Below are 55559 nucleotides of genomic sequence, written 5' to 3' on the forward strand. Positions count from 1 at the left end.
CGCCGGGGAGGAACCGGGAGCCGTCGCCGTCACGGACGTCTCCGCCCAGCGCACCACCCTTCTCGTCGGCGGCCCGCGCGCCCGCGACCTGCTCGCCCACGGCTGTTCCCTGGATCTCCACCCCCGTGCCTTCGGCCCCGGTCGCTGCGCCCAGACCACGCTGGCCCGCACCCAGGTCGTCCTGGTCGCACGGGACGAGACCAGGGCCGGGTTCTGGGTCCTGGTGCGCTCCTCGTTCGCCGGCTACCTGGCGGACTGGCTGCTGGACGCGGCCGTCGAATACGCCTGAGGAACCGCGAACGGCGGGGCGGCCCCCCCCCCCGGGGGGGGGCCGCCCGGGGGGGGGGGGGGGGGGGGCCCCGCGGGCCGGGCCGCCCCCCCCCCCCCCCCCCCCCCCCCCCCGGGGGGCCCCCCCCCCCCCCGGGGGGGCCGCCCCGCCGTTCGCGGTGTCAGCGGAAGACGACCGTGCAGCGGCCGTTGACCAGCACCCGGCTCTCGCTGTGCCACCGCACGGCACGGGCGAGCACCTGGGCCTCCACGTCACGGCCCAGCGCGACCAGCTCGTCCGGGGCGTGCGAGTGGCTCACCCGGACGACGTCCTGCTCGATGATCGGGCCCTCGTCCAGGTCGGGCGTCACGTAGTGCGCCGTGGCGCCCACCAGCTTGACGCCGCGCCGGTGCGCCTGGACGTACGGCCGGGCCCCCTTGAAGCTCGGCAGGAAGGAGTGGTGGATGTTGATGGCCCGGCCGTCGAGCTGCTTGCACAGGTCGTCGGAGAGGATCTGCATGTACCGGGCGAGCACCACCAGGTCGACGTCCAGCTCGCCGACGAGCCGCAGCAGCCGGGCCTCCGCCTCCGCCTTGGTGTCGGGTGTCACCGGGATGTGATGGAAGGGGATGCCGTAGGTCCGGGCCAGCGGCTCGAAGTCGCGGTGGTTGGAGACGATCGCGGGGATCTCGATGTTGAGCGCGCCCGTGGACCTGCGGAACAGCAGGTCGTTCAGGCAGTGGCCGAACTTCGACACCATGATGAGGGTGCGGGTCGGGGTCGACGCGTCGTTCAGCCGCCAGGTGATCCGGTGTTCCTCGGCGACCGGGACGAATCCGGTGCGCAGTTCCTCCAGCGAGCCGGCGCCGTCCGGGACGTCGAAGTGCACCCGCATGAAGAAGCGCTCCTGCAGACGGTCGTCGAACTGCTGACTCTCCAGGATGTTGCCGCCGTGGCCGACCAGAAAGCCGGTGACGGCGTGGACCAGACCGGCCCGGTCGGGGCACGAAAGGGTGAGGACGAACTCGCGGCCGGGCTCCGGTCGAGGAGACATGACACCCTCCAGGATGCGCACTGCGCAACGATATGAGTGATGCGCAACATGGTCCAGGCAAGTCGGCCGGCGGGTCAAGGGGGCGTGTTCTATTTGGCGCACCACTTTGTGCGATACGCAACACCCGGCAGTGCTCCCGTCAACGACCGGAGTGGTGCTGCTCCGCGAGTCGTCTCAGATGCGCCGTGCGCGATTCCCCCGTCTGGCCCTGGACCAGCAGGAACAGGCCCTCCCTGGCGAGGCGCTGGGCGCGGTGGTCCAGGGACATCGACCGGCCGCCGCCCGTCACCACCGCCGCGGTCGTGGCCGTACGCATCAGGGTGAACGCCTCAGCCCGCAACGCCAGCCGCTCCTGCGCGTGCTCGTACGGCACCGGACGGTCGGCCAGGGCGTAGGCCCGGCGGCGGATTCCGGCCAGGCGGCCCCGCAGAACGGCCGCGTACTCCTCCTCCACCAGCGCCAGCGCCGCCTCCGTGATCCCGAAGACCGCCGGGCTGGCGTTGAAGGTCTTCGGGCGGTCCGCCGCCGCCCACTGCTCGTACGGCATCCGGAGCGCGACCGCCTCCTGAGGGACCCGCAGGCCGTCCAGGTCCAGGGACACGGTCCGGGACGCGGTGAGCGCCGCCAGGCGCATCGGTTCCGACGGCCGCAGGCCCGGCTGCTCCCGTGCCTCCACGAAGGCGAACAGGGCCTCGTCGTCCTCGGTCACCCCGGCCAGCAGCAGCACGTCGTTCAGGCCCCAGCCGGTGTACCAGGGCACGGTGCCGGAGAAGAGCCATGCGCCCGCCTCCCTACGGACCCGCACGGGAACCCGCGGGTAGGACCGCAGATGCGCGTACGCCACCCCCGACAGCAGCTCGCCCCGCGCCAGCGGGCCCAGCAGGCGCTCCCGCACCGGCAGCTCGGACCTGGTCAGGGTCAGCACCGGAGTGTGGTGCTGCGTCTGCACGAACCAGGTGGAGCAGCACGCCCCGGCCAGGATCTCCGCCGTCTCCCGCACCACGGCCGCCGGCGCCGCCGAGCCGCCGTACGCCACCGGGGCGTTCACCCCCAGCAGGCCTGAGCGCTTGACCGCCTCGATGTGGCTCGCGGGGACGCCCTCCTGGTCGACGCGCTCGGCGGCGGGGGAGAGGAGGGTGTCGGCGAGCTCCCGGGCGCGGGCGACGAGCGGATGCGCGGCGATGGTCATAGGAAAGATTCTTTCGGTTACCCGGAGTGCGGTGTCGATCCGGGGGCCCGCCGTTCGTGTAGAAGGCGAGAACACCCCGCGACGACCGAGGAGAACGTCATGAAGCACTACCTGCTGAGCGTGGTCCAGCCCGCCGACGCCACCCCGCCCTCGCCCGACGCGCTCGCCGCGATCATGCGCGACGTCGAGGCGTTCAACGACGAGCTGCGCGCCGCCGGTGCCTGGGTCTTCGCGGGCGGACTGCACGGTCCGGAGACGGCCACGATGCTGCGTCCCGAGGACGGCGACGTACTGATCACGGACGGGCCCTACGCCGAGGGCAAGGAGTACCTGGGCGGCCTCTGCCTGATCCGCGCCGAGGACCTCGACGCAGCCCTGGAGTGGGGCCGCAGGGCCGCGCTCGCCACCACCCTCCCCATCGAGGTACGGCCCTTCGTGGACCAGCACTGATGGCGGAGCCCGCCGACGTCGAGGCCGTGTTCCGTACCGAGTACGGGCGCGCGGTCTCGGTTCTGGTCCGCTTCCTCGGCGACATCGACCTCGCCGAGGAAGCGGTCCAGGACGCCTTCACCACCGCGCTGGACAGCTGGCCGCGCACCGGGACGCCGCCGAGCCCGGCCGGCTGGATCATCACCACCGCCCGCAACCGCGCGATCGACCGGCTGCGCCGCGAGTCCTCCCGGGACGCACGGCACGCCGAGGCCGCCCGGCTGCACGCGCCCGACGCACCGGCCGAGGAGGGCCCCGTGCGCGACGAACGGCTCCGGCTGATCTTCACCTGCTGCCATCCCGCCCTCGCCCTCCAGTCCCGGGTGGCCCTGACCCTGCGCCTGCTCGGCGGGCTCAGCACGGCCCGGATCGCCCGCGCCTTCCTGGTCCCCGAGCCCACCCTCGCCCAGCGCCTGGTGCGCGCCAAGGCGAAGATCCGCGACGCGGGGATCCCGTACCGGGTGCCGAAGGACGCCGACCTCCCCGACCGGCTGAACGGGGTCCTGGCCGTCGTCTACCTCGTCTTCAACGAGGGCTACGGCGGCGATCCCGCGCTGTGCGCCGAAGCCGTGCGCCTGGGCCGGCTGCTGTGCGAGCTGATGCCGGACGAGCCCGAGGCGGCAGGGCTGCTCGCGCTGATGCTGCTCGTCGAGGCCCGCCGGCCCGCCCGGCAGCCGACGGCCGGTGACCTGGTCCCGCTGCCCGAGCAGGACCGCGGCCTCTGGGACCGGGAGCTGATCGAGGAGGGTCAGGAGCTCGTCCGGCGGTGCCTGCGGCGCAACCGCCCCGGGCCGTACCAGATCCAGGCAGCGATCAACGCCGTGCACAGCGACGCGCGGAGCGCCGGGGCCACCGACTGGGGTCAGATCCTGGCGCTGTACGACCAGCTCATGGCCGTCGCCCCCACCCCGGTGGTGGCGCTGAACCGGGCGGTCGCGGTGGCCGAGGTCCAGGGCCCGGCCGCGGCTCTGGAGCTGGTCGACGCCCTCGATTTGAGCGGGTACCACGTGCTGCACGCCGTCCGCGCAGACCTGCTGCGCCGGCTGGGCCGGGACCGCGAGGCGGTGGCGGAGTACGACGCGGCCATCGCGCTCACCGGCAGCCTGCCCGAACAAGTACACCTCGCACGGCGGCGGGGCGAACTCACCGGCTGAGCAGGTGTGACCTTCGTCAAACGCAGTGGTTTCGGGCTGCCGGAATTTACTTCGGTCCATGAAAGGTTGCAATATACATCTGATCGTCGAGACCCCGTTCGGGCCGTGCGGCCCGAACGCACCACCAGCGAGGCATCCGTGAACCAGCCCACCCCCGAGCAGCCCGCCGACATCGTGGCCCGGCTGCGCGCCACCTTCCGCACCGGCCGCACCAAGCCCGTCGAGTGGCGCATCGGCCGGCTCCGCCGGCTGCGCGCCATGCTCACGGAGCGCGGCGACGAGATCGCCGCGGCCCTCAACGCGGACCTGGGCAAGAGCACCCGCGAGGCCTACGGCTCGGAGATCGACTTCACCATCCGGGAGATCGACCACACCCTCGACCACCTGGAGGAGTGGCTGCGCCCCGAGTCCGCGCCGGTCCCGAAGCACCTGGGCGACGACGCGACCGCCTGGACGCAGTACGACCCCCTCGGCGTCGTCCTCGTCATCGCCCCCTGGAACTACCCGGCCCAGCTGCTGCTCGCCCCCGTGGCCGGCGCCCTCGCGGCCGGCAACACGGTCGTCGCCAAGCCCAGCGAGCTGGCCCCGGCGACCTCGGCCGCACTGGCCCGGCTGCTCCCGGCCTACCTCGGCACCGAGGCGGTCGCCGTCGTCGAGGGCGGCGTCCCCGAGACCACGGCCCTGCTCGCCGAGCGCTTCGACCACATCTTCTACACCGGCAACGGCGTGGTCGGCCGTATCGTCATGCGCGCCGCCGCCGAGCACCTCACCCCGGTCACCCTCGAACTCGGCGGCAAGTCCCCGGCGTTCGTCGACCGCGGCACCGACCTCACCGTGGTCGCGCAGCGGCTGGCGCGCGGCAAGTTCCTCAACGCCGGGCAGACCTGCGTGGCCCCCGACTACGTCCTGACCGACCCCGAGACGGCAACGGCCCTGGAGCCCGCCCTGGCCAAGGCCGTCCAGGGGCTGTTCGGCGGCGAGCCCAAGGAGTCCGGCGAGTACGGCCGGATCGTCAACGAGCGCCACTTCGACCGGCTCAGCGCACTGCTCGGCTCGGGCCGGGTGGCCGTCGGCGGCGAGACCGACCGCGCCGCCAAGTACATCGCGCCCACCGTGCTCGCCGACGTCGACCCGAAGTCCCCCGTGATGCAGGAGGAGATCTTCGGCCCTCTCCTGCCCATCGTCACCGTCCCGGACCTCGACAGCGCGATCGGCTTCGTCAACGACCGTGACAAGCCCCTCGCGCTCTACGTGTTCAGCGAGTCCGACGACACCCGGGAGCGTTTCGCCGCCGAGACGTCCTCCGGCGCCCTCGGCCACGGCCTGCCGCTCGCCCATCTCACCGTCTCCGACCTGCCGTTCGGCGGGGTGGGGGAGAGCGGTATGGGCAGCTACCACGGCCGGTACTCCATCGAGACGTTCAGCCACCGCAAGGCGATCCTCGCCAAGCCCCTGAGCTGACCCCCACCATCCTCCGGGCCCGACCGCACCGATGCGGCCGGGCCCGACCGCTGCCGTGCCGTTCCACGGTGAAGGGCCGGGCCACCCGCGCCGAAAGCCCGACTTTCCTGTTTCCGGGCGCAATTGCGGTTGCCGTGGCCCGGGCCCCGGCGGCCTGTTGACTGGTCTATACCCTTGACTGGTACAGACCAAGGCAGTTGAGTGTGCCTCACACCCCCCACCGCGGCCGCACCCCCTTCGAGGGGCGCGGCCGTGCTCCGCAAAGGAGTTGATCCGTGTTGAGGCGCCGTATCGCCGCACTCCTGACCTCGCTGGCCATAGGCAGCTCCGTCCTGGTGCTCCAGGCGGCCCCCTCGGCCTCCGCCGCCGGCTTCGTCGTCAGCCAGGCGCAGTTCAACCAGATGTTCCCGAACCGGAATGCGTTCTACAGCTACAGCGGCCTCACCGCCGCGCTCAGCGCCTACCCGGCCTTCGCCGGCACCGGCAGCGACACCGTCAAGAAGCAGGAGGCCGCCGCCTTCCTCGCGAACGTCAGCCACGAGACCGGCGGGCTGGTCCACATCGTCGAGCAGAACACCGCCAACTACTCCCACTACTGCGACCGGAGCCAGTCCTACGGCTGTCCCGCAGGCCAGTCCGCCTACTACGGGCGCGGCCCCATCCAGCTCAGCTGGAACTTCAACTACAAGGCCGCGGGCGACGCGCTCGGCATCGACCTCCTCAACAACCCCTGGCAGGTCGAGAACAACTCGGCCGTCGCCTGGAAGACCGGCCTGTGGTACTGGAACACCCAGAAGGGCCCCGGCACCATGACCGGCCACAACGCCATGGTCAGCCAGGCCGGCTTCGGCCAGACCATCCGCAGTATCAACGGCTCCCTGGAGTGCGACGGCAAGAACCCGGCACAGGTGCAGAGCAGGGTCAGCGCCTACCAGAAGTTCACCCAGATCCTCGGCGTCCCGGCCGGCGGCAACCTCTACTGCTGACCCCGTCGTCGGCATCGCCGTCAGGACCGTGTGCCAGACTCCGTCGATGACCTCTGAAACGATCACCGCGGAAGCCTCCGGCACCTGGAAACTCGGCGACCTGCCCGTCCACCGCCTCGGCTTCGGCGCGATGCGGCTGACGGGCAGCGCCGCCTTCCACCACGGCACCCCGAGCGACCGCGACCGGTCGATCGCCGTACTGCGCAAGGCCGTCGAGCTCGGCGTGAACCACATCGACACGGCCGCCTTCTACTTCTCCGCCCTGCGCTCCGCCAACGAGCTCATCAACACCGCGCTCTCCCCGTACCCCGACGACCTGGTCATCGTCACCAAGGTCGGCCCCTACCGCGACTACCACGGGGAGTGGGGCACCTCCGCCCGCCCCGACCAGCTGCGCGGGCACGTCGAGGAGAACCTGCGCCAGCTGGGCCGCGACCACCTCGACGTCGTCAACCTCCGCCGGATGCGCCAGGACTCGATCGCCGAGCACTTCGGTGCCCTCGCCGAACTGCGCGAGGCCGGGCTGATCCGGCACCTCGGCGTCTCCGACGTCGAACCACGCCATCTCGACGAGGCGCTGGCCATCGCCCCCGTGGTGTGCGTGCAGAACCGCTGGGGACTCGACGCGGCGAACCCGGCCACCGACGAAGTCGTGCGCATCTGTGGCGAGCGGGGCATCGCCTTCGTACCCTTCTTCGCCGTCGCGGGCGACGCCGGGGCGCTCGGCGCCACCGCGCACCACGAGGACGAGGTCCTCGCCGTCGCCCGCGCCCACGACGCCACCCCCGCCCAGATCCGCCTCGCCTGGACCCTGCACCAGGGCCCGCACGTCCTCGCCATCCCCGGCACCGGCAACCCTGACCACCTGGCCGAGAACGTGGCGGCCGGTGCCATCCGGCTCACCGAGGACGAACTGACCCGGCTCGACGCCCTCCACGCCAAGGCCGGTTGACGGTCCGGCCCAGACCCTCCACACCCCGTTCCGCGTCAGATGCCGGCCGCGCGGCTCGTGCTCCGTCACCTCCCCGTCGAACGGCACCACGTCCTCCGTGTCCCCGAGCACGAGCCTGGCCCGGCCGCCGTCCCGCGGATCGCGGCCGCTGGGGTGGTGATCGGGGCGGAGAGCCGCACCGCGTCCCCGCGCCATCCGAAGCAGAGCGGGACGGGACACGGCAGCCCGCCGTCGTCCGCCGTGGCCACCCGGATGTCCGTCTCCCGCTCCGGTCGGGCGAGGACGTCAGGCTTGTGCTGACGGGGGGAACGGGCCGAGTCGGTGATCTCGACGGCCGCGGAGCCATCGGCCGGGTCCGCTCCGCGTCTCGGGCCCGCCTCCCAGGTCTCGGGTACCGCGCCCCGGGACGATTCCCGGGCCGGCGGCCACGGTCCCTGCCGCGACGGGCTTCCGATAATGGGTCAACGGGCGGTGGCCGCCGCCGGGCTGACTACACTGCCGTAGACGGTCTGCGGATCGAGGACGAAGAAGGGGTGAGGAACCTCCATGGCCGACCCGAAGGACGAACGCCGGCCGGCCGGCGAACTGGAGGCGAGCGTCATGGCGGCTCTCTGGGCCGCCGGTGCGCCCCAGACCCCCGGGCAGGTGCAGCGGAGCCTCGGCACCGACCTGGCCCGCACGACGGTGACGACGATCCTGACCCGGCTGCACGACAAGGGCGTCGTCGAACGGCACCGCCAGGGGCGCGGCTACGCCTACGTCCCCGTCCAGGACGCGCAGGGCCTGACCGCGAAGCGGATGCACACCGAACTCGACCGGGACACCGACCGGGAGACCGTGCTGGCCCGGTTCGTCGCCCAGCTCAGCCCCGACGACGAGCGCGTGCTGCGCATCCTGCTCGAAGCCGACGAGCAATCCGGTGGATGATGATCGCACTCCTGGCCCTGCCGCTGCTGCTGCCGTTCGCCCTCCCGCCCCTGGCCCGCCGGGCCCTCGACCGGCTGGCCCCCGCCGTCGCGCTCCGGGCGATCACCGGCTCGGCCGTCGCCCTCGCGGGGTGCTCGCTCGCCGCTCTCGGCGCGTTCGTCCTCACCGGGCTGCTCAGGCTGCCGTTCTTCGCCGCGCTCGGCGACCTGATCCAGCCCCTGCACACCGCCTCCGACCGCTACGTGCTGCCGCTGGCCGCGGTGTCGGTGGGCGGCCTCGCCGTGTGTGCCTGGACGCTCGCGCGATCGGTGCTCCGGCAGGTCCGTGCCTTTCGCGCGGCCCGCACGGCGGCCGGGCGAGGACCTGCGGCGGGTGACCTGTGCGTGGTCGACTCGCCGTGTGCGGACGCGTACGCGTTGCCCGGAAGGCCGCACCGGATCGTGGTCACCACCGGAATGCTGCGCAGTCTCGACGGGAGTGAGCGGGAGGCGCTGTTCGCGCACGAACGGGCGCACAACGCGGGCGGCCATCACTACTTCCTCGCCGCGGCCGAGCTCGCGGCGCACTGCCATCCGGCGTTGCGCGGGGTCCGGGACCTCATCCGGCTGGCCGTGGAGCGGGCCGCCGACGAGGCCGCGGCGAGCGCGGTGGGGGACCGGCGGCTGACGGCCCGTGCGATCGCCCGGGCGGCGCTGGCGGGGCAGGGCGGGAGCGTCGAGCGGCCGGCGTTCGTGCCGGGTGCCGCGTCGGGGCCGGTGCCGCAGCGGGTCGAGGCGCTGCTGGCCGCGCCGCGCGGGCGGCGGCGGGCCGGGGGGTGGGTCGCGGTGCTGCTGGTGGCCTGCACCGGGTTGTCGTGTGTCGCCTCCGCGACCGGGATGGTCGACTTCCATCATCGGGTGGAGGTCGCGCAGGGGGAAGCGGAGCGGTAGGGGGGCGGCCGTTCGGCGGGTGCGGGTGCGTGGTGGCTGTCGCGCAGTTCCTCCCCCAGCCTTCGGCCGGGGTACCCCCAGCGCCCCTGGAGGGGCGCCTTGGCGGACGCTCCCAAGAAGTTCCCTTCGGAAGGGGAAGACTGGCATCCGTGGAGTTTTACGTATAACCTCTCCCGCTAACCAGCCCCACCGAAAGGCCCCCATGCGACGCGTCGCCCTGGTCACCCTCGTCGTCGGCGACTACGACGAGGCGATCCGCTTCTACACCGAGGCCCTCGGGTTCCGGCTCGTCGAGGACGCGCCCCGCCCGGACGGCTCCCGCTGGGTCGTCGTGGAGCCCGGCGGGGAGGGACACGGCACCGGACTGCTGCTCGCCCGCGCCAAGGACGAGGGCCAGCGCGCCCGCGTCGGTGACCAGACGGGCGGCCGTGTCGGCTTCTTCCTGCACACCGACGACTTCGCCCGCGACCACGCCCGGATGACCGCCGCCGGCGTGACCTTCCTGGAGGAGCCGCGGCACGAGCCGTACGGCAGCGTCGCCGTCTTCCAGGACCTGTACGGAAACCGCTGGGACCTGCTCCAGCCCGCCGCCTGACCGACCACTCCGAACCACCTGCCGAGGACAGCTCCACCATGACTGCTACGCGCGTAGACGCAGACGTGATCCGTCGCCTCCCCAAGGCCGTCCTGCACGACCACCTCGACGGCGGCCTGCGCCCCGCCACCCTCGTCGAGCTCGCGGCCGAGGTCGGTCACACCCTTCCCACCACCGACCCCGACGAGCTGGCCGCCTGGTACGTCGAGGCCGCCGGCTCCGGCGACCTGGTCCGCTACATAGCCACCTTCGAGCACACCCTCGCGGTGATGCAGACCAGGGAGGGGCTGCGACGGGTCGCCGAGGAGTACGTCCTGGACCTCGCCGCCGACGGTGTCGTCTACGGCGAGGTGCGCTACGCGCCGGAGCTGAACGTCCAGGGCGGGCTCACGCTGAACGAGGTCGTGGAGAGCGTGCAGGAGGGGCTCGCCGCCGGTATGGCGAAGGCCGCTGCCGCCGGCACGCCCGTCCGCGTGGGCACGCTGCTGTGCGGCATGCGGATGTTCGACCGGGTCCGCGAGGCCGCCGAGGCGGCCGTCGCCTACCGGGACGCCGGTGTCGTCGGCTTCGACATCGCCGGCGCCGAGGACGGCTTCCCGGCCGCCGACCACCTCGACGCCTTCCGGTACCTGCGCGACGAGAGCGTGCCCTTCACCATCCACGCCGGTGAGGCGTTCGGCCTGCCCAGCATCCACCAGGCGGTCCAGGCGTGCGGCGCCCAGCGCATCGGGCACGGTGTCCGCATCACCGAGGACATCGTCGACGGCAAGCTCGGCCGCCTCGCCGGCTGGGTGCGCGACCGCCGGATCGCCCTGGAGATGTGTCCCACCTCCAACCTCCAGACCGGCTGCGCCACCTCCATCGCCGAGCACCCGATCACCGTCCTGAAGGAGCTGGGCTTCCGGGTCACCCTCAACACCGACAACCGGCTGGTCTCGGGGACGACGATGACCCGGGAGATGTCCCTGCTGGTCGACGAGGCGGGCTGGACGGTCGAGGACCTGCGCGCGGTCACGGTGAACGCCCTGAAGAGCGCGTTCATCCCGTTCGACGAGCGCAGGGCCCTCATCGAGGACGTCGTGCTGCCGGGTTACGCCGCCGTGCTCTGAAGCAGCCCCCGCAGATAGGCGGCCTGTCCGACGTGCTGAAGGTCGTCGGACAGGACGCTCACCAGCCGTACGCCCAGCGTGACCGGCGGATCGAAGCGGGTGTCGACGACCCGTTCGAGATCCTTGGCGGGAAGCTCGCGCAGCACCCCCAGGGTCTGCTCGTGCACCGCGTCGTAGTAGCCGGTCAGCAGACCGGCGGTGTCCACGGTGACCTTCGCGACCTCCGCGGGCGTGTGGCCGTACCCGTGGTCACGGGGCGGCAGGTCGAGGCCGAAACGCTTCTCCCAGCCCTGGGCCAGCCACACCTGGTCGAGGTCGAAGGCGTCGGCGACGTGGTCGTCCTGGATCCGGGTGAGGTGCCAGACCAGCCAGGTGACGGAGTTGGCGTCCGGGGCCGGGCGCTTGTTGAGCAGGTCGGGGTCGGTGCCGTCGAGGGCGGCATGGACTTCTTCCTGGATGCGGCCGAAGCCGTCGATGAGGATGTCCCTTGCATGCATACGACCACGATCGCGCATCGCGGGTCGTCATGCGTCCGGAATCCAGCTTCCGTGAAAGCCCAGCGGCACCCGGCCCGGCAGGTGCACCCGGGCCAGCGGCTCGCCGGTGAAGTCCTGCGCGGCGAGGATCAGCAGGTCGGCGGCGCCCCGGTCTGGGTTGTGGGCGTAGGCGATCGCGTACCCGTCGTCCTCCCGCCGCCCGTGTTCGCCCGGCACGAACACCGCCTCACCCGCCGCCGCGCCCCTCGGGAGCCGGTGCACCTCGGCCGTGCCGCGTGCGAGGTCGTGCTTGAAGAGGGCGTTGGAGAAGGCGCGGTCCGGTGGGTTGCCGTCGCCGGCCAGGTAGGCGACGGACATCTCGGCAGCCGCCGCCGAGTAGCCGTACCGGTGCCGACGGGACACCAACTCCTCGTTGACCCGCGGGAATTCCTGCGGCCGGTCGTCGAGCGTGCGCCTGCGGACCTGCCCCCGGCGCAGGTCGACGGTCCAGCGCTCCAGCTTCGCGGTACCCACCGCGTGCGGACCGTCGGTGGTGCGGCTCGCGACGTCGAACGGCGCCGGATACGTCGTCAGGTCGATCACCACGGACCCGCCCTCGTCGTACGCGTTCAGGGTGTGCGAGTAGAAGACCGGGTCGATGCCGAACCACCGGACGGCACCCCCGGAGCGTGACATCACACCCACCCGGGCGGGGTGTTCACGGTTCCAGACGTACGGCACCGGTGCGCCCGCCTCGGCGGCCGCCGCGTCGAAGGTGACCGGGATGTCGAAGACGACCACGTGCTTCTCGGTGAGCGCGAAGTCGTGCATCATCGGCGCGTCCCGGACCGGGATCCGGGTGGTGCGGGCGAGCCGGCCGCTCGGGTCCACGACCAGGTGCCGGACATGGTCCCAGGTCGGGTAGTAGGCGATCGCGTGCAACTCGTCCGCGTGCGCGTCGTACTTGGTGTGCGCGGTGAACGCGCCCTCCAGGGTGCCGCGGAAGTCGTAGGTGCCCACGGTGTTCAGCTCGCCGTCGAGTTCGTACGGCAGCGGGCCGCTCTCCTGGAGCGCGAGGATCCGTCCCCGGTAGGGGACGACGTGGGTGTTGCAGGCGAAGTCGTCCGGCGGGACCGGACCGGGGTAGGTCTCGCCGAGCTTCGCCGTCACCTGTGAGGACCGCACCCAGCGGTTGCGGTACCACTCGGCCCGGCCGTCGCGCAGCCGCACCCCGTGCACCATGCCCTCGCCCAGCATCCAGTGGTGGGCGCGCGGATCCTCCAGGCCGAGCACGTTCGGGCCGTTGCGCAGGTAACGGCCGTTCAGGTCACTGGGGACACGGCCGGTGACCGGCAGGTCGAAGGCCGTGAGTTCCTCGGTGACCGGGGCGAACGCGCCCTCCAGGAAGGGATGGTGACGCTCCGCCGGGTCTGGCGCTGTCGTCGATGCTGCCGCCGGACGGACCGCCGTTCCCGTCAGCGCGCCCGCCACCGCGATGCCCGCGCCCCGCGCAGCACCGTACGCCGTGTGTGTTCCGCCATCTCCGCACTCCCCGTCGTCGTCGTGGACAACCACGAGTCTGCGGCGACGGGCGGCCGGGGTCAGGAGGGGCAGGCCCCGTCCGGGGGTGTTGCCAGACCCCCTGTCTCGAGGAGGGTGATCAGCGCCCGGGCCGCCGGGCTGGTGGCCGTCTCCGGCGGCAGCAGGGCGACCGTCTCGTACGCGGTCTCGTCGGTGTCCTTGAGCGCGAGCGCGGTCAGCGCGGGGCGCTTGTGGCGGAAGTGCCGGGGTACGACGGCGATGCCGAGGTTCTCGTCGACCAGGTCGAGGAGGCTGTGCACATCGTTGACCTCCAGGGCGACCGTGCGCCGTACGCCCGCCGAGGCGAAGGCCGCGTCGGTCGTGCGGCGCGGGCCCCAGTCCGGGTGGAAGTCGACGAACACCTCCCCGTCGAGGTCCTCCGGGGTCACGGCCGCGCCGGCCGTCGCCAGCCGGTGGCTGGGATGGCAGAGCACGGTCATCGGTTCGCCGGTCAGGGATACCGAGCGCAACTGGTCGGTGTCGTCCTGGGTGCGGTAGGCGAAGGCCAGGTCGAGCCGGCCCGCCGCCACCTCCTCGGCGAGCGCGCCGGAACCGGCCTGCCGCAGCCGGATCTCCACGTCGGGATGCCGGCGCCGGAACGCGGCGAGGAGCCCCGCCACATGCACCCCGGCGATGCACTGCTCGGTGCCCAGTGCCAGCGTCCCGCGCAGCACGCCCTGCACCGCGGCCACCGCCTCGTGTGCCGACCGCACCTGCGCCAGGATGCGCTCCGCCTCGCCGAGCAGCGCCCGGCCGGCCTCGGTCAGCGTCACCCGGCGGGTCGTCCGCACGAACAGCGGCGCCCGCAGCTCCCGCTCCAGGGCCCGGATCGAGGCCGAGAGACCGGACTGGGACACCATCAGCCGTTCGGCGGCCCGGGTGAAGTGCTGGTCCTCGGCGACGGCGACGAAATGCTGGAGGTGGCGCAGTTCCATGATTGAGAAGACTAGCCGCACAATTCCATCGGATTCTCCTGTTGGACCACTGCGCGAGGGTCGGGACAGAGTGGAACCGGTAGATCCTGTGGCAACCCCTCTGGAGTCGCGTTGTACACCGCACCCCCCGACCGCTACGCCGACATGCCGTACCGCCGCAGCGGCCGCAGCGGCCTGAAGCTCCCCGCGCTGTCGCTCGGCCTGTGGCACAACTTCGGGCCCGACCGGCCCGTGACGACCCAGCGTGCCATCCTGCGCCGCGCCTTCGACCTCGGTGTCACCCACTTCGACCTCGCCAACAACTACGGCCCGCCGCCCGGCGCCGCCGAGTCCGCGTTCGGCGAGGCCCTCAAGGCGGACTTCGCGGCCTACCGCGACGAGCTGGTGATTTCCACCAAGGCCGGCTACCTGATGTGGCCCGGCCCGTACGGCGAGTGGGGTTCGCGCAAGTACCTGCTGTCCTCGCTGGACCAGTCCCTCACCCGGATGGGCCTGGACTATGTCGACATCTTCTACTCGCACCGCCCGGACCCGGAGACTCCCCTGGAGGAGACGATGGGCGCCCTGCACTCCGCGGTCCAGCAGGGCAAGGCGCTCTACGTCGGCATCTCCAACTACTCGGCGGAGCAGACCCGCGAGGCCGCCCGGATCCTCGGCGAGCTCGGCACCCCGCTCCTCATCCACCAGCCGCGCTACTCGATGCTCGACCGCCGCCCGGAGACCGAGGGCCTCCTGGACGCCCTCGACGAGCTCCAGGTCGGCTCCATCGTCTTCTCCCCGCTGGAGCAGGGCCTGCTCACCGGCCGCTACCTCGACGGCATCCCCGAGGGCTCGCGAGCCGCGAGCGACAGCCCGTTCCTGAACTCGGACGCGGTGACCGAGGACCTGGTCGCCCAGCTGCGCGACCTCGACGAGGTGGCCAAGGGCCGCGGCCAGACGCTGGCTCAGCTCGCCCTGTCCTGGGTGCTGCGCGGCGGCCGGGTGACCTCGGCGCTGATCGGCGCGAGCAGCCCGCAGCAGGTCGAGGACTGCGTCGGCGCCATCGGCAACCTCGACTTCGACGCGGAGGAGCTGGCCCGGATCGAGGCGATCATCAACCGTTGACGGAGTCGGCGGTCGCCCGGTGATCGACCCGAATCGTCGCCCGGTGACCGACCCGATCGTCAGCCGGTGATCCGTTCGGTGAGGCGGACGCACACCGCGTCCCCCTCACCCTTTCCGATCGCCCTGCGGACGTCGGCCCGCACGGGCAGCTTGTGCGTGCCGTCGCCCAGGGCCATGAAGGAACTCCGGAACGGGTGCCCGTCGACCGTGCCGCGGATCCTGACCAGCCCCCGGGTGCCGAAGAACACGGCGGACTGGGGCCAGACCACGTAGGTCCAGCCACCCCTCGCGGGGCTGCGGCGCAGCACGGCGGTGAATTCCACGTCCAGATGTGCGGTCGTACTCATGGCGGTCCTCCGCTCGCGGTGGTCTCTCTCGTTCGGGAGACCGCCGCGAGCGCGGGAACTCATCGCGGGTGCCGGCTCACGCCCCGGCCGGAACGCGGTCCAGGAAGCCCAGTACCCGGAGGATCCGGCCGTCCTCACTAAGCGTGACCACGTCAAATCCGGCCACCGGAGCCGAGCCTCCCCCAGAGGGGGTACCCCCAGCCTCGTTCACCAGCTCCCAGCCGAAGCGGGCCGTGTCGTGGTGGCCGTCGGCGATCCCGAGCGGGCGGAAGACGAAACCGGGGAACTGTTCGTGCGCCGCCGCGATCACGGCCGTGATCTGAGCGTATCCGGCGACATCCGCTGGGGGTCCCCCCTCTGGGGGAGGGTCGGTGTAACCGCCCTCCGGAGCCCAGGCCTCGGCGACCGCCTTGCCCCGCGCCTCCGGCTCGGTGGCGTTCCAGGCCTCGAAGTAGCGGGCGGCGGCGGTCTGGTAACGGTCGGTGTTCACGGACATGGCGAATCAGCCTCCATCGAGGTCGTCACTGCTGGTCAGGGGGTGGATCGCGGTGAGCGGCGATCCGTTGGCACCACCGTGCCCCGGTCCGCGTGACGGGTCGATTACCCCTCGGGTAATGAAGGCCGGCCGGTGCAGCTCGCGCATTTCGGCCAATTCGCAGGGGGAATATGCCAAGAGACTGGCCGGAAAGGTGTGGTGACAGTGTTTCGAAAGTGAACATACTCGAATGTCAGGGGCACTTCACCGCACAGGAGCCGCACGGAAACCCGGCCGCGACGGCACACCGGCGAGCTACGGGGGAGTGATCGTGCACGACGAATTCCTGTGCCATGTCACGGCATACGGCATGTGCGGCGGGCAACGCATCGGCGTTCCGCTGGGCACCTACCGTGCGCCGACCCTGGCACTGGCGCTGTGGTGGTTACGGGACCGGGCCTCCTGGATCGCGGAACGCCTCGACCCCTTACCGGAGAACCCCAGATTCCCGCAGGGGGCGCTCGTCCCGGTCGCGGAGACCGTCTCCGACGTACCCGGCCTGCTGCGTGCCTGGTGCGCCGACGCGGCCCGGCAGGAACTGGTCGCCGACGAGTTGGCCGACGGGCGGCTGGTGCGGATCGCGCTCCAGGACGACACCACGGAGTACGAACTGCTCGCCGAGTCCATCGACGCCCTGCGGATGCAGCGCACCATCCCGGCCCTCGTCGTCCCCGTCGCCTGACCCCGGCAGCCGATACCCGGGCGGCCGTGACCAGGCACAGAAGAGGCCGGATCGGTAGAATTCTGGCCATGGCGGAGTGGCCGGTCGCCTCGACGGCGCCCGAACTCGTCCTGGAGACCGACACGGGATCCACGGTGATGAGCCCGGGCCGCGACTACCACGTCGGGCGGGACCCGTTGAGCGACATCGTCATCGACGATGCCCGGGTCTCGTGGCACCACGCGGTGCTCCGGCCCGACGACGGCCACTGGACGCTGGAGGACGAGCAGAGCACCAACGGCACCTACGCCGACGGCCGCCGCATCCGGGAGTGGGAGGTCGGACCGGGCACGGTGATCCGCTTCGGCAGCCCCGCCGACGGGCCGTCCGCCGTCCTCAGCGGCCGCCCGGCGCTCGCCGCGGACCGTCCGTCCGTGGTCTCCATGCCCAACCGGACCGCCACCTTCCGGCAGCCCTCCACGGTACGTCCGCTCCGGGCGCGCACGGTCCGCATCGGCCGCGCCGCCGACAACGACGTCGTCGTCGACGACCTGATCGTCTCCCGCCACCACGCCGAACTGCGCGCCGACCCCGACGGCGGCTACGAGATCGTCGACCTCGACAGCCACAACGGCACCTACCTCAACGGCCGCGCCGTCACCCGCGCCCCGCTCGGCCCCCGGGACGTCGTCGGCATCGGCCACTCCGCGTTCTGCCTGGTCGACGGCCGGCTCCAGGAGTACGTCGACACCGGCGAGGTCTCCCTCGACGTCCAGGAACTCACCGTCGCCGTCGACCACGGCCGCAAGATCCTGCTGGACCGCGTCTCCTTCCCGGTGGGGGAGAAGTCCCTGCTCGCCGTGGTCGGACCGAGCGGCGCCGGCAAGTCCACCCTGCTCAACGCCCTCACCGGTCAGCGCCCTGCCGGGCACGGCACCGTCCTCTACGACGGCCGCGACCTGTACCGCGACTACGCCGAGCTGCGCCAGCGCATCGGACTGGTCCCGCAGGACGACATCCTGCACGTCCAGCTGACCGTGCGCAGCGCCCTCACCTACGCCGCCGAACTGCGCTTCCCCGAGGACACCGCGAAGGCCGAGCGACGGCGACGGGTGGACGAGGTCATCCGGGAGCTGGGCCTCGAACAGCGCGCCGAGCAGCCCGTGCACAGCCTCTCCGGCGGACAGCGCAAGCGGGTCAGCGTGGCCCTGGAGCTCCTGACCAAGCCGTCCTTGCTCTTCCTCGACGAGCCGACCTCCGGACTCGACCCCGGAATGGACCGCTCGGTGATGAACATGCTGCGCGGCCTCGCCGACGACGGCCGTACCGTCATCGTCGTCACCCACAGCGTCCTCAGCCTCGACGTGTGCGACCGGCTCCTGGTCCTCGCGCCGGGCGGCCGGACCGCCTACTTCGGCCCGCCCGGCGACGCCCTCGGCTTCTTCGGGTTCGACGAGTGGCCCGAGGCCTTCGAGGCGTTCGAACGGGACACCGGCCGGGACTGGGCGGGGGAGTACCGCGCCTCGTCGTACCACCGGAAGTACATCGTGAACTCCAGCTCGCAGCCGGTGGTGCCGCGCTGCGGGCCGGTCGGCGCGGGCTCACCGCCGCGGCCGCGCAGCTGGGGCGCCCAGTTCTCGACCCTGGTGCGCCGTTATACGGCCGCGCTGGCCGCCGACCGGACCTTCCTCGCCATCATGATCGGGCTGCCGTTCGTGATGGGCGCGATGACCCGGGCCGTCGCCGGCAGCAGACTCACCTCCGACTCCGCGACCAACGTGCTGCTCATTCTGTGCGTGGGCGGGGTGCTGACCGGGGCCGCCAACGCCGTGCGCGAGCTGGTCAAGGAACGCAGCATCTACCAGCGTGAGAGAGCTGTCGGCCTGCCCAGATCGGCGTACGTGATGTCGAAGGTCGTCGTCCTCGGCACCATCACGGTGCTCCAGGCAGTCGTGCTCACCCAGGTGGGCCTGGCCGGCGTCGCCCTCGACGCGCCCGGCGGCCGCGGCGTGCTGATGCCGCCCCTGTTGGAGATCACCGTCGCCACGGCCCTGCTCTCCTTCACCGCGATGATGCTCGGCCTGCTGATCTCCGCGCTCGTCCGCAAGGAGGAGGTGACGATGCCGCTGCTGGTGCTGCTCGCCATCGTGCAGGTCGTGTTCTGCGGAACCCTGCTGAAGCTGGACGGCGTACCCGGCTTCGAGCAGATCGCGTGGCTGGTGCCCTCGCGCTGGGCGCTCGGCGCCATGGCCGGCACCGTCGAACTGCACCGGATCGTGCCCGGCGCCCTCACCGCCGACCCCTTCTTCCGGCACTCGGTGGGCGTCTGGCTGCGGAACATGCTCATGCTGGTGGTGCTGTCGGTGGTCTTCGGCTGTGTGCTGTCCCGGCTGCTGCGCCGCCACGAACCGGCCGTGATGCGGAAGTAGGCGACCGATGACGACGACGCCGGGATTCCGGCCCACCCATGTCGTCCCCGGCGACGGCATGCCCGCCTGGGAGGTCCCCGACCCGGCCCGGCCCACGGTGCCCCTCGACGCGCTGCTGCCGGTCCAGCTCGTGGAACGGCGCGGCGACTGGGCGCACATCAGCTGCGCCAACGGGTGGTCCGCCTGGGTCGACGGCCGCTACCTCGTCGCCGTACCGCAGGACCCGCCCGTCACCGGCGGCCCGCCCACCGAGGCCGGCGACCCGCGCCCGCTCCTCGCCCGGGCCGCCGAGGCGCTCACCGGCTACCGGGCCGCCGTCGAGGAACTCGCCGCCGGCCGCCTCGACGGCGAGTCCTTCCGCGGCCGTACGCACGGGCTGCGCATCGGTGTGGTGGTCGACGGGGAGTCGATGTGGCTGTACGACCCGGCGGAGGGCCGCTGGCTGTACGGCGACGGGCGACGGCTGTCCACGTACGTGACCGACCGCGCGGAGCCGGGCGGCGACGGCTCCCGTCACGACCCGACCCGGGTGGTCACCCCCGGCGACCGCTGATGTCCGGCAGCGGCGCGGGACGAGCGGTCCGTGACCCGCCCGCCGTCCTGGGCGGGCCCCGGTCCGCCGAGGCCGTCGGGACCGCCGGAGCCGTCGGACGCCCCTCAGCCCGCCACCTCGCCCCGCCGGTGCACCCGGCGGGCCAGCAGCGCGCCCAGGAACCCGGCGGCCAGGCCCCACAGCACACCCAGGCCCACCGCCGACCACAGCACGGGCTCCAGCAGCAGCTCGCCCGAGAGATTGCCGCCCAGGTCGCCGATGCCGAGCAGGGAGAGGCCGTAGTGGGCGGAGATCCGGCCGGTCAGGCACAGCGTCAGCATCGTCAGCCCGAGGGCGACCGCCAGATGCAGGGCGTGCTGCCAGGCGCGGATCCGGGCTGGGGAGCGGGCCGCCATCAGGAACGCGGCGGCGAGCACCAGCACCGCGGCGACCCAGGCCAGCCACCACCAGCGGCCGTCGTGGGCGGTGACGGTGCGCAGGTTCAGGGTGGAGACGTCCGGTGTGCGCAGCACCTCGGTGAGCACCTTCGGCACCGGCAGCCCGAACGGGCCGTCGACCCTGCCCTTCCAGGTGGCGCCCAGACCGAGTGTGAGGGCCGGCCAGGCCAGGTTCGGCAGCCCGAGCAGGATCACCGCGAGGGTCTCCCTGGCATGCCCGCGGGTGACCATCGCGGCCAGGGCGATCACCAGCGCCAGCACGACGTACGCCAGCGCGAGCGCGACCATCGCGTACGCCGCCGGGCGCACCGAGGCCTGGAAGCGCAGCAGCCGCCCCGGCAGTGGCGCCCCGCGCGACACGAGCAGGGCCAGCAGCAGGATCCCCGCCAGCCACAGCAGCCCGATCCCGGCCGTCAGCGGCACGTCCGTCGTGAAGCCCGCCCGCGGAGCCGCGTCGAGCGCGTCGGTGAGGTCACTGAGCACGCCGCTGCCCACGTCCACCGCGAAGGTGTGCCGGGCACCTGACGCGAGTCCGATCAGCGCGAGCAGCCACAGCACCGCGATCCGGGCCGCCCACCCCGCAAGCTCCCCGGCCCCGGCCACCGCCCGGTGCCGCAGCGGCCGCAGGAAGCCCCCGGCGGCGACCAGCGACCCGACCAGCGTCACCGACAGCGGTACGACCGTCAGCCCGGCGTTCGTCCGGGCCAGTTCGCCCGCGTTCCCCGACAACTCGACGGCGCCGCCGACCGCCGTCACCACGGTCGCGAGGACCACCGGCAGGAACGCGCCCTTCGGCAGGTCCGACGCGCCCGCCGCCCACAGCCCCACGGCCGCCACCACGAGCATGGCGACCGACGCGGCCAGCACCACGGCCAGGGCCGGCGGCCAGCCGTGCCGGGCCGCGGACCGGCCGGCCGGCGCGGCCACCGGCCGCGCGGAGGCGATTCGGGGGCGCACGTTGTCACGCTAGGCACCACTCGTGGCCGCCGCCCGCCGGGTGGTCCGTCCGCGTCGGCTTCCGCCGTCCGCGTCGGCTCCGTGTCGGCTCCGCATTGCCTCCGCGTCCGCTTGCGGCCGGTACCGGAGCAGCGCACATTGGGCTCGACATGCCCCAAATGAGGCATTTTTAACGAATGCCGTTTACCGCACTGGGGAGATGAGCGCGTGAGCGTCGAACCGCCGTCGTCCGGCCGTCCCACAGGACCCCCCTCCGGCCCCTTGTCCGGGCCCTCCGGACCGCCCCCCGGACCCCCCTCGCAGCCGTCCGGAGGCGGCGACGGCCACGGCGGGGACCCGCACCGGCCGTGGTGGAGGTCGGTGCCCCGGGTCGCGACGCTCACCACCGCCGTGGTGATCGCCGCGGCCCTGGCCCTGGTCCTCACCCGTTCGGGCGACAGCTCCGGCAAACACGGTGAGGTCTTCCTGCAGGCCGCCGACAGCTCCGGCCAGGACCCGTTCACCGAGTCCACCGCCAAGAAGAGCTCCGCGGCGCCGGTGTCCGCGGCGCCGGTCGCGTCGGCGGCACAGACGAACGAGGTGCGCGGGGTGGACGGCGGGGCGCCCGGCCTCTACAGCGGCACGAGGAACAGCGCCAGCTGCGACGTCGAGCAGCAGATCAAGTACTTCCAGGCCTCCCCCTCGCGCAACAGGGCGTTCGCCTCGCAGGTAGGCGTCCAGCCGTCCGGCGTCCCCGCCTATCTGCGCTCCCTCACCTCCGTACAGCTGCGCGCGGACACCCGGGTCACCGCACACGGCTATCGCGACGGCAAGGCGACCACCTACCAGTCCGTGCTCCAGGCGGGCACCGCCGTCCTGGTCGACGGGCACGGCGTGCCCCGGCTGCGGTGCGCCTGCGGCAACCCGCTGGCCCCGCCGGTCGCGCAGCGGACCACCCCGAGGACCACCGGCACCGCCTGGGCCGCCTACCGGCCCGCGAACGTGGTGGTCGTCGCGCCGGCCGCGCAGATCATCAAGGTCTTCATCGTCTTCGACCACGATCACGACGACTGGTTCGGCCGCCACCGGGGCGACCACACCGGGCACCACGACCGCCCGGCCAGGCCCCCGGCGAATCCGGACCCCATGAACCCGCCGCCCCACCACGGCTGCCCGCCGGCGTCCGGCAAGCCCGGGTCACCCGGCACCGCCCCGTGCCCGCCGGTCTCGTCCGGCCCGTCGACGCCGGCGAGCCCGGGGAACGGCTCCCAGTCCCCGCCGTCGAGCTCACCGTCCTCGCAGTCGCCGGCGTCGAAGCCGCCCTCGTCCGAGCCGCCGTCCTCGAAGGAGCCGTCCTCCGAGCCGCCCTCGTCGGCGTCCCCGAAGACCGAGTCCCCGAAGACCGAGTCGCCCCAGACTGAGTCCCCCCGCACCGAGTCCCCGCAGACCGGGAACCAGTCCCCCCGTACCGAGTCCCCGAAGAACGAGTCGCCGGCGTCGCAGCCGCCGAAGTCGCAGGGGCCCGCCTCCGAGCCGCCGTCCTCCGCGCAGCCGCTCGCCCCGCAGTCCGCCGCGTCGCCGGCGTCGCCCGGCCCCGAGTCCGCGGTGACCTCCGCCGCCCCGGCGTCCTCGGCCCGGTAGGTACCGCCCGGCTCGTCCGCCCCCGGGTTCGCCGGCCCTGTGACCAGCGCGACGTGAGGTGTGCGCGGTCGGCGAACACCCCCGGGGACTGTCGGAGCGCACTCGGGGTACGAGCATGGATGCAACAGCGACCGGCCGGGCCGGCCTCCTGGAGAGACACGCATGATCGAAAACCTGGGCGGGGCAGTGATACCGACTGGCTTCGACGTACCCGTGGAGCCGCTGCGACGCGCGGCGCACTACACCGGCGAGCCCGGCTGCATCGCCGAGGCGCGGGACTTCGCGGCCGGCTTCCTGGAGCAGCTCAGGACCGAGTGGTGCGCCGCCATCGATCCCCGGGCCGACGGTGAGCTGCTCCTCGTGGTGAGCGAGCTGGTGACCAACGCGGACCGGCACAGCAACGGCCCGTACATCCTCGAACTTGAGGGTACGGACAGCGCGGTCCTGGTCTCCGTGTACGACAGCAGCGCCGCCCTGCCGCGGCGCTTCCCCAGGGACCCCGAGCGGGTCGGCCGGCACGGGCTGGAGATCGTCCACGCACTGGCCGCGGAGGTGACCGCCGAACGGGTACCGGTCGGCAAGCGGGTGCGCGCGCTGGTGCGCTTCCCGCAGTGAGCCACGGTCCTGGGCAGCCCTCGGTGAGCCGAAGCCACGGGCGCCGCCCCACGCGCCGGTGCGGGGCAGCGCCCGGGGAGCCCGCGGTCAGGCGCAGCCGAGCTCGCCCAGCATCCCCTGGCGCAGGCGCGTGATGATCCGCTTGATCAGGCGGGAGACATGCATCTGGGAGCAGCCGAGCCGCTCGCCGATCTCCGCCTGGGTGGCCTCCTCCACGAACCGCAGATGGATGATCTCCCGGTCCCGGTCGCTCAGCTCGGCCATGAGCGGGGCCAGCGACTGGAAGTCCTCCACGAGCCGCAGCCCTTCCTCCTCGACCCCGATGAAGTCGGCCAGCACCGCCTCGCCGTCCTCGGGGCCGTCCCCGGTCAGCGCGGCGTCCAGCGAGGAGGAGTTGTAGCCGTTGGCGGCCAGCTGGCCCTCGACCACCTCGTCCTCGGACAGGTTCATGAGCGTGGCGAGCTCGGCGACCGTCGGTTCCCGGTCCAGGCGGCTGGAGAGCTCCTCGCGTGCCTTGGCCAGCTCCACGCGCAGTTCCTGGAGCCGGCGCGGCACGTGCACCGCCCAGGTGGTGTCACGGAAGAACCGCTTGATCTCGCCCACGATGTACGGCAGCGCGAAGGAGGTGAACTCGACCTCGCGCGAGAGCTCGAACCGGTCGATGGCCTTGATGAGGCCGATCATCCCGGTCTGGACGATGTCCTCCATGTCGTCGCCCCGGTTGCGGAACCGTCCGGCCGCGAACCGCACCAGCGACATGTTCATCTCGATGAGCGTGTTGCGGGCGTACTGGTACTCCGGAGTGCCTTCCTCCAGCTCACCGAGGCGCTGGAAGAACTGGCGGGACAGCTCGCGTGCGTTGCGCGGGGCGACGGCCCTCGGGTCCTCGATCTCTGGCAGTGCTCCGTCCGGCGTCCACGTCGCGACGGGGTGAGCGGTGTCCACTGCTGCCAACCGGATCCCGGCGGTGTCCATGTCCTCTCCCATGTCCAGGTGCCGCGGTCCCGGATACCCGGGACCGGACGTCTCATGCGTGCCTCGACCCTCGGGTACCCGGGGTGACGCGACGCATGCGCCCTGTTTTCGCGCTGGCGGAAAACCGCCGGTGGCGGCCGGAGAGCGAGGTGCCTACGGTCCGACGCGCACGGCCGTGATCAGCTCGTGCCAGTACCGTTTGGTGACGACCCCGCCGTACCGGGAGTCGATCAGCTCCCGGATGCTCGCGAGCAGTCCGTTCCGGGCGGTCTCCGGGAGTGCGCGGTGGTTGGAGTAGGTCAGCAGGACGTCGAGGTACTGGCCGGTGGTGTACGTGATCTCCTGGGCGTGGCCGTGCACGGCGACGTCGGTGAAGCAAGGGGATCGGCTGAACTCGCCCGTGTCGGTCGCGAGGTCCGACTCGCGGGTCTGGCGCAGGCCCGGCGGGGTGGCCGGATCCCAGCGCTCGTAGCACTCCTGGACCTCGGCGAAGAAGTCCTCGGTGCCGCCCGCCACGTGGTGCGTGGCGACGACACCGAGCAGCCCGCCGGGGCGCAGCGCCCGGGCCGCCCTCGGCACCCGGACCGCCGGGTCGATCCAGTGGAAGGCCGTCGCGCAGACCACCGCGTCGAACGGCTCCAGCGGCAGCTCCCACTGTTCGAAGGCCGCGACCACCACGTCCACGGCGGGAAACGCGGCCAGTTGCCGGCGGGCTACGGCGGCCATGCTCGGGCCGATCTCCACGGCGGTGATCGAACAGCCGGACCCCGCCAGATCGACGGTGAGCTTGCCCGTGCCCGGGGCGATCTCCAGCACCCGGACGCCCGGCCCGGCCCCCGTGACCCGGACCAGCTCCTCGATCAGCGAGGCGGGGTAGCGGGGCCGAGCCCGTTCGTACCGCTCGGCGTCCTGGTCGAAGATGTCCCGCAGCTTCGGGTCGTTCACCCTGAATTCCCGTGCGTCCACGCAGGGCAGGATGCCGATGCCCGGCCGGCAGGGCCACCGCTTTTCCCGCAGGCCGGGCCGCCCGGCGGCTCCTCAGCCCCGCCGTCGGTCCGGAGAACCCGAACCCCGGGATGCTCGGCAGCACCACGGGGAAGGCGTCGGCCGGGTCCCCGCCGGGCGCCGCGGGATCCGTGAGCGGACCGACCACGTCCAGGAACTCCACGGTCGAGCCCGACCGGCCGTGGGTGACGACCAGCGCCCCTGTCGGGGCGCTCAGCGATGAGTTTCTCGGTGAGCGGGGGTCGGTACAGATGACCCGTTCCCGCTCGCAGGAGGTACCCATGACCACCGACGGATTCACCACGTGTCTCTGGTTCGACGGCCAGGCCGAGGAGGCCGCCCACTACTACGTGTCGATCTTCAAGAACTCCAGCATCGGGAAGGTCGGCCGGTACAACGAGGCCGGGCCGGGAGAGGCGGGGTCCGTGCTGGCCGTCGACTTCACGGCAAACGGGCAGAAGTTCGTGGCCATCAACGGCGGTCCGCAGTTCAAGTTCAGCGAGGCGATCTCCTTCCAGATCTACTGCGACGGTCAGGAGGAGGTCGACCACTACTGGGCCAAGCTCACCGAGAACGGCGGCGAGCCCGGCCCCTGCGGCTGGCTCAAGGACAGGTACGGCCTGTCCTGGCAGGTGATCCCGGACGGGCTGATCGAGATGATCGGCGACGCCGACCCGGAGAAGGCCGCGCGCACCACGCGCGCCATGTACGCCATGGGCAAGCTGGACATCGCCGCGCTGCGGAAGGCGTACGCGGGGGAGTGAGCCGCACGGGGACGGGGGCGGTGTCCGCGGACACCGCCCCCTCGTGGACACCCGGCGGATCAGACCCGATCAGCCACGATCAGCAGGTACTGGAAGCTGCCGTTCTTGTACGCGGTGAGGAACGCGTCCTCGATCCCCGTCACCAGGTGGTCGGCCTGCTTGCGCAGTTCCCAGTACGGGATCGTCGCCGCGGTGAGGTCCTCCACATGCACCGGTACCAGCCTGTTGGCGGCCATCGCCCGGAAGTACTCCGACCTCGGGTGGATGTCGCAGATGTAGTGCGCGTTGATCAGGGACACCTCGCGGGACGCCTGCCCGTAGGTGTTGTTGTAGCAGCCGGTGATCGTCACATAGCGGCCGCCGCGGCGCAGCAGCCGGGCGTGCTCGGCGAACAGCAGCTCCAGCTCGACGTACATCGTGGACTCGTTGTTCCACGAGGCCGCGTAGGCGCCCGTCTCGAAGCCGGTGTCCAGCATGTTCCGGTGGTGGTAGCGGACCTTGTCGCCGACCTCCCGCTTGCGGGCCATCTCGTTGGCGAAGTCGGCCTGCTTGGCGGAGATGGTCACCCCGTCGGAGTGGCAGCCGTAGCGCAGGTTCGCCACGATGCTGCCGCCGCCGCGGCCGCAGCCGGCGTCGAAGACCCGGTCGGCCGGCGTGAGGGCGCCGAGGTGGGAGGCGAGCAGCTCGGCCTGCGCGTGCTCCAGGCGGTGCAGCTCGGCGGTGACGCGCTCCTGGCGGAGTGCGGGGTCGGTCTCGTCGAGCACCGACCAGTCGGCCTCACCGATGCCGTAGTGGTGGTGGTAGAGGTCGTCGATCTTTCCGAGTTCGAGGTTGACCGGGTTCTCCTCGGCGTTCCAGTACTCCGCGACGCTGTTCTGGTACCTGGACTGGGTCGGCACCGGGGCTGACGTGGTGGTCTTCCGAGCGACAGGGGCGGTCGTCAACAGTTGCTCCTCGAAGTGTTTCTGACGGTGTTTCGGATTGGCTCGGTGGCTACCAGTAGTCGGGCAGGTGGTAGCGGTTGGTGTTGGTGGCGTGCCACTCGTGGTTGCCGGCGACCCAGGCGGCCAGCCCCTCGGCGTACCGCGCGATCAGCGGCGAGCCGGCGGCCAGGGCGGCCGACTCCTCCTCGAAGGCGTCCATGATCCGGTTGTGGATGCCTACGGACTTCAGATAGGCCGCCTTCAGCCCGCGCCGGTCGTTGGCGGCCACCACCTGGGGCAGGTTCAGGTGGTCCGGGTCGCTCGCCAGCTCCTTGGTGAAGGAGTACAGGTCGTTGACGATCGTGGTGGCGTTGCAGGCCAGGGCCGTGATCCGCTGGATCTCCGGGCGCGCGTAGAGCTGTTCGGGCAGTTCGTAGCCGTCCACCGCGTCGACGATCGACAGACACGGCCGGAAGTTGTTGAACTGCCGCATCACCAGGTACTCCCAGACCCGGGGCGTGTACTTGGTCTCCATCCACGCGGCCTCGCCGAGGTACCCGAGGTGCAGCCGGGCGATGTCGTGGACGAACCGGTCGGTCTGGCTGGGCGTGGCGAAGGCCGCGAAGTCCGTGAGGGCGAAGTGGTACGACCGCAGCGGACCCGTGGCCCGGATCCCCTCGCGCCACTCCTCCTCCAGCTCGGGAATGCCGTGGTAGGGGTCGAGCGCCGACTGGGCGATGATCAGCGGGCCGCCGAGACCCCGCCGGGATCCGCCCCGCCCCTCGTCCTCCTCGCAGTAGCAGGAGTCCACGATGTTCTCGGCGAGCAGTAGCTTGCCGGCGGCGGTGAGCCGGTCCAGGTCGAGGCCGCCCGGATGCTGCAGGACGACGGCCCGGCCGAACTGGAAGCCGGAGAAGTCCCCCTTCCAGGCCGCGGGGAACAGGTCCAGCTCGCGGGCCCAGGCCTCGAGGCGGCGGTCGAGCTCGGCGGCCTTCTCCGGGTCGGCGGGCACGGCCGGCCGGTAGTGCAGTCCCGGGACCGCCCCGGTGCGCTTGGCCGGGCGCAGCCGGTCCGCGATGTTCGGCGGTCCCGGCAGCTCGTAGGACGTGGTGGTTGTGCTCATGGATGTGCTCCAGGCCGTCAGTCGGCGGTGCGGCCGAGCTGGACGTTCTCCAGGATCCCGGCCGCGTCGGGGACCAGGACGGCGAGCGAGTAGTAGGCGGTGACCAGGTAGTTGATGACGGCCTGCTCGTTGACGCCCATGAAGCGGACGTTCAGGCCGGGCTGGAACTCCTCGGGGATACCGGTCTGGTAGAGGCCGATGACCCCCTGGTCGGCCTCGCCGGTGCGCAGCGCGATGATGCTGCTGGTGTGGTCGTCGCTGATCGGGATCTTGCTGCACGGGTAGATCGGGACCCCGCGCCAGGCCGGGATCTCGTGCCCGTCGACGTTGGTCGACGGCGGCACCAGGCCGCGCCGGTTGCACTGCCGGAAGAAGGCCGCGATCGCCTTGGGGTGGGCCAGGATCACCTTGGTCTTGCGGCGCATGGAGATCAGTTCGTCCATGTCGTCCGGGGTCGGCGGACCGGTGAACGAGCTGATCCGCTGCCCGTAGTCGATGTTGTGCAGGAGCCCGAACTCCCGGTTGTTGACCAGCTCCCACTCCTGGCGCTCGCGGATCTCCTCCACCGTCAGGCGCAGCTGCTGCTGGGTCTGGTCCATCGGGTGGTTGTAGAGGTCGGCGACCCGGGAGTGCACCCGCAGCACGGTCTGGGTGAGCGACAACTCGTACTCGCGCGGCGCGAGTTCGTAGTCCACGAAGCCGCCCTGGAGGGTCGGCTCGCCGGTGTGGCCGGCCTGCACCGGCACCTCGGCCTCGCCCTTGCGGTTCATCGGCAGCCGCTGCCGGTCGACATAGGCCTGCAGATGGGCGCCGAGCGACGGCACCCGGTCCATGATCTCCTCGGCGACCGCCCAGGGCAGCGCGAGGACCACGCCCGCCGTCTCGGCCCGCACCGAGGTGAGCCAGAGCGGATCGGTCTGGCCGACCGCCTCGTCGCCCATCTGGTCGCCGTCGGTGACGACCCCGACGACCTCCTCCTCGCCGTACTTGCCGGCCGCGTACCGGATGAACCGGCCGTGCACCACCAGATAGGTCTCGGTGACCGGCTGCCCCGCCTCGAACAGCACCTGCCCGGCCCGGACCTCGCGGGGCTGGAACCGGTCGGCGAGCCGGGTCAGCGCGCCCAGGTCGTCGTAGCCGCGCAGGATGGGCAGTTCGGTGAGGGTCTGCGGGATGACCCGGATGTCGTCGCCGCCGTTGTGCTCGAAGCTCACCCGGCCCCGCCCGGTGCGCAGTTGGAGGCGCCGGTTGACCCGGTAGGTGCCGCCCTTGACGTCCACCCACGGCAGTGTCTTCAGCAGCCACCGGGAGGTGATGGCCTGCATCTGCGGTTCGGACTTGGTGGTCGTGGCGAGCTGGCGTGCCGCCCGGGTGCTCAGGCTGGTGAGCTGCCCGTCGGTGGTCGGATCCGGCTCGGGCTCGTCGACGGCGGAGCCGATGACGCTGTCCGGTGTGGACACATTCCCTCCAGCAGAGAGGTGAACAACGGTGACCCGGAGGGTCGGTGGTGTGCGAGGTGGTGGTGCGCACGGACAAGCCAAACAGCCTTGGTGATCTAGGGATACGGCGCGAAAGGGGCGGTTGCATGCCTTAGTTGCGCAAACCTGGTGTTCGGGGTGGAAAGGGTGGTGTTTCCCGATCGTGCGCCGGTCGCCCGCTCTCGTACCCGGGGCCGCCCGGGGTTGAGCTCAGGAAAGGTCGTTCACCAGCACCGCGGCCCCGTCGAACCGCCCGGCCTTCAGGTCCCGCAGGGCTTGCGGGGCCTGGGACAGCGGGTAGGCGTGGGTGGTCGCGTGCACGCCGTGCCGCTCGGCGAGGGCGAGGAACTCCCGCCCGTCGGCACGGGTGTTGGAGGTGACGCTGCGCAGCTCCCGCTCGTAGAACAGCTCGCGCTCGTAGTTCAGCGACGGCACGTCGCTGAGGTGGATGCCCGCGACCGCCAGCACCCCGCCCCGGTCCAGGGCGCGCAGCGCGACCGGCACCAGGTCGCCGACCGGCGCGAACAGGATCGCGCTGTCCAGCGGCTCGGGCGGCGGCTCGTAGGCGTCCCGCGCCGAGGCCGCGCCCAGCTCCACGGCCAGCCGCCGCGCCTCGGCGCCCCGGGTGAGCACGTGCACCCGCGCGCCCTCGGCGAGCGCCACCTGCGCGCACAGATGGGCGCTGCCCCCGAAGCCGTACAGGCCCAGCCGCCCGCCCGCCGGAAGCGACGCCCGGCGCAGCGCGCGATGACCGATGATCCCGGCGCACAGCAGCGGCGCGAGCGCGACGTCGTCGAGGGCACCGGGCAGCCGGTAGGCGAAGGCGGCCGCTACGGTCGTGTACTCCGCGTAACCGCCGTCGGCGTCCCAGCCGGTGTACTCCGAGTGCGGACACAGGTTCTCGGCGCCCCGCAGGCAGTACGCGCACTCCCCGTCCGTGCGCCGCAGCCAGGCCACCCCGACCCGGTCGCCGACCGCGAAGTCCGCCACCCCGGCGCCCATGCCCGCGACCACGCCGACCACCTCGTGCCCAGGAGTCACGCCGGGCCGGCGCACCGGCAGGTCCCCCTCGGTGACATGCAGATCGGTACGGCACACCCCGCAGGCCCGCACCCGCACCAGCAGCTCGTCCGCCCCGGGCACCGGCACCGGCCGCTCGACCAGCCGCAGCGGATCCGCCTCGGCCGGCCCGGGCCGCTCCACCGACCATGCCCGCATCACGTCCGCCATACCGCGCCCCGTCCACCGAAGGCCGCCGACTCCCCTTCCAGTGTCCGCCGGAGTCGGGCGTTCGGCGCGCGGGCGGACCGCCCGGTGGCTAGCGTGAGAAACCGGGAGAACCCGCACGATCGGAAGGTCCGCGGCGATGGCGACACAACCTGAAGGAACCCCTTGTTGGGCCGACGCGATGTTCAGCGACCTGGAGGGGGCCAAGAGTTTCTACGGCGAGGTCCTCGGCTGGACCTTCGGCGAATCGTCCTCGGAGTACGGCAACTACACCCAGGCCTACGCGAACGGCAAGGCCGTCGCCGCCGTCGTACCGCCCATGCCCGGTCAGGAGGGGCAGTCGCAGTGGTGCCTCTACCTCGCCTCGCCGGACGCGGCGGCCACCGCCGCACGGATCCGGGCGAACGGCGGCGAGGTGCTGATGGAGCCGATGCAGGTGGGCGAGTTCGGCACCATGTGCCTGGCCCGTGAGCCCAGCGGCGCGGTGTTCGGGATCTGGCAGGGCGGTGTCCACGAGGGCTTCGAGGCCACGGCGGTGCCCGGCGCCTACTGCTGGGCGGAGTTCTTCACCCGCGAGCCCGAGCAGACCGACCCCTTCCTCGCGGCCGTCTTCCCCTACATGGTCCGGCAGATCGAGGACAGCAACGTCGACTTCCGTACCTTCCACCTCCGTGAGCAGCCCGTCCTCGGCCGGATGCGGATGACCGACGACTTCCCGCCCGAGGTGCCCTCGTACGTGAACGTGTACTTCGCCGTCGCCGACTGCGACGAGGCCGTCGCCAAGGCGACGAAGCTCGGCGCGGCGCTCCGGTTCGGGCCGATGACCAGCCCCTTCGGCCGGATGGCGGCGCTCACCGATCCGCAGGGCGCGAACTTCTCGGTGATCGACGTCACGACCACCGAGGGTGAGATGCCGTCCAGCGCGGAGGTCTGACCAGGGCGGATCCCGGGCCACGGCCGGGCACCCCGCCCGGCCGTGGCATGATCGGGCCCATGCGTGAACGAGTGGTGGCCGCGTGCGACGGGGCTTCTAAGGGAAACCCGGGACCGGCCGGCTGGGCCTGGGTGGTGTCCGACGACGCGGAGACTCCGGCCCGCTGGGAGGCCGGGCCGCTCGGCAAGGCCACCAACAACGTGGCCGAACTGACCGCCCTGGAACAGCTGCTGGCGGCCACCGACCCGGACGTGCCGCTCGAGGTGCGGATGGACTCGCAGTACGCGATGAAGGCCGTCACCACCTGGCTGCCCGGCTGGAAGCGCAACGGCTGGAAGACCTCCGGCGGCAAGCCGGTCGCCAACCAGGACCTGGTCGTCCGCATCGACGAACTCCTCGACGGCCGCACCGTCGACTTCCGGTACGTCCCCGCCCACCAGGTCGACGGCGACCCGCTCAACGACTTCGCCGACCGTGCGGCCAGCCAGGCGGCCACGGTCCAGGAGGCCGCGGGCAGCGCCCTCGGCTCCCCGGTACCGCCGCCGTCACAGGCGGCCGCCGCCTCCGCCGCGGCCCCGCGCCGCAAGGCGGCACCCCGCAAGAGTGCGGCGGGCGGCTCCTCGTCCCGCACCATCAAGGCCAAGTTCCCGGGCCGCTGCCTGTGCGGCCGTTCCTACGCGGCCGGCGAGCCGATCGCCAAGAACGCGCAGGGCTGGGGCCACCCGGAGTGCCGTACGGCCGAGGCCTGACGCGGAGACCTGGTGCCGAGACCTGATCAGTCCTCCAGGGTGTCGAACGTGTAGAACTTCGTGTGGTCGAGCAGATCCGCCGGCCGCACGTCGTTCCACGGCTTCATCGTCTCGTCCAGGTCCACCACGTCCGGCGTGCCGCCGCCCGGTACGTAGGCCGCCCCCGGGTGCCGGCGCTGCCACCGGGCCCACAGCTTGTCGACGAAGGCGTGGTGCAGCCAGAACACCGGGTCGTTGGGGGAGACCCCGGTGGCCATCTGCCCGCCGACCCAGACGTGGACCCTGTTGTGCAGGTTGACCCCGCGCCAGCCCTCCAGATGGTTCCGGAAGCCGTCCGAGGCGCTGTTCCAGGGCGCCATGTCGTACGTCGCCATGGACAGCACCGAGTCGACCTCGGCCCGGGTCGGCAGCTCGCGCACGCCCGTCCCGAGCGACCTGCGCAGATAAGTACGCCCGTCCACACGGACGTCGACCGGCCAGTTCCCGCCGGCCGCGGCGAACGGCCCGTCCGTCACCCGCCCGTCCGAACTGCGCCCGGTACCGCCGAGGAAGTCCGGTGCCCAGAGGGAGGCGCGGACCGTCCGGTCGGTGCTCCAGTCCCAATAGGGGAGCGCGACGGAGGAGTCCACCGACTGCAGGGCCTGCTCGAAGTCGAGCAGGAATCTGCGGTGCCAGGGCAGGAACGACGGCGAACGGTGGCCGGTGCGCTCCGAGTCGTCGGTGTCGGACATGATGAAGGCGTTGTGCGTGCGCACGAAGTCGTCGTAACGTCCGTTGCGCTTCAGCTCGAGGACGGCGGTGACGAACCGCCGCTTCTCGTCGGCGGTCAGACTGGCCTGGTTCCTGCGTACGGTCATGTGCGGGAAGCTCCTTGAACGGGGCGATCAGGGCGGTCAGTTGGCCGGGAACGGCAGCAGCGCGGCGCCCTGCAGCTCGTCGACCGCGGCGCGGGCGGCGGCGCGCGGGGTGGCGACCGGGTCGTAGTGGCTGACCACGCTGATCCAGCTGCCGTCGGCGTTCCGCATCACGTGCAGTTCGACCCCGTCCACGAACACCGCGTATCCGGCGCCGTGTCCGTGGTGGTGACCGCCCCCCATGCCCTTCATTCCGCCCATGTCGCCCATGCCGGACGGCCGGCCCTGTATTCGGCGGCCCCTGTAGACCTCGTCGAAGGGTTCGAGTGCTCCCTCGTGCGAGTGGCCGGCGGCCGAGGCGCCGGACGCGACGAGGGTCTGGGCACCGGCCGCGGCGGCGAGGGCGGCCGCCGCGGTGAGGGCGCGACGGCGGGTGAGTTCGGGCATGCGGATGCTCCTGTGACGGGTGCGGGTGATGTCCCCGTATGCCTATCCGCCCGCTTCGGGGCGGGAGAAATCGCCCGGATCCGGTTGGCTGTGATCAGGACAATTGGCTACATGTCCTACAAGATTAAATGAAGATGATCTTGCTGCGGCGCCGGCTCCGCCGGACCCGGAACGGGGAATTCCTTGCCCGGGTGCGCGGCTTTCCGGTGATCTTTCGCGGCGGTCCGCCGTCCGGGTGGCGTGGCTCACGGCGTCGATCTGGCGCGATTCGAAAGCCCGGGCCGGGTCTCCGCGCGCTGCTACTCTCCGATGCCAGTTGACCACGTTCGGTATGACTCAGAGGTGTGTGCGTGAAGGTCGTCTGCGTCGGAGGCGGGCCCGCCGGCCTGTATCTCGCGATCCTGCTCAAGCGGCAGAACCCGTCCCGCGACATCGCCGTCCACGAGCGCAATCCCGAGGGCTCCACCTACGGCTGGGGCGTCACCTACTGGCGCGCCCTGCTCGACCGGCTCCACACCTACGACCCCGAGTCGGCCCGGGCCATCGAGGGAAGCTCGGTGCGCTGGACCCAGGGCGTCGCCCACGTCCGCGACCGGATGACCCGGCAGCCCGGCGACGCGGGCCACGGCATCGGCCGCCACCGCCTCCTGGAGATCCTCGCGAAACGCGCCCGCGACCTCGGGGTCCGGCTGGTGTTCGAGAACGAGATCACTCCCGGGAACCTCCCCGAGGCCGACCTGGTCGTCGCCGCCGACGGCATCCACAGCGCCCTGCGCACCCAGCACGCAGACCACTTCGGCACCGAGGCCACCGAGGGCCGCAACCACTACGTGTGGCTCGGCACCACCCGGGCCTTCGACTCCTTCACCTTCGCATTCGTCGAGACCGAGCACGGCTGGGTCTGGTGCTACGGCTACCCGTACGACGACGGGCACAGCACCTGCGTCATCGAGTGCGCCCCGGCCACCCTCGCGGGCCTCGGCCTCGACGCGATGCAGGAGGCCGACCAACTGGCCCTGCTGGAGAAGCTGTTCGCCGGCATCCTCGACGGCCACCCGCTGATCGGCGGCTCCTCGGCGGCCTGGCCGGCCTTCCGCACCCTCACCAACCGCACCTGGCACCGCGGCAACCTCGTCCTGCTCGGCGACGCCGCCCACACCACCCACTACTCCATCGGCGCCGGCACCACCCTCGCCCTGGAGGACGCGATGTGCCTCGCCGACGCCCTGCGCGACCACGCCGCCCTGCCCGAGGCCCTCGCCGCCTACGAAGGGCGGCGCCGGGCCGAACTGGTCTCCGCCCAGAGCGCCGCCCGCCTCAGCGCCCAGTGGTACGAGAACCTGCCCCGCTACATCGGCCTGCCCCCGCACCGCATGTTCGCCCTGCTCGGTCAACGGCACTCGCCCCTGCTGCCGTACGTCCCGCCGCAGCTCTACTACGGCCTCGACAAGGCCGCCGGACGGCTGGAGGTGCTGCGCAGGTTCAAGCGGTGGCTCGGGCCACGGGCGGCGCGCGCCCTGCACGTCCGGTCATAGGCGCCCCACGGCCGCGGAGTGGGTTGGGTGAATACCCATTCACCCGATAGGGTGAATGGGTATTCACCTCCTTATCCGCGTCGCCCGCAGGAGTGCCGATGGACCAGCCCGCCCCGACAGCCGGCCACCCGGGATCGCCCGCCGCAGCGCCCCCGCTGCGGGAACGGCTGACCATCCCGGTGCTGGCCTACGGCGGGATCCTCATGGCCGTCATGCAGACGGTGGTCGTGCCGCTCCTGCCGGACCTGCCCCGGCTCACCCACTCCTCGGCCGGCGCCGTCTCCTGGATGGTCACCGCGACCCTGCTCGCCGGGGCCGTCCTCACCCCGGTGCTCGGCCGGGCCGGCGACATGTACGGCAAGCGCCGGGTGCTCACCGGGGCCCTCGCCCTGATGACCGTGGGCTCCGTGATGTGCGCCCTGTCGTCGGACATCGCCGTGCTGATCGTCGCCCGCGCGTTCCAGGGGGCCGCCGCTTCCGTGGTACCGCTCTCGATCAGCATCCTGCGCGACGAACTCCCGCCCGAGCGCCGGGGATCGGCGGTGGCGCTGATGAGCTCCACCGTCGGCATCGGCGCCGCGCTGGGCCTGCCGCTGGCCGCGCTGGTGGTGCAGTACTACGACTGGCACACGATGTTCTGGCTGACCAGCTTCCTCGGCGCGCTGGGCGTCGCGGCCGTGTGGTGGGCGGTGCGGGAGTCGCCGGTGCGCGAGAGCGGCCGGTTCGACGTCCTCGGGGCGCTCGGGCTGGCCGTCGGGCTGACCTGCCTGCTGCTCGGCGTCTCGCAGGGCGGCGAGTGGGGCTGGGGCAGCCCGCGCGTCCTCGGACTGTTCGGCGCCGCGGTCCTCGTGCTGGCCCTGTGGTGGTGGCAGCAGCTGCGGACCGAGCGGCCCCTGGTCGACCTGCACCTCGTGTCCCGGCCGCGGGTCGGCCTCTCGCACGTCGCCGCCCTGCTGACCGGCTTCGCCTTCTACGCCAACTCCCTGGTCACCGCCCAGTTGGTGCAGGCGCCCAAGGCCACCGGATACGGCCTCGGCCTGTCGATCGTGGCCACCGGCCTGTGCCTGCTCCCCGGCGGCGTGACCATGCTGCTCTTCTCGCCGCTCTCCGCCCGGATCTCCGCCGCCCGCGGCCCGCGCATCACCCTGGCACTCGGCGCCGCGGTCATCGCCTGCGGATACGTGGTCCGCATCGCCGACAGCCGCGACCTCTGGATGATCATCCTGGGCGCCACCGTCGTGGCCACCGGCACCACCCTCGCCTACTCCGCGCTGCCCACGCTGATCCTGCGGGCCGTCCCGGCGAGCCAGACCGCCTCCGCCAACGGCGTCAACGTCCTCATGCGCACCATCGGCCAGGCCACCTCCAGCGCCGCCGTGGCCGCCGTCCTCACCCATCACACCAGCCTCGTCGGCGGCGCTCCGGTCGCCACGCTGCACGGCTACCTGCTGGCGTTCGCGATGGCCGGCGTCGTCGCCCTCGTGGCCGGCGCCGCGGCCCTGTCCATACCCGGCGACAAGGCCCCTGGCGACACGCCCCGTGCCCAGGCCCGGGCCGGGAGTGCGAGGGACGACGCGCTGGAGGGAGCATGAGTGCCGTGAGCACCCGATCCGGCACCCCCGCCGCACCCGCCCCGGCCCCCGCCCGCCGGGACGCCGAGGCCACCAGGGCGGCCATCCTCAAGGCCGCCCGTTACCTCCTGGCCCGGCACGCGCACGCCGACATCACCCTCAAGGACGTCGCCGAACGCGCCGGGGTCAGCGCGCCGCTGATCCTCAAGTACTTCGGCAACAAGGACAGCCTGTTCGCCCGCGTCATGTCCTTCGACACCGACGCGGCCGCCCTGCTGGACGCACCCCTGGCGGACCTCGGCCGGCACATGGTCCGGCACGTCCTGGAGAGCCAGCGCGACCGCGGCGCCGACCCGCTGCTGCGGATCGCCTTCGCGCCCCTGCACGGCGACCACGGAGACGTGCTGCGCGCCAACTTCCGCGCTCACGTGGTCGACGCCCTGGCCGCCCGGCTCACCGGACCCGACCCGGAGCTGCGCGCCGAACTCGCCGTCGCCCAGCTCATCGGCCTGGGCGTGATGTACGGCATCGCCCGTGGCCCGCGGCTGCGCGACTCCGCGGCCACCGACATCGGCGACATCGCCGACCGCTACGGCCCGGCCGTCCAGGCCCAGTTGACCCCCTAGGCCGGCTCCGGCCCCGTCAGCAGCGCCTCGGCCGACCTCCGGAAGGCGGCCGGCAGCCGGTGATCGTCCCCGGCGCGGGTCGCCAGGACCACGTGGCTCGGTTCGACACCGTGCAGCGGGACCGCGGTCAGGTCGGGGCGGATGGCCGCGCCCGGTACCCAGGGCACGATCGCCACGGCCTGCCCGGCGGCGACATGCTCGAACTTGTCCTCCACCGCGCCGATCAACGGCCCGTCGGGCGCCGGGCTGCCGTCCGGCCGGGGATCGATGCGCCAGAACGCGTTCCAGAGCGGATCCTTCCCCCGGGGCAGCGGTTCGTCGGCGATGTCGTCGAGCGTGACCGACTCCTTCCCGGCCAGCCGGTGGTCCAGCGGGACGACCAGAACGCGCGGCTCGTCGTAGAGGACCGTCACCCGCAGCCCGTCGGCGCACAGCGGCAAACGGGTCACGACCGCGTCCACCCGTCCCGTCAGCAGAGCCTCACGCGGCTCGTTCCAGCCGAGATGCAGGGTCCGCACGTCGGCGTCCGGGAAGCGGCGGCGCAGATCGCGCACGGCGGCGGTGACGAAGATCCCGTTGATGTAGCCGACGGTGATCCGGCTGGGCTCGGCGGCGGCCCGGGTGACGGCCGCGGCCTCTCCCGCTGCCCGCAGCAACGCCCCGGCCCGCGGCAGGAACACCTCGCCGGCCTCGGTGAGCCGGGCACCCTGCGGGGTGCGGTCGAAGAGCCGCGCCCCCAGCACCCGCTCCAGCCGCTGGATCTGCCGGCTCAGCGCCGGCTGGGTGATGTGCAGGGCGTCGGCAGCCCGCCCGAAGTGCCGCTGTCCGGCGACGACGGTGAAGTACCGGACGAGCCGCAGATCGAGGTCAGGGGCAGAAGCCGGATCAGCCATACCCCCAGGATAGGGCCCGCGACCTGCGCCGATGCCTGAAATGCATGGCGTATTGCGAAACAGGCTTTGGACGCCCGCCGCCCACCGGCCGAACGATGGGAGCACCACCCCATCCCTCGAAGGAGACCCATCATGCGGGTATTCGTCACCGGCGGCAGCGGCTTCATCGGCTCCGCCCTCATCCCCGAACTCCTCGGCGCAGGCCACCAGGTCCTCGCCCTCGCCCGCTCGGACAAGGCGGCCGAGTCCCTGCGGGCGGCGGGCGCCGAAGTGCACCGCGGCAGCCTCGACGACACCGAGGACCTGGCCCGCGCGGCGGCCGGAACCGACGGCGTCATCCACCTGGCCTTCAACCACGACGACTTCCCGAACCTCACCGGCGCGGCGGAGAGCGACCTGCGCGTGATCGAGGCGGTCGGGGCGGCCCTGGAGGGCTCGGACCGGCCCTTCGTGGTCACCTCGGGAACCATGATGCTCGCCTCGGTCGACGGGGTGGCGACGGAGGAGGACACCCCGGTACCGGGCACCTACCGCAGTGACTCCGACCTGGCCGCGCTCGCCCTGGCCGAGCGCGGCGTACGGAGCGCGGTGGTCCGCCTGGCCCCCTCGGTGCACGGCCGCGGCGACCAGGGCTTCGTGCCCCGGCTGATCGACGTCGCCCGGCAGAAGGGCGTCGCCGCGTACGTGGGCGACGGCACCAACCGCTGGCCGGCCGTCCACCGCCAGGACGCCGCCCGCCTGTTCCGCCTGGCCCTGGAGTCGGCCCCGGCGGGCGCCGGCCTGCACGGTGCGGCCGATGAGGGAATCCCCTTCAAGGACATCGCGGCGGCGATGGGCAGGGGCCTCGACGTCCCGCTGAAGAGCATCCCGGCGGAAGAGGCGCAGGCCCACTTCGGCTGGCTGGGCATGGCGGCGGCCATCGACAACGCGACATCGAGCGAGCGAACCCGCAAGCTCCTGGGCTGGAAGCCGGAACAGCCGGGTCTGATCGCCGACTTGGAAGAGGGTCACTACTTCAGCGCCCCGTAAGGGGCGCCGGGCGGTATCGATGTGCGGCTCCGCCGCGTGGGCGCGACCAGCCCTCGCAAGCCCGCACAGGTCAACGGCGCACAAGCACCCCGTCCAAGAACCCGTTACTGAAGACCCGGTGCGGATCAAGCCGATCAAGCGTCTCGACCGCCGCATCCCACACCGCACCTCCGAACGACCCCGGAACCCTCGTACCGAGCACCACCTCGTCGCTCCACACACCGGACTCCGTATAACCCCACCCCTTGGACCACTCGACCCGAGTCCCCTCGAACGTCTCGAACAGAAACTCCTCCAACTCCCGCAGGAACGCCTCCGCATGAGGCGTCCCCGGCAGCGTCAGCACATCCAGCCACACAGCGGTGTCGGCCCCCTCCCGGGGCCGCACCGCCGACAGCAACGGCACCTGGGCTCCGGCCACCCCGGCATCGGACGCCTCGTCCAGCCCCGTCACACGGATCTCCACCGACCCGTTGACCGGGAACCGGCCCGACGCGGCGTACGCGGTGAGCCGTTCCCGGTAGAACGAGGTGAACTCGTGCACCACCCGCTGCACGTCGGCCCGCCGCGTCAGCACCGCGTACCCGTTCGCACCGAGCCGCAGGGTGGTCGGCCTGATGTACAGCAGCGTGTTCTTCGACGCCCCCCAGATGTCCGAGGACAGCGTCGCCACCAACCCCAGTGCCGCCACGTCCAGTTGCGTGTTCCCGAGCACCGGAGCCAGGTACCAGGCGGCGTCGGACACCATCCGCCCCACCAGGTCGGCGACCACGGTCGGTACGTTGTCGGAGAAGGGGTAGTTGTACGGCGAGGTCACGTGGCGCGAGGTGAGCGGCCTGACCGGGGCGACGCTCCACTCCTTCAGCCAGGGGTACTCGGTGAAGGCGAACCAGATCGCCTCGACGCGCCCCGAGCGCCGGACGAAGCCGTCCAGGGTCCGGCCACCAAAACCGGGCGCGGCGAACAGTTCTGCGGCCGGGATGTCGGTGCGGCTGACGCACCGCAGGCTGCTGTCCGCCCCCACCCGCAGCACGACCTCGGTGACCAGTGCGCGGCCCAGATGCGCCAGCAGCGCCGCGCAGTCCGCCTCGTCACGCCGGAACGTCCGCAGGACGTACGCTCCGGTGCTCTCGTCCCACACCACCGCCGTCAGCGACAGCACCAGATTGCTCAGCGAGCCGTACGTGTGACCGGGCAGCGGATCCTCGCCGTCGGCCGGTACGGCGGTACCGTGCGCGTCGATCGCCAGCGCCCCGCCGAGCGTCAGATCGCCCGGCGCGGGCGCGGCGGTGAGCCCGAGGCCGTGGCCTTCCAGGAAGGTGAGCAGCGCCTCCAGGGTGACGCCGGTCCCGGCCCGGACCGCCGATGCGGAGTCCAGGGAGAGCCCGGTGAGACGGCTCGCGGTGTCGACGAGCAGAACCTTGTCGCCGGCTCCGGTCCCTTCCGTGATCGTCAAGGGCGACCAGCCGTGCGAGGAGCCACGCGCGCGTACCCGCCACCCGTTCCGCCAGGCCCAGTCGACAACCGAGAGCACCTGGCCGGCGTCGGCCGGGGCACAGGCCCACAGCCCGTCGGCGGTGATCTCGCCGACCCAGTTGCGGTACGCGGACCGGTACAGTTCGACCTCCGCCGGGAAGCCGGGCAGCTCCGCGGCGGCCACGGCCGGATCGGCGGCGAGCAGTACCGGAACGGCGGCGAGCGCGGCGGCGGACCGCAGGAAACCACGACGGCTCCAGCCGTCCGCGGAGGACACGTTGTTCGGTGAATGGTCAACCATGTCGCCACGCTAGGCGCCGGTTGACACACCTCCGATTTCCGTCCATCACATTCACCCGTGTGAGTGAAGGATTCACAGGTGGGCGGGGCCCACCGGCCCGTGACACCGTTGTCGGTGGCGGATGACAGACTGGCGCCATGGACGAACGCGTAATCGGCAGGTCGGGACAGCGGGCATCGGTCGTCGGCCTCGGCACATGGCAGCTCGGCGCCGACTGGGGCGAGGTGGACGACAAGGAGGCCCTCGCCGTTCTGGAGACGGCGGCGGAGTCGGGGGTGACCTTCTTCGACACCGCCGACGTGTACGGCGACGGGCGGAGCGAGCAGACCATCGCCACGTTCCTGCGCGGCAGGCCGGACCTGCATGTGCTGGTGGCCACCAAGATGGGCCGCCGGGTGGACCAGATCCCGGACAACTACGTCCTGGACAACTTCCGCGCGTGGAACGACCGGTCGCGCCGCAACCTCGGCGTGGACCGCCTGGACCTGGTGCAGCTGCACTGCCCGCCGACCCCGGTCTACTCCTCCGACGCGGTGTACGACGCCCTCGACACCATGGTCGAGGAAGAGCGCATCGCGGCCTACGGCGTCAGCGTCGAGACCAGCGCGGAGGCCCTGACCGCGATCGCCCGCCCGGGCGTCGCCAGCGTGCAGATCATCCTCAACCCGTTCCGGATGAAGCCGCTGTACGAGGTGCTCCCGGCCGCCCGGGAGGCCGGCGTCGGCATCATCGCGCGCGTGCCGCTCGCCTCCGGGCTGCTGTCCGGCAAGTACACCAAGGACACCGTCTTCGCGGCCGACGACCACCGCACGTACAACCGGCACGGCGAGGCCTTCGACCAGGGGGAGACCTTCTCCGGCGTGGACTACGCCACGGGCGTCGAGGCCGCCGCCGAGTTCGCCGCCCTCGCCCCCGAGGGGTACACCCCGGCCCAGCTCGCCCTGCGCTGGATCATCGACCAGCCCGGCGTGACCACGGTGATCCCGGGTGCCCGCAACCCGGAGCAGGCCCGCGCCAACGCGGCCGCCGCCAGGCTCCCGGAGCTGTCCGGGGAGACGGTCGCCGCCATCCGCGAGCTGTACGACCGCCGGATCAAGGACCAGGTGGAAAGCCGCTGGTAGCACTGGTCCGGGCCGGGCGCGGCGCCCCCGCCGCCCCCGGCCCGTACCGTTTGGAGGACCGGCTCGGCGGTTACCCGTACTCCATGACCGACCAGGAACGGCGGACCGGGCGCGACGAGACGGAGGAGGAGCGCGCCGACCGGATGTGGGGTGAGCTCATCCAGGAGGTGCGCGTCGCCCAGACCGGTGTGCAGATCCTGTTCGGCTTCCTGCTCACCGTGGTCTTCCAGCAGAAGTACGCCACGCTGTCCGACGTGGACAAGACGATCTACATCGTCACCGTGATTCTCGGCGCGTCCGCCACCGGCGCCCTCATCGGCCCTGTCTCCCTGCACCGACTCGTCGCCGGCCGCAAGGTGAAGCCGCAGGCGGTGCGGACGGCGTCCCGGCTCACCTCGATCGGCCTCTTCCTGCTGCTGGCCACCATGACCGCGTCCCTGGTGCTGATCCTCCGGGTGGCCACCAACGGCAGCCATGTGACCTGGGCGGTGGCGGCCGTCGTCGTCTGGTACCTGGTGTGCTGGTACGGCCTGCCGCTGTGGTCACGGCACCGCAACACCACGCGCTGAGCCGGGTCACCCGACCCGCTGAGCCGCCTCCAGCGCCCGCAGCTGGCGGTCGTGGACCCTGCTCAGCACCAGCACGGACACGGTCGCCCCGATCAGCGCGCAGAACATGTCCCACTGGGTGTCCCACACATCGCCCTGGGTGGCCAGGAAGGCGTCCGCGCCGTGCCCGCCGATCTCGGCCGCCAGCCACTCCAGCAGCTCGAAGAAGGCGCTGAACGCGAGGCAGGAGCACACCGTCAGCGGGGCCAGCCAGCGGCTGCCGCGCAGCGGGGAGGTACGGACGAGCAGCTCCCGGACCAGGACCGCGGGCACGAACCCCTGCATCAGGTGGCCGAAGCGGTCGTACGGGTTGCGGGACAGATGCAAGGTGTCGCGCACCCAGTCGCCCACCGGCACCTCGGCGTAGGTGTAATGGCCGCCGACGGCGAGCACCAGGGCGTGCGCCGTGAGGAGCCCGGCCAGCAGCCCGGTCAGCGGGAAGCGCCGCCAGGTCAGCACCACCAGCGGCAGCCCGATCAGCACCCACACCGTCTCCAGGAACCAGGTCGTACGGTCCCGTGCGCCCCACGCCGAGAGGGCCATGCCGGCCACCACCACTCCGGCGAGCAGGGCCGGCGGCACCCGGCGGGACATTCGGTGCGGAACGGGGCGCGGGCTGGGGTGCACTGCGGTCATCGCGGACTCCTTGTCGTGGGAGCCCCATCGTGGCCGCGGCGTCCGCGCGCCTGCATGAGTACGGCTACTCAGCCGGTGGCGAGGATCTCCGCGAGTACGTCGTCCACCGGGACCTCCTCGCGACCGGGCGGCACGGCCATATAGGTGTCGCTCAGGAAGGCGGCCAGCGCGGGCGCCCACGCGAACACCACCGCGTGGTGGCGGCTGCCGCCGGGCAGGGGGTCGCCGAGGAAATCCATGCGCACTTCCCTCCAGCGCCCCTGCCGTACGGGACGCAGCCGTACGTCCCCGACCCCGACCGGCTCTCTCAGCCCGTCGTTCAGCATCTCGCGGTCCAGCCGCCACCGGGCGAGCACCCGGCCGTCCAGGGTGAACACCGCGGTGACGGCGAACGGGTCACCGGCGTCGTAGGACAGATGGGCGAGGACGGGACAGCGGCCCGTCCCGTCCGTCCGGAGCTGTACGACCAGGGTCCTGTGCACGATGGGGTTCACGCGAGTGGCCTCCGAGAACGATCGCTTGGTGCCCTCTAGTACCCCTCTCACGGGAAAAACGCTCAATCCCGAGCGGAATTGCCCTGCGCCTCCTACGAGAGTCCTCGCGTTCTACGAGTCCCACGCGTTCTACGAGTCGCGTTCTACGAGTCCGACGCGTCCGCGGTGCTCTCGGTGCCCTTGGTGCCGCGCAGCGCGGCCAGGCAGGAGCCGATGGCCTGCTGAAGGTCCTCCAGGCGCTGGACCATGTCGTCCTCGTAGAAGTCCTGGGCGTCGTCGAAGGTGAGCTCCTCGAACGCCTTGGTCGCCTTCTGCAGGCTGTTGTAGAACTTGGTGCGCTTCTCCTGGACCCGGAGTTCGGGGTCGGCCTCCACCGCCTCCACGACCAGGTTCTTGATGGTGTCGTAGGCCTCGGTCGCCCACTCGCCGGTGTCCTCGTCCTCGTCCAGTTCGTCGAGGAGCGACAGATGGCGCTCGGCCTCCTGGCGCAGCTCCGAGGGCGCGTCGACGGTCTGCCCGGCCGGGGTCTTGATCTGGCCCGACTCGGCGATCTGCCGGACGTAGCCGATACGGTCGGCCGAGCGGCTCTCGGTCGCGACCGCCTTCTTCAGGTCGGCGGTGCGGACCACGTCCCGGGCCAGCACGGTCTGCAGGTCCGGGTCCTCCTTGATGCGGTCGAGGAGGGCCGAGCGGGCGGCGCGGGCGGTGGACGGGTCGGCGAGGATCGCGGCGCGCAGCGCGGTGGGGTTCTCGGCCACCTCGAGGGCCTTGGTGGGCCGGATGCCCTCGGCCTCGGCGGCCTCCGCGATGGCGGTGCCGCGCTCGGAGGTGGCACTGTTCCGGGAGACGTAGTAGGTCAACCACACGTCGGAGTCCGGGAGTTCCACCTCCTGGCCCGGCGCGAGCGCCTCGAAGTGCGGGACCAGACCGTCGTCCGCGGCCTTGTCCCAGGCCTTGTAGTAGCGCATCACGCGCTCCGCGGAGCAGCCGGCCAGTTCGGCGAACTCCTTCGCCGACACCTTCGCGGTCTCGTCCGCGCCCTGACCTCCCGGCCGCACGCTGCGGGCCACCATCAGCCCGAACGTCCAGCCTCCGGTCCGCACATAGGCGCCGAACTCACGGGCGTCCCGCGCCACCAGGTCGGAGAGGGGATCCGGGGACGCCGTGGACGTCTCGGACGGGTCGATCGCTAGGGTCACGGAGGACACTCCTGAAGGCTGCCGAACTGCATACGTACCGACGGGCAGCCTATATCGACCCATTGGCCGGGGTTTGCCGTACCGTCGAAGATTAGCCGAGGGCGTCGTGCAGCGCCGGCAGCAGCGTCTTGCGGGACCAGTCGAGGTACTCCGGCTGGGACTCGCCGCCGATCTGCACCAGGGCGACCTCCCCGAACCCGGCCTCGGCGTACGGCCGTACGGCCTCGACGAAGTCGTCCGGGTCGTCCCCGCACGGGATGGACGCGGCCACGTCGTCCTGGGTGACGAACTGGGTCGCGGCCTCGAAGGCGTCCGGGTGCGGAAGTTCGGAGTTGACCTTCCAGCCGCCGCCGAACCAGCGGAACTGGGCGTGCGCGCGCTTCACCGCCGTGTCCCGGTCGGGGTCCCAGCACACCGGCAGCTGCCCGACCCGGGGCTTGCCCGAACCGCCGTGCCGGTCGAAGGCGTCGAGGAGGGACGCCTTCGGCTCGGTGGCGATGACCAGGTCGGCGAGGTGCCCGGCGAGCGTGCAGGACTGTTCGCCGGAGACCGCGATGCCGATCGGCGGCGGTTCGTCCGGGAGGTCCCACAGGCGGGCGGACTCCACGTCGAAGTGGGTGCCCCGGTGGTTCACATGGCCGCCCGCGAACAGCGCCCTGATGATCTCCACCGCCTCTTCCAGCATCTCGTGCCGTACGTCCACCGACGGCCAGCCGCCGCCCACCACGTGCTCGTTGAGATTCTCTCCCGCGCCGAGGCCGAGCCGGAACCTGCCTCCGGACAGCAGTTGCACGGTCGCCGCCTTCTGGGCCACGACCGCCGGGTGGTAGCGGAACGTCGGGCAGGTCACATACGTCATCAGCGGAATCCGCTCGGTGGCCTGGGCGGCGGCCCCGAGCACGCTCCACACGTACGGCGAGTGGCCCTGCGAGCGCAACCACGGAAAGTAGTGGTCCGAGGCCACCGAGAAGTCGAAGCCCGCCTCCTCGGCCCCCACCAGATGGTCCACGAGATCACGTGGGCCGGCCTGCTCGGTCATCATCGTGTATCCGATTTGCACCATAGGCGCCGAGTCCCCCGGGCGGGGGGCCGGAAAACGGATCAGTTCGCGGACGTACGGAACGTCGCCAGGAAGGTCTTCATGGCGAGCTTGTCCGCGGCGTCGTCCCAGGCGGCGGCGGGTGCCGTGATGCGCAGCGAGAAGCTGCGGCCGCCGCCGAGCAGGAAGCCGCGGCCGAAGGTGTGCACCCGGTCGGCACCCGTGCCGGACAGCCACTCCATGTCCGCGGCCTTGTGGCCCTGGTAGGTGGTCGCCCTGATCTCGCCGACCCGTTGGTAGCCGTCGAGCTTCTCCAGCCCGGGTTCCACGTCGTCCCGCCAGATCACGACCGGGTCCGGGCCCGCCTGGGTGCTGTAGGTGACCGCGAGGGTGCGCGGGTCGCCGCCGCCCGGGCCGAAGGTGACGCGGTAGGCGACGTCGTCCCGGGCGGTGTCGAGGCGCTTCCAGCCCTGGGGGAGCGCCACGGAGAACCCCTCCGGGGCGGTGTACCGGTGGAACCCGGCCGGGAGGGCCCCGGCCGTGGCCGAAATCGAGGCCGAGGTCGAGGCCGAGAAAGACGTGGAGGGGGAGGCGGAGGGCGACGGGGTGGCGGAGGCAGACGTCGCCGAGGGGGAGGGGCCGGGGCCGTTTCCGTCCGTGCGGTTGCCCGGGTCGCCGGCCGTGGCGGACGCGCTCGGGGCCGAGCTCGCCGAGGAGGCGCCCGGCAGGCCCTGGGTCGCGGCCAGTACCGCGACCGACACGGTGACCACGGCCAGCGCGGTGCCGCCGATCATGGTGGTTCTGCTCCACCCGGTGGCCCGGGCGGCCACATAGGCGCCGCGCAGCCGGGAGACGGGGGCGGGCTGCTCGACCGTGTCGGGGTCCTCGTCCAGGACACGTGTCAGTGCCTGACGCAGCACTGCCCGGCCAAGCCGCTCCCGGGAGTTCTTCCGCAGCAGCCCCTGCACCACCTGGGTCAGCGGACCGGCCCGCAACGGGGTGCGCAACGGCAGCCGGTCCACGCCCTTGAGAGTGGCGTCGGGCTTGCCCCGGTCCCGGAACGGCGGTCGTCCCTCGACCATCGTGTAGAGGATCGCGCCGAGTGCCCACAGGTCGGCGGCGGGGCCGATGCGCTCGTCACGGGCCTGCTCCGGCGAGGCGTACGACGGCGCGGTGACCCGGGGCGACAGCGTCGCGCCGGCCAGGCCGAACCCGGTGACGACGACCGGGCCCCGGTCACGGACGAAGATCTGGCCGGGGCTGAGCTCACCGTGGGTGTAGCCGTCGGCGTGTGCGGCCTCCAGCACGTCGAGCACTTCGAGCCCGATGCGGGCGGCCCGCACGTAGTCGAACGTGGGCTGCCGGGCGAGCAGCTCGCTGAGCGGTGTGCCGTCGATCAGCTCCGTGACCGTCCACAGCGCGCCCGCCTCCTCGAAGGCGTCGATCACCATGGCGACCCGGCCGGGCCGCAGTGCGCTCATCACCTCGGAGGAGCGCAGAATTTGGGCGGTGGCCCGGCGCACCGTGTCCTCGGTGGGCGCCTCGGGAAACGCGATCTGGGTCACCAGGCGCGGTCGCTCCGCCTGCACGTCCTCCGCGTACCAACTGATGCGGTTCGGCTCGCGGTCGGCGACTTCGAGGAGCCGGTACCTTCCGGCGACCAACTCTTGTGCGGAGACATGCGCCTTGACCATCGTCATCCCTCGCTGAAACCCCTGCCTCGTCATTAACCAGAGGTACGCGGGACGAGCCCGGGTTTGTTCAAAGAATCTGCAACTCGGGGACCGTTCTTGCCTTTTATTCAACTGGCCGCAGAACCTGGGAACTTGTGGAAAACAATGTATGGCCGGGCCTCGACCTGCGGGTAACCGACGGTAAAAGCCCGGCTGCGGTGAGCTGGTCAGGCCAATCCGAAGCGCTCGGCCCACTCCGAGATCTCCTGGTGGGTCACATTGCCCCCGCACACCACGAGACCGATCCGCGCCCCGGCGCCCACCCGGTCCCGCACCTGCCGGGCCGCGGGCAGCAGACAGCCGGCGGCCGGCTCGGTCCACACCTTGGCGTGCTCGGCGAACTCCAGACTGCCCCGCACCGCCTCCCGGTCCGGCACCACCAGCACCTCCTCCACCAGCTCCGCCGCGTGGTCGTACGTCAGCCGGGACACGGACGGCGCGCTGAGCGTCGTCACGATCGACGACACCGCGACCGGCGACGGACCGCCCGCCGCGAGCGCCTCGGACATCGCCTGCGCGCCCGCCGTCTCCACGCCCCACACCCGCACCTCCGGGCGGCGGGCGCGCAGGGCCGCCGCGACGCCCGCGATCAGGCCCCCACCGCCGATGCTGACGACCACGTCGGTGAGGTCGCCCGCGTCCTCGGCGAGTTCCAGGCCCACGGTGCCCTGGCCGGCGATCACCACCGGGTCGTCGAAGGGATGGACCAGGGTGAGGCCCTCGTCCCGCAGCCGCGGCACCAGCTCGAACGCCGAGTCCATGCCGTCGGTGAGCCGCACCGACGCCCCGGCCGCCTCGACCAGCCCGATCGAGCGCGCGGGCGCCGTCCGCGGCATCACCACCGTCGCCTTGACATCGAGGGCCGCGGCCATCACCGCGAGGGCGATGCCGTGGTTGCCGCCGCTGACCGCCACCACGCCGGCCGCCCGCTCGGCCTCGCTCAGCGACAGCAGCTTCGCCGTGGCACCGCGCGCCTTGAAGGAGCCGGTGCGCTGGAGCAGTTCGAGCTTGGCGGTGACCGGGACGCCGAGCAGCTCCGACAGGCCGGGACTGGGCACGGTGGGAGTGCGTACGACGTGCCCGGCGACGAGCCGGGCCGCGGCTTCGATGTCCGAGATGCCGATGATGCCGTTCAAGGCGGTTCACCCTTCCGGCGCGGGGGGCGACGGTCCGCGCCGTTCGCACCCTCACCCGGCCGGACCGCCCTGGTCAACCCGCCCTGGCCACGGTGGCGACGCCACCCCGGCCAGGGGTGCCGGGTGTCAGTGCTGCTGAGCCTTCTGCGGGGTCACCTCGCTCGGCCGGACCACGACGTACCCCTCGCCCTGGAGCATCAGCTGGACCGCCTCGCCCGAACCGCCGCGCAGCATGGACCCGATGGACTGCGAGCGGTGCAGCGAGGTCTGCAGGTGCGCGGTCCAGCCCACCACCGCGTCCGTGTCGACGTACACGGGGGCCTGCGGCGAGACCGGTATCACCAGCGGGTTGCCGTCGCAGATCAGACCGAGCTTGCCGTATCCGGAGAACACGCTGTTGAACAGGCCGCCGCCCGCGATGCCGGACCCCTTCACCGTCCTGATCTCGTACGACAGCGTGGCGTCGAAGCACAGGACGTTGCGGCCGTTCACCGTGAACTGGTCGCCCGGCTCTACCTCGACGACGAAGCAGTTCTGCGCCTCGTGGGCGAACCAGGCCTCGCCCTGGCCCTGCACGGACATCAGCGGCAGCCCCTCGCCGGTGACCGCGCGCTTGAGCATCCCGCCCACGCCCTGGCCCTTGCGCTCGAACTTCAGACTCCCGCGGTGCGCGATCATCGCGCCCTGGCGGGCGTACATCTCGCCGTTGACCGCGTACCTGAGGCACTTCGCGTTCTCGACCGTCAGGCCCGGCTCGAGCGCCGGTGCCACCATGTGCTGACTTGAAAAGAGATCACCCTTCATGCCGGGCATGGTGTCCCGGACGGACCCGTTCCGCCAAGATCACGGACGGTACCGGTTCAGGCACCGAACAGCTGGGTCCAGTAGGTGCCGGCCCGGCCGCCGCCGGCGAAGCCGATGCCTATGTGGGTGAAGTCCGGTCTGAGGATGTTCGCCCGGTGGCCGGGGCTGTTCATCCAGCCGTCCACCACCTCGGCCGCGGAACGCTGGCCGCAGGCGATGTTCTCGCCGATGGTGCGCCGCCGCGAGCCCGCGGCGGCGGCCCGGTCCCACGGCTGGGTGCCCTCCGGAGAGGTGTGCGAGTAGAAGTCGCGGGTCGCCATGTCCGTGCTGTACGCCTGCGCGGCCGTGGCCAGCTGCGGATCCACGGCGAGCGGCCGCAGCCCGGCCCGGGTGCGCTCCCCGTTGGTGAGGTCGACGACCTCGGCGCGGGTACGGGCCAGTTCGGCCTGGGTGAGGGGTCTGGCCCACAGGGCGGTCCAGTAGGTGTCCCCGTCCCGCGGGCCACGGGCGTGGGCCAGGCCTGCGTGTGTGAACGCGGGGTCCAGCAGGGTGCGCCGGGCCTCCTCGGTGCGCAGGCAGTAGTCGACGAACTCGGCCGGGGTGCGGGGGCCGGAGACGAGGTGCTCGCCGACCGTGACGTAGGCGAATCCGGTGCCGCTGATCCGCTGGTGGACGGAGACGCCGTCGGGGCTCTCGCCGGCCAGCCGGCCGGCGTCGGCCATCGCGGTGGCGTGGGCGAGGGCGGCGGAGGTGAGCCGGGCGTCCGGGGCCACCGGCGGGTGGCCGGCCCGGGCGCGGGCGGAGTTGACCAGGCCCAGCAGACCGTCGGGGTCGGGCAGCGTGGCCGTCGAGGGGCGGGCCGGCGAGGCCGCCGTGCGCTGGGCCGGGATCGTGGCGCGGAAACCGGTGGCCGGCTGCCGGTCCTCGACCACGTCGACGCCGAAGTCCCGGGCGAGCCCCGCCAGTCCGTCCGCGTATCCCTGGCCGATCGCACGCAGCTTCCAGCCGGTGCCCCGGCGGTATATCTCGGAGAGCAGCAGCAGGGTCTCCGTCTGCGGGCGCGGCGGTGCGAAGCGGGCCACCGTACGGCCGAGGCGGTCGGTCACGTGCAGGGTGGCGGCGGGCAGCCGGCCGAGCGGGGTGCCGGGTTCGGCGGCGGTGACCGTGAGGGTGACGCGCTGGGCGCCGGCCCGGAGCAGGGCCGGCTCGACGGTCAGCGTGTCACCGCGCAGGCGGACGCCGGGCGCGTCCGGCTGGTTGTAGAACACGAAGTCGGTGTCCCCGCCGACCCTGCCACTGTCGTCGGTGATCAGGGCCGACACGTCGAAGGGACCGGGCACCCGGAGCGTCAGCGCGCCGCCCGGAAGCGGCAGATTGCCCCCGGGGACCAGCTCGCTCATCTCGCCGCCTCTACGAGGTCAGGGGCCGAACGTCGCGCCCGGTGGGGGAGTCGCCGGTTGAACGTCCGGCCCGGGCGCGAGGTTCCCCCGGCGAGCCGCGCGGCTACTGCTCCCGGGGCGCGGCCGGTGCCACGTCCTCGCGCTCGAGCGGCACGGCCCTGCTGCGCGGAGACTTCTGCTTGCCGCAGAACACCGGCTCCAGCGTGGCCGCCAGTGTGTTGAGCACGTCGGAGCTGTTGGAGGCGTTGGCGAGCGCGGTGAGGCTGCGCTTGCCGTCCTTGGTGGTGAAGGCGTACGTGTAGTAGCCCTGGACGGCGCCCGTGTGGCCGTACACCGAGATCCCGCAGGACAGGTCGCGGCGGCGCAGCCCGAGGCCGTAGGCGGTGTTGGCGTTGACGCGGGTGAAGCGCTCCATCTCCGCGAGGCGGGCGGCCGACGTGAGCTTGCCGCGCACCAGCGCCGAGTAGAACGTGTCGAGGTCGCGTGCGCTGGAGATGATGGCGCCCGCGCTCTGCGCCCAGGAGACCGTCTGGTTCGTGGCGTCGACGGGCGCGGCACCCGCCCGGTCCGCGGTGAGGTAGCCGCTGGCGTGCAGCCCCGGGATCTTCGTGTCGGGGTGCACGTAGAAGGTGTCGTTCAGCTTCAGCGGCTTGAAGATGCGGTTCTCGTACTCCGTGCGCACGCTGTGCCCGGTGAGCTTCTCGATCAGCATCCCGGCGACCACGAAGTTGGTGTTGGAGTACGAGTAGGCGGCGCCCGGCGCGTTGGTGCGCGGCTTCTTCAGGGACATGTCCACCAGCTGGCGGTAGGTGAAGACCTTGTTGCGCACGGCCTCGAAGCCGGACACGCTGCTGGCGAACATGTCGTTGGTGTAGTCGTACAGACCGCTGCGGTGGCTCAGCACGTGCCGCACGGTGATGCGGTCGTCCGGCAGCAGCCCCGGCAGGTAGCGGTTGACCGGCGCGTCCAGGGCGAGCTTGTGCTCGTCCACCAGCTGGAGCAGGACCACCGCCGAGAACGTCTTGGTGACACTGCCCACCCGGAAGCGGTCGGTGGTGGTGAGGGCCCGCCGGCTCGCGCGGTCGGCCATGCCCTGCGCGGACCGGTAGACCCGCGTGCCGTCGTCGATGCGGGCCATCGCGCCGGGCGCGCCCTTCGCCACGACCGAGCGCAGCACCGCGGCCAGCCCCGCGGTGTCCGGGGCCGGCAGGGCGGTGGCCGCCCGCGCCTTCGCCGCCGTCGTCAGGGGCGCCGCCTGGGCCGGTACCGCGAACAGTGACAGCGTCACCGCCCCGAGCACCGCACTTCTGCACATCATTGCCGAGACCATTCGGACCTGCTCCTCTCTGAGCTGCCTTCGATGCGAGATGAGTCACATGCGGTTCGAGGAACCTTCTCGCATCCCGTCACATCTCCACAGCCGACGCACAGTTGGTCACCCACTGATCACCGTGCGGTGCGGATTCGCCAAGTATTGCCATGAAAAGCAGGAAAAGCGACGAATTGCGCTTTACATGGACATGATTCATCCGGAAGGGTGGCGGCCCGGGGCCCGACCAGCCCCCTCGGTGCCCAACGGCGCCCTGCCGCAAGGCGGTTGGTGACCCCGGCCGTCTTCGAACGAAGGAACCCTGATCAGTGCGTAGCGCGCACATACGCAGCGTGGCGGTCGCCGTCGCCGTGACGACGGCCGCCACGGGCCTGGCCGGAACGGCCTTCGCCGGTCCCGCCACGGGGGAACGACAGTCGGTGGCTGCCTCCGCCACGACGGTCGCGCAGGTGGTGGCGGCGGCCCGGACCGCGGCCTTCGCCCATGCCGCGAAGACCGGTGTCGGCCCCGGCGACGAGCTCCAGCCGCAGGACGTGATGATCGACCCCGAAGGGGCGCGTCATGTCCGCTTCGTCCGCACCCACCAGGGGATGCCGGTGCTCGGCGGCGACCTCGTCGTGCATCTTTCCCACCGGTTGGCCTACACGGGCGTCACCCGCGCGGCCGACCACACCGTCAGGCCCGCCGCCACGGAGGCGAAGCTGACCGCCCGGCAGGCCGAGGAGAAGGCCGCCGCGGCCGCCGACGGCGACGCCGGCACCGCCCAGCTCGTGGTGGACGCCCGGGACGGCGCCGCCGCCCTCGCCTACCAGGTGGCGGTCGACGGCTCGAACGGCTCCAGCACGGTCGTCGTCGACGCCCTCACCGGCGAGGTGCGCAGCAACACGCCGGACAGCGACGAGTTCCTCTCGCCCAAGCTGCTGGACACCCTCCGCAGCCGCGGCGAGACCCTCGACCCCGCCACCGGCATCGGCGCGCAGGCGCAGGCCCTCGCCGGCCCGTCCGTCTCCGCCGCCGCCCACTACCCGGTGACCGCCCACGGCTCCGGCAGGTCCCTCTTCGTCGGCAAGGTCCCGCTCACCACCACGCAGACCGCCCGCAAGAGCTTCCTGCTCAAGGACCCCACCCGCTACGGCACCGAGACCCGGGACGCCAAGGGCAGGGAGACCGAGAGCTTCGGCCAGGGCACCAAGTTCACCAGCACCACCGACAGCTGGGGCAACGGCACCACCGGCAACCGGGGCAGCGCCGCCGCCGACGCCCAGTACGGCATCACCGAGACCCTGGACTTCTACAAGAAGGTCTTCGGCCGCAAGGGCATAGCGAACAACTCCAAGCCCGCCCGCGCCATGGTCCACTGGGGCAGCAAGGTCGGCAACGCCTTCTGGGACTCCACCTGCGGCTGCATGCTGTACGGCGACGGGGACGGCGACGAGATCAAGAAGCCGCTGGTCGTCCTCGACGTCACCGGCCACGAGCTGACCCACGGCGTGGTGGACGCCACCGCCAAGCTCGAACCGACGTACGTCGACAACGACGGCAACCAGTTCGGCGAACCGGGCGCGCTCAACGAGTCGCTGGCCGACATCTTCGGCTCCGGTGTGGAGTTCTTCGCCAACAACCCGAAGAACCCGCCGAACTACCTGCTGGGCGAGAAGCTGGGCCTGCGCCAGAAGTTCCTGCGCCGTCTCGACCACCCCTCGCTCGACCGCCTCGAAGGCACGGTCGACTACTGGTCGCCCGAGGTGGCGGACGCCGAGGTGCACGCCGGCTCCGGCGTCTCCTCGCACGCCTTCTACCTGCTCGCCGAGGGCAGCGGCCGCAAGACGATCGGCGCCACCACCTACGACTCGCCGACCTACGACGGGTCCACGGTCACCGGCATCGGCCGTGCCAAGGCCACGGCGATCTTCTACCGTGCCCTGACCCGGTACATGGTCTCCTCGACCGACTTCCACGACGCGCGGATCGCGACGCTGCAGGCGGCCAAGGACCTCTACGGCGCGAGCGGCGTCGAGTACCGCACGGTCGACCAGGCCTGGGCCGCGGTCAACGTGACCGAGGCCGACACGCCGGGCGCCCGCCGCTGACGAGGGCGACACGCCGTAGGATCCGGGTGCCCTGCCGGGGGGCTGGGCACCCGGGCCACGGCTACTTCGTGGGAGCGAACACGCGCTGCGCCGCGACCGCCGCCCCGCCGCGTGCCCACTCCTCGAACGGCAGCGGACGGACCAGGAGATCGCAGTCCACCGCGGCGCCGAACGCGTGGTCCACGAACGCCCGGCGGATGTGGTCGGCGAACAGGTCGTAGGAGGCCACGCCCTCGCCGGAGATGATGATCCGTTCCGGTCCGATCAGGTTGGCGACACAGGCCAGGGCCAGGCCCACGGCGTGTCCGGCACGGGCGAAGACCGCCCGGACGGCGGGGTCCCCGGCGTGCGCGAGGCGCACCGCGTCGTCCATGGTCAGCTTCGGGTCCCCGGTGGCCTGCCGGGCCTGCTCGGCGATCGCGTGGGTCGAGGCGACCGCCTCGACGCAACCTGTGTTGCCGCAGGTGCAGATCCGTTCGACGCCGCTCACCGGCAGGTGCCCGATCTCTCCCGCCACACCGTGCGCGCCGGAGACCACCCGGCCGCCGACGGAGAGTCCGGCGCCGATGCCCGCACCGACCGTGACCAGGGCGAAGATCGACACGCCGACACCGGCGCCGAACCACTGCTCGGCCACGGTCAGGGCTCGCACGTCGTTCTCGATGACCGTGGGGGTGCCGGTGGCCTCCTCGACCA

Annotated in this window: 53 protein-coding genes and 2 pseudogenes (2 of these 55 cut by a window edge); 26 read left to right on the forward strand and 29 right to left on the reverse strand. The window is 72.1% G+C overall.

The features are described 5' to 3' along the window. Positions 1-289, forward strand: the 3' portion of a protein-coding gene (locus tag ACFY0P_RS24935) for a sarcosine oxidase subunit gamma (protein WP_388917000.1). 320 nt of this gene lie to the left of the window's left edge; 289 of the gene's 609 nt are visible here — the last part of the coding sequence; its start codon lies off the left edge, out of view; it ends in the stop codon at positions 287-289. A 160-nt stretch (positions 290-449) separates the two neighbouring features. Here ACFY0P_RS24935 and purU read toward each other — a convergent pair whose 3' ends face one another. Both purU and ACFY0P_RS24945 read right to left on the reverse strand, forming a co-directional pair. Beyond that, positions 450-1322 carry a formyltetrahydrofolate deformylase gene (gene purU / locus ACFY0P_RS24940; protein WP_388917003.1) on the reverse strand — a complete coding sequence of 291 codons (873 nt, stop codon included), beginning with the start codon at positions 1320-1322 and terminating at the stop codon, positions 450-452. Positions 1323-1461: 139 nt separating this feature from the next. Further along, positions 1462-2511 carry an acyl-CoA dehydrogenase family protein gene (locus ACFY0P_RS24945; protein WP_388917006.1) on the reverse strand — a complete coding sequence of 350 codons (1050 nt, stop codon included), beginning with the start codon at positions 2509-2511 and terminating at the stop codon, positions 1462-1464. A gap of 99 nt (positions 2512-2610) precedes the next feature. Between ACFY0P_RS24945 and ACFY0P_RS24950 the strand changes: the two genes are divergently transcribed. The 9 genes from ACFY0P_RS24950 to ACFY0P_RS24990 all read left to right on the forward strand — a co-directional run bounded on the left by ACFY0P_RS24950 (position 2611) and on the right by ACFY0P_RS24990 (position 11113). Beyond that, positions 2611-2961 carry a YciI family protein gene (locus ACFY0P_RS24950; RefSeq protein ID WP_388917009.1) on the forward strand — a complete coding sequence of 117 codons (351 nt, stop codon included), beginning with the start codon at positions 2611-2613 and terminating at the stop codon, positions 2959-2961. Continuing rightward, positions 2961-4154, forward strand: a complete 1194-nt coding sequence (locus ACFY0P_RS24955) for an RNA polymerase sigma factor (RefSeq protein WP_388917012.1) — start codon at positions 2961-2963, stop codon at positions 4152-4154. Before ACFY0P_RS24950 ends, ACFY0P_RS24955 begins: the two co-directional genes overlap by 1 nt. A gap of 66 nt (positions 4155-4220) precedes the next feature. After that, positions 4221-5615, forward strand: a complete 1395-nt coding sequence (locus ACFY0P_RS24960; RefSeq protein WP_388917015.1) for an aldehyde dehydrogenase family protein — start codon at positions 4221-4223, stop codon at positions 5613-5615. Positions 5616-5890: 275 nt separating this feature from the next. Next, positions 5891-6601, forward strand: coding sequence for a chitinase (locus tag ACFY0P_RS24965; RefSeq protein WP_388917018.1), 711 nt, complete (start codon positions 5891-5893; stop codon positions 6599-6601). A gap of 46 nt (positions 6602-6647) precedes the next feature. Then, positions 6648-7553 (forward strand): oxidoreductase, encoded by a 906-nt coding sequence (locus ACFY0P_RS24970; protein WP_388917021.1) that lies wholly within the window; start codon positions 6648-6650, stop codon positions 7551-7553. A 546-nt stretch (positions 7554-8099) separates the two neighbouring features. Next, positions 8100-8480, forward strand: a complete 381-nt coding sequence (locus ACFY0P_RS24975; protein WP_388917022.1) for a BlaI/MecI/CopY family transcriptional regulator — start codon at positions 8100-8102, stop codon at positions 8478-8480. Continuing rightward, positions 8480-9409 carry a M48 family metalloprotease gene (locus tag ACFY0P_RS24980; protein ID WP_388917290.1) on the forward strand — a complete coding sequence of 310 codons (930 nt, stop codon included), beginning with the start codon at positions 8480-8482 and terminating at the stop codon, positions 9407-9409. Before ACFY0P_RS24975 ends, ACFY0P_RS24980 begins: the two co-directional genes overlap by 1 nt. Before the next feature lie 202 nt (positions 9410-9611). Further along, on the forward strand, positions 9612-10004 hold the full coding sequence (locus ACFY0P_RS24985; RefSeq protein WP_388917025.1) for a VOC family protein: 393 nt from the start codon (positions 9612-9614) through the stop codon (positions 10002-10004). 38 nt (positions 10005-10042) lie between these two features. Next, positions 10043-11113 carry an adenosine deaminase gene (locus ACFY0P_RS24990; protein ID WP_388917028.1) on the forward strand — a complete coding sequence of 357 codons (1071 nt, stop codon included), beginning with the start codon at positions 10043-10045 and terminating at the stop codon, positions 11111-11113. Here the strand turns inward: ACFY0P_RS24990 and ACFY0P_RS24995 are convergent. Genes ACFY0P_RS24995 through ACFY0P_RS25005 form a run of 3 tightly spaced genes read right to left on the reverse strand, consistent with a single transcriptional unit; the run spans position 11095 to position 14105 of the window. Continuing rightward, positions 11095-11610 carry a DinB family protein gene (locus tag ACFY0P_RS24995; RefSeq protein ID WP_388917031.1) on the reverse strand — a complete coding sequence of 172 codons (516 nt, stop codon included), beginning with the start codon at positions 11608-11610 and terminating at the stop codon, positions 11095-11097. The genes ACFY0P_RS24990 and ACFY0P_RS24995 overlap by 19 nt on opposite strands. A 27-nt stretch (positions 11611-11637) precedes the next feature. Continuing rightward, positions 11638-13164 (reverse strand): carotenoid oxygenase family protein, encoded by a 1527-nt coding sequence (locus tag ACFY0P_RS25000; protein ID WP_388917034.1) that lies wholly within the window; start codon positions 13162-13164, stop codon positions 11638-11640. A 26-nt stretch (positions 13165-13190) separates the two neighbouring features. Beyond that, the gene (locus ACFY0P_RS25005) at positions 13191-14105 is read right to left on the reverse strand and encodes a LysR substrate-binding domain-containing protein (RefSeq protein WP_388917037.1); all 915 of its coding nucleotides are present in this window, start codon (positions 14103-14105) and stop codon (positions 13191-13193) included. Between the two features lie 111 nt (positions 14106-14216). Between ACFY0P_RS25005 and mgrA the strand changes: the two genes are divergently transcribed. Next, positions 14217-15209 carry an L-glyceraldehyde 3-phosphate reductase gene (gene mgrA / locus ACFY0P_RS25010; protein WP_388917040.1) on the forward strand — a complete coding sequence of 331 codons (993 nt, stop codon included), beginning with the start codon at positions 14217-14219 and terminating at the stop codon, positions 15207-15209. Between the two features lie 59 nt (positions 15210-15268). On the opposite strand, the gene ACFY0P_RS25015 is transcribed toward mgrA, so the two are convergent. Beyond that, positions 15269-15556, reverse strand: a complete 288-nt coding sequence (locus tag ACFY0P_RS25015; protein WP_388917043.1) for a DUF1905 domain-containing protein — start codon at positions 15554-15556, stop codon at positions 15269-15271. A 76-nt stretch (positions 15557-15632) separates the two neighbouring features. Continuing rightward, the gene (locus tag ACFY0P_RS25020) at positions 15633-16052 is read right to left on the reverse strand and encodes a nuclear transport factor 2 family protein (RefSeq protein ID WP_388917046.1); all 420 of its coding nucleotides are present in this window, start codon (positions 16050-16052) and stop codon (positions 15633-15635) included. 310 nt (positions 16053-16362) lie between these two features. Between ACFY0P_RS25020 and ACFY0P_RS25025 the strand changes: the two genes are divergently transcribed. The 3 genes from ACFY0P_RS25025 (at position 16363) to ACFY0P_RS25035 (ending at position 19734) form a co-directional block, all read left to right on the forward strand. Then, a complete protein-coding gene (locus ACFY0P_RS25025) occupies positions 16363-16773 on the forward strand; it encodes a hypothetical protein (RefSeq protein ID WP_388917048.1) in 411 nt (136 codons plus the stop codon). 68 nt (positions 16774-16841) lie between these two features. Then, positions 16842-19181, forward strand: coding sequence for an FHA domain-containing protein (locus tag ACFY0P_RS25030; protein WP_388917051.1), 2340 nt, complete (start codon positions 16842-16844; stop codon positions 19179-19181). Positions 19182-19188: 7 nt separating this feature from the next. Beyond that, the gene (locus ACFY0P_RS25035; RefSeq protein WP_388917054.1) at positions 19189-19734 is read left to right on the forward strand and encodes a hypothetical protein; all 546 of its coding nucleotides are present in this window, start codon (positions 19189-19191) and stop codon (positions 19732-19734) included. Between the two features lie 104 nt (positions 19735-19838). Here ACFY0P_RS25035 and ACFY0P_RS25040 read toward each other — a convergent pair whose 3' ends face one another. Then, positions 19839-21128: a streptophobe family protein gene (locus tag ACFY0P_RS25040; protein WP_388917057.1), complete on the reverse strand. Its 1290-nt coding sequence runs from the start codon at positions 21126-21128 to the stop codon at positions 19839-19841. A 207-nt stretch (positions 21129-21335) separates the two neighbouring features. On the opposite strand from ACFY0P_RS25040, the pseudogene ACFY0P_RS25045 reads away from it, so the two are divergent. Together ACFY0P_RS25045 and ACFY0P_RS25050 are read left to right on the forward strand one after the other, a co-directional pair. Next, positions 21336-22553: pseudogene (locus ACFY0P_RS25045) on the forward strand (DUF6777 domain-containing protein); the annotation flags it as partial. Positions 22554-22910: 357 nt separating this feature from the next. Further along, on the forward strand, positions 22911-23363 hold the full coding sequence (locus ACFY0P_RS25050) for an ATP-binding protein (protein ID WP_388917060.1): 453 nt from the start codon (positions 22911-22913) through the stop codon (positions 23361-23363). A gap of 87 nt (positions 23364-23450) precedes the next feature. On the opposite strand, the gene ACFY0P_RS25055 is transcribed toward ACFY0P_RS25050, so the two are convergent. From ACFY0P_RS25055 to ACFY0P_RS25065, 3 genes and pseudogenes are all read right to left on the reverse strand, one after another. Continuing rightward, on the reverse strand, positions 23451-24338 hold the full coding sequence (locus tag ACFY0P_RS25055) for an RNA polymerase sigma factor SigF (protein ID WP_388917063.1): 888 nt from the start codon (positions 24336-24338) through the stop codon (positions 23451-23453). Positions 24339-24491: 153 nt separating this feature from the next. Further along, a complete protein-coding gene (locus tag ACFY0P_RS25060) occupies positions 24492-25313 on the reverse strand; it encodes a class I SAM-dependent methyltransferase (protein WP_388917293.1) in 822 nt (273 codons plus the stop codon). A 70-nt stretch (positions 25314-25383) separates the two neighbouring features. After that, positions 25384-25539: pseudogene (locus tag ACFY0P_RS25065) on the reverse strand (epoxide hydrolase); the annotation flags it as partial. Between the two features lie 85 nt (positions 25540-25624). On the opposite strand from ACFY0P_RS25065, the gene ACFY0P_RS25070 reads away from it, so the two are divergent. Beyond that, complete coding sequence (locus ACFY0P_RS25070; protein ID WP_388917066.1) at positions 25625-26107, forward strand: VOC family protein; 483 nt, start codon at positions 25625-25627, stop codon at positions 26105-26107. Between the two features lie 59 nt (positions 26108-26166). Here ACFY0P_RS25070 and ACFY0P_RS25075 read toward each other — a convergent pair whose 3' ends face one another. From ACFY0P_RS25075 to ACFY0P_RS25090, 4 genes are all read right to left on the reverse strand, one after another. Next, a complete protein-coding gene (locus ACFY0P_RS25075) occupies positions 26167-27051 on the reverse strand; it encodes a geranyl diphosphate 2-C-methyltransferase (RefSeq protein WP_388917069.1) in 885 nt (294 codons plus the stop codon). A 49-nt stretch (positions 27052-27100) separates the two neighbouring features. Continuing rightward, a complete protein-coding gene (locus ACFY0P_RS25080) occupies positions 27101-28153 on the reverse strand; it encodes a family 2 encapsulin nanocompartment cargo protein terpene cyclase (protein WP_388917072.1) in 1053 nt (350 codons plus the stop codon). Positions 28154-28170: 17 nt separating this feature from the next. Then, entirely contained in the window at positions 28171-29613 is a 1443-nt protein-coding gene (locus tag ACFY0P_RS25085; protein WP_388917075.1) for a family 2B encapsulin nanocompartment shell protein, read from the reverse strand. A 228-nt stretch (positions 29614-29841) separates the two neighbouring features. Continuing rightward, positions 29842-30849, reverse strand: a complete 1008-nt coding sequence (locus ACFY0P_RS25090) for a zinc-binding alcohol dehydrogenase family protein (protein ID WP_388917297.1) — start codon at positions 30847-30849, stop codon at positions 29842-29844. A gap of 148 nt (positions 30850-30997) precedes the next feature. On the opposite strand from ACFY0P_RS25090, the gene ACFY0P_RS25095 reads away from it, so the two are divergent. Next, positions 30998-31792 carry a VOC family protein gene (locus tag ACFY0P_RS25095; protein WP_388917078.1) on the forward strand — a complete coding sequence of 265 codons (795 nt, stop codon included), beginning with the start codon at positions 30998-31000 and terminating at the stop codon, positions 31790-31792. Positions 31793-31839: 47 nt separating this feature from the next. Then, positions 31840-32541 carry a ribonuclease H gene (locus ACFY0P_RS25100; protein WP_388917081.1) on the forward strand — a complete coding sequence of 234 codons (702 nt, stop codon included), beginning with the start codon at positions 31840-31842 and terminating at the stop codon, positions 32539-32541. 26 nt (positions 32542-32567) lie between these two features. Here the strand turns inward: ACFY0P_RS25100 and ACFY0P_RS25105 are convergent, their stop codons facing one another. Beyond that, on the reverse strand, positions 32568-33398 hold the full coding sequence (locus tag ACFY0P_RS25105) for a tyrosinase family protein (RefSeq protein ID WP_388917084.1): 831 nt from the start codon (positions 33396-33398) through the stop codon (positions 32568-32570). A gap of 36 nt (positions 33399-33434) precedes the next feature. Then, positions 33435-33842, reverse strand: a complete 408-nt coding sequence (locus ACFY0P_RS25110) for a tyrosinase cofactor (RefSeq protein ID WP_388917087.1) — start codon at positions 33840-33842, stop codon at positions 33435-33437. A gap of 344 nt (positions 33843-34186) precedes the next feature. Here ACFY0P_RS25110 and ACFY0P_RS25115 point away from each other — a divergent pair, with 344 nt between their 5' ends. The 3 genes from ACFY0P_RS25115 (at position 34187) to ACFY0P_RS25125 (ending at position 37574) form a co-directional block, all read left to right on the forward strand. Then, positions 34187-35377 (forward strand): FAD-dependent monooxygenase, encoded by a 1191-nt coding sequence (locus ACFY0P_RS25115; RefSeq protein ID WP_388917090.1) that lies wholly within the window; start codon positions 34187-34189, stop codon positions 35375-35377. A gap of 98 nt (positions 35378-35475) precedes the next feature. Then, positions 35476-36969 carry an MFS transporter gene (locus ACFY0P_RS25120; RefSeq protein ID WP_388917093.1) on the forward strand — a complete coding sequence of 498 codons (1494 nt, stop codon included), beginning with the start codon at positions 35476-35478 and terminating at the stop codon, positions 36967-36969. Beyond that, positions 36966-37574, forward strand: a complete 609-nt coding sequence (locus ACFY0P_RS25125) for a TetR family transcriptional regulator (protein WP_388917096.1) — start codon at positions 36966-36968, stop codon at positions 37572-37574. The genes ACFY0P_RS25120 and ACFY0P_RS25125 overlap by 4 nt, the downstream gene beginning before the upstream one ends. Here ACFY0P_RS25125 and ACFY0P_RS25130 read toward each other — a convergent pair. Continuing rightward, complete coding sequence (locus tag ACFY0P_RS25130) at positions 37571-38467, reverse strand: LysR family transcriptional regulator (RefSeq protein ID WP_388917099.1); 897 nt, start codon at positions 38465-38467, stop codon at positions 37571-37573. The genes ACFY0P_RS25125 and ACFY0P_RS25130 overlap by 4 nt on opposite strands. Before the next feature lie 132 nt (positions 38468-38599). On the opposite strand from ACFY0P_RS25130, the gene ACFY0P_RS25135 reads away from it, so the two are divergent. Further along, the gene (locus ACFY0P_RS25135) at positions 38600-39496 is read left to right on the forward strand and encodes an SDR family oxidoreductase (protein WP_388917102.1); all 897 of its coding nucleotides are present in this window, start codon (positions 38600-38602) and stop codon (positions 39494-39496) included. Positions 39497-39566: 70 nt separating this feature from the next. Here the strand turns inward: ACFY0P_RS25135 and ACFY0P_RS25140 are convergent, their stop codons facing one another. After that, entirely contained in the window at positions 39567-41273 is a 1707-nt protein-coding gene (locus tag ACFY0P_RS25140; protein WP_388917105.1) for a cholesterol oxidase substrate-binding domain-containing protein, read from the reverse strand. 137 nt (positions 41274-41410) lie between these two features. Here ACFY0P_RS25140 and ACFY0P_RS25145 point away from each other — a divergent pair, with 137 nt between their 5' ends. Both ACFY0P_RS25145 and ACFY0P_RS25150 read left to right on the forward strand, forming a co-directional pair. Then, positions 41411-42394, forward strand: coding sequence for an aldo/keto reductase (locus ACFY0P_RS25145; protein WP_388917108.1), 984 nt, complete (start codon positions 41411-41413; stop codon positions 42392-42394). An 83-nt stretch (positions 42395-42477) separates the two neighbouring features. Further along, the gene (locus ACFY0P_RS25150; protein ID WP_388917111.1) at positions 42478-42963 is read left to right on the forward strand and encodes a DUF6328 family protein; all 486 of its coding nucleotides are present in this window, start codon (positions 42478-42480) and stop codon (positions 42961-42963) included. A 6-nt stretch (positions 42964-42969) separates the two neighbouring features. Here the strand turns inward: ACFY0P_RS25150 and ACFY0P_RS25155 are convergent, their stop codons facing one another. From ACFY0P_RS25155 to ACFY0P_RS25195, 9 genes are all read right to left on the reverse strand, one after another. Beyond that, positions 42970-43638: a DUF2238 domain-containing protein gene (locus tag ACFY0P_RS25155; protein ID WP_388917114.1), complete on the reverse strand. Its 669-nt coding sequence runs from the start codon at positions 43636-43638 to the stop codon at positions 42970-42972. 68 nt (positions 43639-43706) lie between these two features. Then, positions 43707-44132 carry an SsgA family sporulation/cell division regulator gene (locus tag ACFY0P_RS25160; RefSeq protein ID WP_388917117.1) on the reverse strand — a complete coding sequence of 142 codons (426 nt, stop codon included), beginning with the start codon at positions 44130-44132 and terminating at the stop codon, positions 43707-43709. A 143-nt stretch (positions 44133-44275) separates the two neighbouring features. After that, positions 44276-45331, reverse strand: coding sequence for a hypothetical protein (locus ACFY0P_RS25165; RefSeq protein ID WP_388917120.1), 1056 nt, complete (start codon positions 45329-45331; stop codon positions 44276-44278). 91 nt (positions 45332-45422) lie between these two features. After that, positions 45423-46394, reverse strand: a complete 972-nt coding sequence (locus tag ACFY0P_RS25170; protein WP_388917123.1) for an LLM class F420-dependent oxidoreductase — start codon at positions 46392-46394, stop codon at positions 45423-45425. Positions 46395-46432: 38 nt separating this feature from the next. Then, positions 46433-48070, reverse strand: a complete 1638-nt coding sequence (locus tag ACFY0P_RS25175; protein WP_388917126.1) for a serine/threonine protein kinase — start codon at positions 48068-48070, stop codon at positions 46433-46435. A gap of 200 nt (positions 48071-48270) precedes the next feature. Beyond that, positions 48271-49230, reverse strand: coding sequence for a threonine/serine dehydratase (locus tag ACFY0P_RS25180; RefSeq protein ID WP_388917300.1), 960 nt, complete (start codon positions 49228-49230; stop codon positions 48271-48273). 135 nt (positions 49231-49365) lie between these two features. Then, positions 49366-50043: an AIM24 family protein gene (locus tag ACFY0P_RS25185; protein WP_388917129.1), complete on the reverse strand. Its 678-nt coding sequence runs from the start codon at positions 50041-50043 to the stop codon at positions 49366-49368. 56 nt (positions 50044-50099) lie between these two features. Beyond that, positions 50100-51443, reverse strand: a complete 1344-nt coding sequence (locus ACFY0P_RS25190; RefSeq protein WP_388917132.1) for a CAP domain-containing protein — start codon at positions 51441-51443, stop codon at positions 50100-50102. Between the two features lie 103 nt (positions 51444-51546). Then, positions 51547-52758, reverse strand: a complete 1212-nt coding sequence (locus ACFY0P_RS25195; RefSeq protein WP_388917303.1) for a serine hydrolase domain-containing protein — start codon at positions 52756-52758, stop codon at positions 51547-51549. 323 nt (positions 52759-53081) lie between these two features. On the opposite strand from ACFY0P_RS25195, the gene ACFY0P_RS25200 reads away from it, so the two are divergent. Beyond that, on the forward strand, positions 53082-54863 hold the full coding sequence (locus tag ACFY0P_RS25200; protein WP_388917135.1) for a M4 family metallopeptidase: 1782 nt from the start codon (positions 53082-53084) through the stop codon (positions 54861-54863). A 61-nt stretch (positions 54864-54924) separates the two neighbouring features. Here ACFY0P_RS25200 and ACFY0P_RS25205 read toward each other — a convergent pair whose 3' ends face one another. Beyond that, positions 54925-55559: the 3' portion of an ROK family protein gene (locus ACFY0P_RS25205; RefSeq protein WP_388917138.1), read on the reverse strand. 520 nt of this gene lie beyond the right edge of the window; the window shows 635 of its 1155 coding nt (coding positions 521-1155); its start codon lies off the right edge, out of view; its stop codon occupies positions 54925-54927.

Source organism: Streptomyces sp. NPDC001714 (assembly GCF_042892755.1).
Lineage (GTDB): Bacteria > Actinomycetota > Actinomycetes > Streptomycetales > Streptomycetaceae > Streptomyces.

What these genes read in the sequence shown, in the direction of transcription:
- ACFY0P_RS25090 (WP_388917297.1), bottom strand. Translation starts at nt 30,849, where the DNA reads ATGCGGGCATGGTCGGTGGAGCGGCCCGGGCCGGCCGAGGCGGATCCG.
- ACFY0P_RS25050 (WP_388917060.1), top strand. Translation starts at nt 22,911, where the DNA reads ATGATCGAAAACCTGGGCGGGGCAGTGATACCGACTGGCTTCGACGTA.
- ACFY0P_RS25080 (WP_388917072.1), bottom strand. Translation starts at nt 28,153, where the DNA reads ATGAGCACAACCACCACGTCCTACGAGCTGCCGGGACCGCCGAACATC.
- ACFY0P_RS25130 (WP_388917099.1), bottom strand. Translation starts at nt 38,467, where the DNA reads ATGGCTGATCCGGCTTCTGCCCCTGACCTCGATCTGCGGCTCGTCCGG.
- ACFY0P_RS25070 (WP_388917066.1), top strand. Translation starts at nt 25,625, where the DNA reads ATGACCACCGACGGATTCACCACGTGTCTCTGGTTCGACGGCCAGGCC.
- ACFY0P_RS25175 (WP_388917126.1), bottom strand. Translation starts at nt 48,070, where the DNA reads ATGACGATGGTCAAGGCGCATGTCTCCGCACAAGAGTTGGTCGCCGGA.
- ACFY0P_RS25055 (WP_388917063.1), bottom strand. Translation starts at nt 24,338, where the DNA reads ATGGACACCGCCGGGATCCGGTTGGCAGCAGTGGACACCGCTCACCCC.
- ACFY0P_RS25030 (WP_388917051.1), top strand. Translation starts at nt 16,842, where the DNA reads ATGGCGGAGTGGCCGGTCGCCTCGACGGCGCCCGAACTCGTCCTGGAG.
- ACFY0P_RS25120 (WP_388917093.1), top strand. Translation starts at nt 35,476, where the DNA reads ATGGACCAGCCCGCCCCGACAGCCGGCCACCCGGGATCGCCCGCCGCA.
- ACFY0P_RS25155 (WP_388917114.1), bottom strand. Translation starts at nt 43,638, where the DNA reads ATGACCGCAGTGCACCCCAGCCCGCGCCCCGTTCCGCACCGAATGTCC.
- ACFY0P_RS24945 (WP_388917006.1), bottom strand. Translation starts at nt 2,511, where the DNA reads ATGACCATCGCCGCGCATCCGCTCGTCGCCCGCGCCCGGGAGCTCGCC.
- ACFY0P_RS25195 (WP_388917303.1), bottom strand. Translation starts at nt 52,758, where the DNA reads ATGTGCAGAAGTGCGGTGCTCGGGGCGGTGACGCTGTCACTGTTCGCG.
- ACFY0P_RS25005 (WP_388917037.1), bottom strand. Translation starts at nt 14,105, where the DNA reads ATGGAACTGCGCCACCTCCAGCATTTCGTCGCCGTCGCCGAGGACCAG.
- ACFY0P_RS25035 (WP_388917054.1), top strand. Translation starts at nt 19,189, where the DNA reads ATGACGACGACGCCGGGATTCCGGCCCACCCATGTCGTCCCCGGCGAC.
- ACFY0P_RS25170 (WP_388917123.1), bottom strand. Translation starts at nt 46,394, where the DNA reads ATGGTGCAAATCGGATACACGATGATGACCGAGCAGGCCGGCCCACGT.
- ACFY0P_RS24950 (WP_388917009.1), top strand. Translation starts at nt 2,611, where the DNA reads ATGAAGCACTACCTGCTGAGCGTGGTCCAGCCCGCCGACGCCACCCCG.
- ACFY0P_RS25185 (WP_388917129.1), bottom strand. Translation starts at nt 50,043, where the DNA reads ATGAAGGGTGATCTCTTTTCAAGTCAGCACATGGTGGCACCGGCGCTC.
- purU (WP_388917003.1), bottom strand. Translation starts at nt 1,322, where the DNA reads ATGTCTCCTCGACCGGAGCCCGGCCGCGAGTTCGTCCTCACCCTTTCG.
- ACFY0P_RS25125 (WP_388917096.1), top strand. Translation starts at nt 36,966, where the DNA reads ATGAGTGCCGTGAGCACCCGATCCGGCACCCCCGCCGCACCCGCCCCG.
- ACFY0P_RS24985 (WP_388917025.1), top strand. Translation starts at nt 9,612, where the DNA reads ATGCGACGCGTCGCCCTGGTCACCCTCGTCGTCGGCGACTACGACGAG.
- ACFY0P_RS25135 (WP_388917102.1), top strand. Translation starts at nt 38,600, where the DNA reads ATGCGGGTATTCGTCACCGGCGGCAGCGGCTTCATCGGCTCCGCCCTC.
- ACFY0P_RS25100 (WP_388917081.1), top strand. Translation starts at nt 31,840, where the DNA reads ATGATCGGGCCCATGCGTGAACGAGTGGTGGCCGCGTGCGACGGGGCT.
- ACFY0P_RS25190 (WP_388917132.1), bottom strand. Translation starts at nt 51,443, where the DNA reads ATGAGCGAGCTGGTCCCCGGGGGCAATCTGCCGCTTCCGGGCGGCGCG.
- ACFY0P_RS24975 (WP_388917022.1), top strand. Translation starts at nt 8,100, where the DNA reads ATGGCCGACCCGAAGGACGAACGCCGGCCGGCCGGCGAACTGGAGGCG.
- ACFY0P_RS25150 (WP_388917111.1), top strand. Translation starts at nt 42,478, where the DNA reads ATGACCGACCAGGAACGGCGGACCGGGCGCGACGAGACGGAGGAGGAG.
- ACFY0P_RS24990 (WP_388917028.1), top strand. Translation starts at nt 10,043, where the DNA reads ATGACTGCTACGCGCGTAGACGCAGACGTGATCCGTCGCCTCCCCAAG.
- ACFY0P_RS24980 (WP_388917290.1), top strand. Translation starts at nt 8,480, where the DNA reads ATGATCGCACTCCTGGCCCTGCCGCTGCTGCTGCCGTTCGCCCTCCCG.
- ACFY0P_RS25145 (WP_388917108.1), top strand. Translation starts at nt 41,411, where the DNA reads ATGGACGAACGCGTAATCGGCAGGTCGGGACAGCGGGCATCGGTCGTC.
- ACFY0P_RS24995 (WP_388917031.1), bottom strand. Translation starts at nt 11,610, where the DNA reads ATGCATGCAAGGGACATCCTCATCGACGGCTTCGGCCGCATCCAGGAA.
- ACFY0P_RS25020 (WP_388917046.1), bottom strand. Translation starts at nt 16,052, where the DNA reads ATGTCCGTGAACACCGACCGTTACCAGACCGCCGCCGCCCGCTACTTC.
- ACFY0P_RS25105 (WP_388917084.1), bottom strand. Translation starts at nt 33,398, where the DNA reads ATGACCGTACGCAGGAACCAGGCCAGTCTGACCGCCGACGAGAAGCGG.
- ACFY0P_RS25110 (WP_388917087.1), bottom strand. Translation starts at nt 33,842, where the DNA reads ATGCCCGAACTCACCCGCCGTCGCGCCCTCACCGCGGCGGCCGCCCTC.
- ACFY0P_RS24970 (WP_388917021.1), top strand. Translation starts at nt 6,648, where the DNA reads ATGACCTCTGAAACGATCACCGCGGAAGCCTCCGGCACCTGGAAACTC.
- ACFY0P_RS24955 (WP_388917012.1), top strand. Translation starts at nt 2,961, where the DNA reads ATGGCGGAGCCCGCCGACGTCGAGGCCGTGTTCCGTACCGAGTACGGG.
- ACFY0P_RS25140 (WP_388917105.1), bottom strand. Translation starts at nt 41,273, where the DNA reads ATGGTTGACCATTCACCGAACAACGTGTCCTCCGCGGACGGCTGGAGC.
- ACFY0P_RS25015 (WP_388917043.1), bottom strand. Translation starts at nt 15,556, where the DNA reads ATGAGTACGACCGCACATCTGGACGTGGAATTCACCGCCGTGCTGCGC.
- ACFY0P_RS25095 (WP_388917078.1), top strand. Translation starts at nt 30,998, where the DNA reads ATGGCGACACAACCTGAAGGAACCCCTTGTTGGGCCGACGCGATGTTC.